The organism is Enterobacter sp. BIDMC 27, assembly GCF_000534415.1.
GTDB classification, from domain to species: domain Bacteria; phylum Pseudomonadota; class Gammaproteobacteria; order Enterobacterales; family Enterobacteriaceae; genus Enterobacter; species Enterobacter hormaechei_C.
The window spans coordinates 3,516,970-3,574,640 of record NZ_KI973178.1 but is presented as its reverse complement, the minus strand read 5'-3'; the positions used below and the strand labels follow the sequence as shown (position 1 = coordinate 3,574,640).

At 56.9% G+C, this 57,671-nt stretch carries 54 protein-coding genes (2 of these 54 only partly in view); 37 read left to right on the top strand and 17 right to left on the bottom strand.

Going from position 1 to position 57,671, the window contains the following annotated elements:
• The 4 genes from L463_RS05960 to pabB form a co-directional block, all read right to left on the bottom strand.
• Window positions 1-538 carry the 5' end (the start) of an EAL domain-containing protein gene (locus tag L463_RS05960; protein WP_032103655.1) on the bottom strand. The gene continues 1,061 nt to the left of window position 1, outside the view, so only the first 538 of its 1,599 coding nucleotides appear in the window; it begins with the start codon at window positions 536-538; its stop codon lies off the left edge, out of view.
• A gap of 129 nt (window positions 539-667) precedes the next feature.
• Complete coding sequence (sdaA, locus tag L463_RS05965) at window positions 668-2,032, bottom strand: L-serine ammonia-lyase (RefSeq protein WP_003859920.1); 1,365 nt, start codon at window positions 2,030-2,032, stop codon at window positions 668-670.
• Window positions 2,033-2,216: 184 nt separating this feature from the next.
• On the bottom strand, window positions 2,217-2,795 hold the full coding sequence (locus L463_RS05970) for a CoA pyrophosphatase (RefSeq protein ID WP_017384324.1): 579 nt from the start codon (window positions 2,793-2,795) through the stop codon (window positions 2,217-2,219).
• Window positions 2,792-4,126 carry an aminodeoxychorismate synthase component 1 gene (gene pabB, locus L463_RS05975; protein WP_032103654.1) on the bottom strand — a complete coding sequence of 445 codons (1,335 nt, stop codon included), beginning with the start codon at window positions 4,124-4,126 and terminating at the stop codon, window positions 2,792-2,794. Before pabB ends, L463_RS05970 begins: the two co-directional genes overlap by 4 nt.
• Window positions 4,127-4,187: 61 nt before the next feature.
• Here pabB and L463_RS05980 point away from each other — a divergent pair, with 61 nt between their 5' ends.
• A complete protein-coding gene (locus L463_RS05980) occupies window positions 4,188-4,370 on the top strand; it encodes a YoaH family protein (RefSeq protein ID WP_003859925.1) in 183 nt (60 codons plus the stop codon).
• Between the two features lie 5 nt (window positions 4,371-4,375).
• Here the strand turns inward: L463_RS05980 and L463_RS05985 are convergent, their stop codons facing one another.
• Complete coding sequence (locus L463_RS05985) at window positions 4,376-4,720, bottom strand: RidA family protein (RefSeq protein ID WP_003859927.1); 345 nt, start codon at window positions 4,718-4,720, stop codon at window positions 4,376-4,378.
• A gap of 133 nt (window positions 4,721-4,853) precedes the next feature.
• Between L463_RS05985 and L463_RS05990 the strand changes: the two genes are divergently transcribed.
• From L463_RS05990 to rnd, 5 genes are all read left to right on the top strand, one after another.
• The gene (locus tag L463_RS05990) at window positions 4,854-6,764 is read left to right on the top strand and encodes an ATP-dependent DNA helicase (RefSeq protein WP_032673243.1); all 1,911 of its coding nucleotides are present in this window, start codon (window positions 4,854-4,856) and stop codon (window positions 6,762-6,764) included.
• A 66-nt stretch (window positions 6,765-6,830) separates the two neighbouring features.
• Window positions 6,831-7,526: a tRNA (adenosine(37)-N6)-threonylcarbamoyltransferase complex dimerization subunit type 1 TsaB gene (gene tsaB, locus L463_RS05995; protein ID WP_032103572.1), complete on the top strand. Its 696-nt coding sequence runs from the start codon at window positions 6,831-6,833 to the stop codon at window positions 7,524-7,526.
• Between the two features lie 37 nt (window positions 7,527-7,563).
• The gene (locus L463_RS06000; RefSeq protein ID WP_023303883.1) at window positions 7,564-8,145 is read left to right on the top strand and encodes a Slp family lipoprotein; all 582 of its coding nucleotides are present in this window, start codon (window positions 7,564-7,566) and stop codon (window positions 8,143-8,145) included.
• A gap of 203 nt (window positions 8,146-8,348) precedes the next feature.
• Entirely contained in the window at window positions 8,349-10,034 is a 1,686-nt protein-coding gene (fadD, locus tag L463_RS06005; protein ID WP_017693264.1) for a long-chain-fatty-acid--CoA ligase FadD, read from the top strand.
• Window positions 10,035-10,117: 83 nt separating this feature from the next.
• The gene (gene rnd / locus L463_RS06010) at window positions 10,118-11,233 is read left to right on the top strand and encodes a ribonuclease D (protein WP_123249628.1); all 1,116 of its coding nucleotides are present in this window, start codon (window positions 10,118-10,120) and stop codon (window positions 11,231-11,233) included.
• Between the two features lie 86 nt (window positions 11,234-11,319).
• On the opposite strand, the gene minE is transcribed toward rnd, so the two are convergent.
• From minE to minC, 3 genes are read right to left on the bottom strand one after another with little or no spacing between them, the layout of a single operon-like run.
• Window positions 11,320-11,586 carry a cell division topological specificity factor MinE gene (minE, locus tag L463_RS06015; RefSeq protein WP_003859937.1) on the bottom strand — a complete coding sequence of 89 codons (267 nt, stop codon included), beginning with the start codon at window positions 11,584-11,586 and terminating at the stop codon, window positions 11,320-11,322.
• A gap of 3 nt (window positions 11,587-11,589) precedes the next feature.
• The gene (gene minD / locus L463_RS06020) at window positions 11,590-12,402 is read right to left on the bottom strand and encodes a septum site-determining protein MinD (protein ID WP_003859938.1); all 813 of its coding nucleotides are present in this window, start codon (window positions 12,400-12,402) and stop codon (window positions 11,590-11,592) included.
• Window positions 12,403-12,424: 22 nt separating this feature from the next.
• On the bottom strand, window positions 12,425-13,132 hold the full coding sequence (gene minC, locus L463_RS06025) for a septum site-determining protein MinC (protein ID WP_017384318.1): 708 nt from the start codon (window positions 13,130-13,132) through the stop codon (window positions 12,425-12,427).
• Window positions 13,133-13,255: 123 nt separating this feature from the next.
• Here minC and L463_RS06030 point away from each other — a divergent pair, with 123 nt between their 5' ends.
• The 3 genes from L463_RS06030 (at window position 13,256) to L463_RS06040 (ending at window position 14,772) form a co-directional block, all read left to right on the top strand.
• On the top strand, window positions 13,256-13,531 hold the full coding sequence (locus L463_RS06030; RefSeq protein ID WP_006810982.1) for a YcgL domain-containing protein: 276 nt from the start codon (window positions 13,256-13,258) through the stop codon (window positions 13,529-13,531).
• Window positions 13,532-13,578: 47 nt separating this feature from the next.
• Window positions 13,579-14,238: a fumarylacetoacetate hydrolase family protein gene (locus tag L463_RS06035; RefSeq protein ID WP_015570313.1), complete on the top strand. Its 660-nt coding sequence runs from the start codon at window positions 13,579-13,581 to the stop codon at window positions 14,236-14,238.
• Between the two features lie 93 nt (window positions 14,239-14,331).
• Window positions 14,332-14,772: a YcgN family cysteine cluster protein gene (locus tag L463_RS06040; RefSeq protein WP_015570314.1), complete on the top strand. Its 441-nt coding sequence runs from the start codon at window positions 14,332-14,334 to the stop codon at window positions 14,770-14,772.
• Window positions 14,773-14,871: 99 nt separating this feature from the next.
• Here L463_RS06040 and dsbB read toward each other — a convergent pair whose 3' ends face one another.
• Window positions 14,872-15,402, bottom strand: a complete 531-nt coding sequence (gene dsbB / locus L463_RS06045) for a disulfide bond formation protein DsbB (protein WP_017693268.1) — start codon at window positions 15,400-15,402, stop codon at window positions 14,872-14,874.
• 46 nt (window positions 15,403-15,448) lie between these two features.
• On the bottom strand, window positions 15,449-16,987 hold the full coding sequence (nhaB, locus tag L463_RS06050; protein ID WP_017693269.1) for a Na(+)/H(+) antiporter NhaB: 1,539 nt from the start codon (window positions 16,985-16,987) through the stop codon (window positions 15,449-15,451).
• Window positions 16,988-17,188: 201 nt separating this feature from the next.
• Here nhaB and fadR point away from each other — a divergent pair, with 201 nt between their 5' ends.
• Window positions 17,189-17,908, top strand: a complete 720-nt coding sequence (fadR, locus tag L463_RS06055; protein WP_015570315.1) for a fatty acid metabolism transcriptional regulator FadR — start codon at window positions 17,189-17,191, stop codon at window positions 17,906-17,908.
• Between the two features lie 114 nt (window positions 17,909-18,022).
• Here fadR and L463_RS06060 read toward each other — a convergent pair whose 3' ends face one another.
• Window positions 18,023-19,555, bottom strand: coding sequence for a SpoVR family protein (locus L463_RS06060; protein ID WP_017384314.1), 1,533 nt, complete (start codon window positions 19,553-19,555; stop codon window positions 18,023-18,025).
• A gap of 321 nt (window positions 19,556-19,876) precedes the next feature.
• On the opposite strand from L463_RS06060, the gene L463_RS06065 reads away from it, so the two are divergent.
• Window positions 19,877-21,175, top strand: coding sequence for a D-amino acid dehydrogenase (locus L463_RS06065; protein WP_015570317.1), 1,299 nt, complete (start codon window positions 19,877-19,879; stop codon window positions 21,173-21,175).
• Between the two features lie 9 nt (window positions 21,176-21,184).
• Complete coding sequence (dadX, locus tag L463_RS06070; RefSeq protein WP_023296789.1) at window positions 21,185-22,255, top strand: catabolic alanine racemase DadX; 1,071 nt, start codon at window positions 21,185-21,187, stop codon at window positions 22,253-22,255.
• Window positions 22,256-22,351: 96 nt separating this feature from the next.
• Here dadX and L463_RS06075 read toward each other — a convergent pair whose 3' ends face one another.
• Together L463_RS06075 and ldcA are read right to left on the bottom strand one after the other, a co-directional pair.
• Entirely contained in the window at window positions 22,352-24,085 is a 1,734-nt protein-coding gene (locus tag L463_RS06075; RefSeq protein ID WP_023296788.1) for a potassium/proton antiporter, read from the bottom strand.
• Between the two features lie 97 nt (window positions 24,086-24,182).
• A complete protein-coding gene (gene ldcA, locus L463_RS06080; protein ID WP_023296787.1) occupies window positions 24,183-25,097 on the bottom strand; it encodes a muramoyltetrapeptide carboxypeptidase in 915 nt (304 codons plus the stop codon).
• A 107-nt stretch (window positions 25,098-25,204) separates the two neighbouring features.
• Between ldcA and emtA the strand changes: the two genes are divergently transcribed.
• A complete protein-coding gene (gene emtA, locus L463_RS06085; protein ID WP_017384310.1) occupies window positions 25,205-25,816 on the top strand; it encodes a membrane-bound lytic murein transglycosylase EmtA in 612 nt (203 codons plus the stop codon).
• A 37-nt stretch (window positions 25,817-25,853) separates the two neighbouring features.
• Here emtA and L463_RS06090 read toward each other — a convergent pair whose 3' ends face one another.
• Window positions 25,854-26,585, bottom strand: a complete 732-nt coding sequence (locus tag L463_RS06090) for a flagellar brake protein YcgR (RefSeq protein WP_017384309.1) — start codon at window positions 26,583-26,585, stop codon at window positions 25,854-25,856.
• 160 nt (window positions 26,586-26,745) lie between these two features.
• Between L463_RS06090 and L463_RS06095 the strand changes: the two genes are divergently transcribed.
• Window positions 26,746-28,848 (top strand): TonB-dependent siderophore receptor, encoded by a 2,103-nt coding sequence (locus L463_RS06095; RefSeq protein WP_023296785.1) that lies wholly within the window; start codon window positions 26,746-26,748, stop codon window positions 28,846-28,848.
• A 90-nt stretch (window positions 28,849-28,938) separates the two neighbouring features.
• Here the strand turns inward: L463_RS06095 and L463_RS06100 are convergent, their stop codons facing one another.
• The gene (locus tag L463_RS06100) at window positions 28,939-30,621 is read right to left on the bottom strand and encodes an alpha,alpha-trehalase (protein ID WP_032103575.1); all 1,683 of its coding nucleotides are present in this window, start codon (window positions 30,619-30,621) and stop codon (window positions 28,939-28,941) included.
• A gap of 437 nt (window positions 30,622-31,058) precedes the next feature.
• Here L463_RS06100 and L463_RS06105 point away from each other — a divergent pair, with 437 nt between their 5' ends.
• A complete protein-coding gene (locus tag L463_RS06105) occupies window positions 31,059-32,396 on the top strand; it encodes a carbohydrate porin (protein WP_023296783.1) in 1,338 nt (445 codons plus the stop codon).
• Between the two features lie 87 nt (window positions 32,397-32,483).
• Here L463_RS06105 and gap read toward each other — a convergent pair whose 3' ends face one another.
• Complete coding sequence (gene gap, locus L463_RS06110; protein WP_015570325.1) at window positions 32,484-33,494, bottom strand: type I glyceraldehyde-3-phosphate dehydrogenase; 1,011 nt, start codon at window positions 33,492-33,494, stop codon at window positions 32,484-32,486.
• A gap of 78 nt (window positions 33,495-33,572) precedes the next feature.
• A complete protein-coding gene (locus L463_RS06115; RefSeq protein WP_015570326.1) occupies window positions 33,573-34,553 on the bottom strand; it encodes a GlxA family transcriptional regulator in 981 nt (326 codons plus the stop codon).
• An 847-nt stretch (window positions 34,554-35,400) separates the two neighbouring features.
• Between L463_RS06115 and L463_RS06120 the strand changes: the two genes are divergently transcribed.
• From L463_RS06120 to tssH, 22 genes are all read left to right on the top strand, one after another.
• Entirely contained in the window at window positions 35,401-35,895 is a 495-nt protein-coding gene (locus L463_RS06120) for a hypothetical protein (RefSeq protein WP_006810964.1), read from the top strand.
• A gap of 23 nt (window positions 35,896-35,918) precedes the next feature.
• Entirely contained in the window at window positions 35,919-36,422 is a 504-nt protein-coding gene (gene tssJ / locus L463_RS06125) for a type VI secretion system lipoprotein TssJ (protein WP_032103578.1), read from the top strand.
• Window positions 36,423-36,450: 28 nt separating this feature from the next.
• The gene (tssK, locus tag L463_RS06130; protein ID WP_023296780.1) at window positions 36,451-37,794 is read left to right on the top strand and encodes a type VI secretion system baseplate subunit TssK; all 1,344 of its coding nucleotides are present in this window, start codon (window positions 36,451-36,453) and stop codon (window positions 37,792-37,794) included.
• Between the two features lie 17 nt (window positions 37,795-37,811).
• A complete protein-coding gene (locus L463_RS06135) occupies window positions 37,812-39,050 on the top strand; it encodes a DotU family type VI secretion system protein (RefSeq protein ID WP_003859963.1) in 1,239 nt (412 codons plus the stop codon).
• Window positions 39,051-39,052: 2 nt separating this feature from the next.
• The gene (tssM, locus tag L463_RS06140; protein ID WP_032103579.1) at window positions 39,053-42,673 is read left to right on the top strand and encodes a type VI secretion system membrane subunit TssM; all 3,621 of its coding nucleotides are present in this window, start codon (window positions 39,053-39,055) and stop codon (window positions 42,671-42,673) included.
• Window positions 42,674-42,689: 16 nt separating this feature from the next.
• Entirely contained in the window at window positions 42,690-43,406 is a 717-nt protein-coding gene (gene tagF, locus L463_RS06145) for a type VI secretion system-associated protein TagF (protein ID WP_015570330.1), read from the top strand.
• Window positions 43,407-43,417: 11 nt separating this feature from the next.
• Window positions 43,418-44,434 carry a type VI secretion system protein TssA gene (gene tssA, locus L463_RS06150; RefSeq protein ID WP_017693278.1) on the top strand — a complete coding sequence of 339 codons (1,017 nt, stop codon included), beginning with the start codon at window positions 43,418-43,420 and terminating at the stop codon, window positions 44,432-44,434.
• A gap of 75 nt (window positions 44,435-44,509) precedes the next feature.
• Entirely contained in the window at window positions 44,510-45,034 is a 525-nt protein-coding gene (gene tssB, locus L463_RS06155; protein ID WP_008502644.1) for a type VI secretion system contractile sheath small subunit, read from the top strand.
• 3 nt (window positions 45,035-45,037) lie between these two features.
• A complete protein-coding gene (gene tssC, locus L463_RS06160; protein ID WP_023296778.1) occupies window positions 45,038-46,537 on the top strand; it encodes a type VI secretion system contractile sheath large subunit in 1,500 nt (499 codons plus the stop codon).
• Between the two features lie 65 nt (window positions 46,538-46,602).
• The gene (locus L463_RS06165) at window positions 46,603-47,109 is read left to right on the top strand and encodes a type VI secretion system amidase effector protein Tae4 (RefSeq protein WP_017384301.1); all 507 of its coding nucleotides are present in this window, start codon (window positions 46,603-46,605) and stop codon (window positions 47,107-47,109) included.
• On the top strand, window positions 47,106-47,531 hold the full coding sequence (locus L463_RS06170; protein ID WP_017693279.1) for a T6SS amidase immunity protein Tai4 family protein: 426 nt from the start codon (window positions 47,106-47,108) through the stop codon (window positions 47,529-47,531). The genes L463_RS06165 and L463_RS06170 overlap by 4 nt, the downstream gene beginning before the upstream one ends.
• 180 nt (window positions 47,532-47,711) lie before the next feature.
• Window positions 47,712-48,194, top strand: a complete 483-nt coding sequence (locus L463_RS06175) for an Hcp family type VI secretion system effector (RefSeq protein WP_014884229.1) — start codon at window positions 47,712-47,714, stop codon at window positions 48,192-48,194.
• Window positions 48,195-48,269: 75 nt separating this feature from the next.
• Window positions 48,270-49,259 (top strand): hypothetical protein, encoded by a 990-nt coding sequence (locus L463_RS06180; RefSeq protein WP_032103580.1) that lies wholly within the window; start codon window positions 48,270-48,272, stop codon window positions 49,257-49,259.
• Window positions 49,253-49,669: a hypothetical protein gene (locus L463_RS06185; protein ID WP_015570334.1), complete on the top strand. Its 417-nt coding sequence runs from the start codon at window positions 49,253-49,255 to the stop codon at window positions 49,667-49,669. The genes L463_RS06180 and L463_RS06185 overlap by 7 nt, the downstream gene beginning before the upstream one ends.
• Before the next feature lie 90 nt (window positions 49,670-49,759).
• Window positions 49,760-51,535: a type VI secretion system-associated FHA domain protein TagH gene (tagH, locus tag L463_RS06190; protein WP_015570335.1), complete on the top strand. Its 1,776-nt coding sequence runs from the start codon at window positions 49,760-49,762 to the stop codon at window positions 51,533-51,535.
• Entirely contained in the window at window positions 51,532-52,329 is a 798-nt protein-coding gene (locus tag L463_RS06195; RefSeq protein ID WP_003859969.1) for a PP2C family protein-serine/threonine phosphatase, read from the top strand. The genes tagH and L463_RS06195 overlap by 4 nt, the downstream gene beginning before the upstream one ends.
• A gap of 16 nt (window positions 52,330-52,345) precedes the next feature.
• The gene (locus tag L463_RS06200; protein WP_032103581.1) at window positions 52,346-53,332 is read left to right on the top strand and encodes a hypothetical protein; all 987 of its coding nucleotides are present in this window, start codon (window positions 52,346-52,348) and stop codon (window positions 53,330-53,332) included.
• 9 nt (window positions 53,333-53,341) lie between these two features.
• Entirely contained in the window at window positions 53,342-54,154 is an 813-nt protein-coding gene (locus tag L463_RS06205) for a type VI secretion system accessory protein TagJ (RefSeq protein ID WP_023296776.1), read from the top strand.
• Entirely contained in the window at window positions 54,147-54,710 is a 564-nt protein-coding gene (tssE, locus tag L463_RS06210; protein WP_015570336.1) for a type VI secretion system baseplate subunit TssE, read from the top strand. The genes L463_RS06205 and tssE overlap by 8 nt, the downstream gene beginning before the upstream one ends.
• Window positions 54,711-54,712: 2 nt before the next feature.
• Window positions 54,713-56,584, top strand: coding sequence for a type VI secretion system baseplate subunit TssF (gene tssF, locus L463_RS06215; RefSeq protein ID WP_023296775.1), 1,872 nt, complete (start codon window positions 54,713-54,715; stop codon window positions 56,582-56,584).
• Window positions 56,581-57,624 (top strand): type VI secretion system baseplate subunit TssG, encoded by a 1,044-nt coding sequence (gene tssG / locus L463_RS06220; RefSeq protein WP_023296774.1) that lies wholly within the window; start codon window positions 56,581-56,583, stop codon window positions 57,622-57,624. The genes tssF and tssG overlap by 4 nt, the downstream gene beginning before the upstream one ends.
• A gap of 38 nt (window positions 57,625-57,662) precedes the next feature.
• Window positions 57,663-57,671, top strand: the 5' end (the start) of a protein-coding gene (gene tssH, locus L463_RS06225; RefSeq protein ID WP_023296773.1) for a type VI secretion system ATPase TssH. It continues 2,607 nt past the right edge of the window; the window shows 9 of its 2,616 coding nt (coding positions 1-9); the start codon lies at window positions 57,663-57,665; the stop codon falls past the right edge of the window.

The window sequence follows — 57,671 nt, the reverse complement described above, 5'->3', positions numbered from 1 at the left end:
GCGGCTCAAGAATCATTTTAGTGATGAGATCGATATTCACCACCTCCATCACCCCGTCGTTGCCGTCGCTCGCGAGGGGAGACCACTGAATCAGTACCGGGCTGCCTTTTACCAGCCACCGATCGGTCAGCAGCAACAGCCTGGATTCACTGACCGACAGCTCCGGCACAAACTCACTGACGGGCACATTACGGCTGCCAAAGACGCTTGAGCAATACAGTATTCCGTCTTGAATGAGGGCGATGGAGCGTACGGTCTGGAGGAGCGCCGCCTGTTTCCGCAGGATCAGATTTGCTTCGGAACAGGGTATGCCAACCAGTGAAAGTAGCGTTTCCCGCTGGGCCTCTAACGAAAGAAGCACCTTATCAAGCGCACGCACGGTGTGGTGGGTAAAGTCGTGGATCCGATCCTGATTTATGTTGCGCTGTGAAATAAAGCGAATACCCAGCGTCAGGACGAGCGTAACGAGCGCAACCGTGACACAGACGATAACGCGTTTTCGGCGATAGTCTTTAATGATCGTTTGTGCAGTTTGCATGAACGGTCGCCTGTTAAGCACCGGCCGGAAAAGCCAGACGCAACAGTGACAGTGTAGTGGGGAATACGTGAAGCGACGAGACGAGAGGGGAAAATTCGCCCATCCGTTGCAGATGGGCGAAAGGAAGGCTTAGTCGCACTGCACCTTAATGGCCAGACCGCCGCGCGAGGTCTCACGGTACTTCGCGTTCATGTCCTTGCCGGTTTCGTACATAGTTTCAATAACCTTATCCAGCGACACGCGTGGCTCGCTGGTACGGCGCATCGCCATACGTGAGGCGTTGATCGCTTTGACGGAGGCGATGGCGTTACGCTCAATGCACGGCACCTGCACCTGGCCGGCAACCGGGTCACAGGTCAGACCGAGGTTGTGCTCCATACCGATTTCCGCCGCCACGCACACCTGCTCAGGGCTGGCGCCCAGCAGTTCCGCCAGACCCGCTGCTGCCATAGAGCAGGCCACGCCCACTTCACCCTGACAGCCTACTTCGGCACCAGAGATGGACGCATTCATTTTGTACAGCGCGCCGATAGCACCTGCCGCGAGGAAATAGCGGATATAGATGTCCGGCGTCACGGGCTCAATAAAGTGATCGTAATAGGCCAGCACCGCCGGAACGATACCGCACGCGCCGTTGGTTGGCGCCGTCACGACGCGACCACCCGCTGCGTTCTCTTCGTTAACCGCGAGGGCAAACATGTTCACCCAGTCGACCACGTTCATTGGGTCATTGGAGAACTTGTCGGTAGTGACCAGCATGCGGCGCAGAGCAGAGGCACGACGCGGCACGCGCAGTGGCCCAGGCAGAACACCCTCGGTGTTCATCCCGCGGTCAATACAGGCGCGCATGGTTTGCCACACGTTAGCAAAATAGTCTTCGATCTCTTTCTTGCTGTGCAGCGCCAGTTCGTTCTGCATCACCATGCCTGACAGGGACAGACCGGTCTCTTTGCAGTAGCCCAGCATCTCGGTGGCCGATTTAAACGGATAGGGCACATTGACGTCGCCCGCGCTCTCTTTACCAAAGTGTTCTTCGTCAACGATAAAGCCGCCGCCGATGGAGTAGTAAGTTTTGCTGTAGATCTCTTTTTCGCCACTCCAGGCGTGGATGGTCATGCCGTTTTCATGCAGCGGCAGGTTGTCGCTACGAAAACGCATCCCGTCATCCTGCGGGAAGTCCACTTCGTGCTGGCCGTTAGCCAGCAGCAAACGACCGCGCGTTTCCACGTCGCGGATAAATGCCGGAATGGCATCAATATCAACTGTGTCCGGCATATTGCCCGCCAGACCCATAATAATGGCGATATCGGTGTGGTGGCCTTTACCCGTTAATGACAGTGAACCGTAAACGTCTACGGCGACACGGGTAACGCTTTCCAGTAATCCTTTTTCGACCAGATCATCGACGAACTGTTTACCGGCCTTCATCGGCCCTACAGTGTGGGAAGAAGATGGACCAATCCCCACTTTGAACATGTCGAATATACTAATCACTTTCACACTCCTGACAGGGTTACTGGGGTTCCAGTAACGATGTTATAACTGCGCATAGTGTAAGAGGGAACACCAACCTCGGCTTAACTATTCACATGAATTAAACTAATGGTTAACGATGGTTTTGCTAATAGCGCGACGCCGATCGCAAACCTGCCAGAAAAGGGTGGAATGTAAAGTATAGTCAAGGCTTCAGGCCGATTTGCAGGGCCAGCTCACGAATGATGCCTGCCGTCATGCCCCAGACAAAATAATGCTGATACCACGACAGCCAGACCCGATGATCGTGTCCGCGGCGGTGAATATCCAGCGGGTGATAGCGACCCAGACGAAGGGCCTCTTCCAGCGGCATTTCGAATACCGCTGAAACTTCATCGACGCTGGCGTGATACTGAAGATCGGGCGGAATAATGCCAACGACCGGCGTGACCTGAAAACCGGTTACGCTGTCCACTGGCGGCAGCACGCCGATCACCTCGACCGCCTCCGGGGGGATCGCCACTTCCTCATGCGCTTCGCGCAGTGCGGCGGCAATCAGGGATGCATCGGTGCTGTCCACCGCGCCGCCCGGGAACGCAACCTGACCGGCGTGTTTTCGCATATGCGGTGAGCGCTGGGTAAGCAACAGACCCGGCTGCTCACGACGCACGACCGGGATCAGCACCGCCGCCTGACGTTGATTCAGCGTGGCGCGGTTAACCTGGGGCCGCAGAAGCTGAAAGCGCGACAGAAAATCATCCAGCGTCAGGTTGTCTTTCTTCACCGTGAGTTCTCCAGTTGTTTCAGGATACGATTCACTTTATCAAAGGTTTCCTGATATTCCGCCTCCGCCTGGCTGTCGGCCACAATGCCACCGCCTGCGGAACAGTACAGGTTACCGTCGCAGGCCGTCAGGGTGCGAATAGTGATGCTGGTATCCATGGTGCCGCACAGACTCACATAGCCGATGCTGCCGCACCAGGCGTTGCGGCGATGCGGTTCCAGTTCGTCGATGATCTCCATCGCCCGGACCTTCGGCGCGCCGGTAATGGAGCCGCCCGGAAACGCGGCGCGGAGCAGATCGCAGGCGGTTCGCGAGGCCGGCAGACGTGCGGTGATGGTGCTGACCAGATGATGCACCGCCGGGAATGGCTCCACGACGAACAGCTCCGGCACGCGCACGCTGCCCGGCTCGGCGACGCGGCCAATATCATTGCGCATCAGATCGACAATCATCAGGTTTTCAGCGCGATCTTTCGGCGAGGCCGCCAGCGTCTCCGCCTGCTGACGGTCGGCGTCGGCATCGGCAAGGCGCGGCAGGGTGCCCTTTATCGGGCGGGTCTGAATCATACCGTCAGCCAGGTGAATAAAACGCTCAGGTGAAAGGCTGAGGATGGCGCCGTGTTCAAGGCGTAAAAATGCGCTGAACGGGGCCTTATTGCTGGCATTGAGGCGGGTAAACGCCTGCCATTCGTCTCCCTCGTATGCCGCCTGGAAACGCTGGGCAAGGTTGACCTGATAACAGTCGCCGCTGTGAAGATACGCCTGCACGCGGGAGAATTTTTCCGCGTATTCCTCCGCGCTCATGTTCGAGCGCCAGCCGGAGGTTAGCATAAAGTGTTCCGGGGCGGCGGGCCGTTGCGCCTCAAGCCAGGCCAGACGCGCCTGCACGTCCCGGTGGCTTAGCAGAGAAACCGTCTGCTTACGGTGATCCACGATCAGCGCCCAGTCATACAGCCCCACCGCCATATCCGGCAGGGAAATATCCGCCTGCGCATGCTCGGGCAGCTTTTCGAAACGGCGACCCAGATCGTAACCAAACAGGCCCAGCGCGCCCCCCTGGAAAGGCAGCTCCGGATCCGGTGTGGCAGAAAAGCCCAGAGCATGGATCTCGTTCTGAAGCCGCATCAGCGGATCGTCAGTTGGCGACAGCGCATCGGTCGTCAGCGTTTTAACCGGGTCGGCCACCAGAATATCAAAGCGGCTGTAGGGATGATCCGCATGCCCGGAGTGCAGGAGCATCGCAAAAGGCAGGTGGCTCAGACGGGCAAACCAGAACTCGGCGGCGTCTGCACGCCAGGGCAAGGTCATAACAGTGGGGAAGCGCATGTTCATGTATGGCATACTACCGGGCAGCGTGAAATAATTAGCGCGAATAATTTAGCAGGAGTTAACGATGTTTGCAGGTTTACCTTCTCTCAGCCATGACCAACAGCAGAAAGCCGTTGAACGTATTCAGGAGCTGATGTCCCAGGGGATGAGCAGCGGACAGGCAATTTCCCAGGTCGCGGAAGAACTTCGCGCCACCCATACCGGCGAGCGGATCGTGGCGCGCTTTGAGGATGAAGATGAAGAATAACCGGCTTACACTGCCGCGATAATCTTGATCTCAACCTTATATTCCGGTTTCATCAGCGTGGCCTGTACGGTGCAGCGTACAGGCGCGTGACCCGCCACCACCCACGCATCCCAGGCTTTATTCATCGCCGCGAAATCGTCTTTATTCGCCAGAAAAATCGTCGCATCCAGAATGCGGGATTTATCGCTGCCCTGTTTTTCCAGTACGGCGTCGATCTGCGCCAGGGTGTTGGCGGTCTGCTCGAAGGCGTCAGCGTCCAGATTGGCAGGGACGCCGGTGTAGTACAGCGTCTGGTTGTGGATCACCACGTCAGACCAGCGGGCTTCGGCATCAATGCGCGTAATTGTCATAAACGTATCCTCGTTATCTTTCGTCGTCAGGCGGCAAGACTGCCATAATGTTCCGCCGTCGTCACTATTTGGGGTGGCACCGGAGAGAAGGGGCTGACATAATCCCTGTGCAAAAATACAGTGAGAGAACACCGTGGCAGACGATTTTTCCCCAGAAGGTCAGTTAGCACAGGCTATTCCCGGCTTTAAACCGCGCGAACCCCAACGTCAGATGGCGCATGCCGTCGCGCACGCCATCGACAAGGCGCAGCCGCTGGTCGTGGAGGCCGGCACCGGTACGGGGAAAACGTATGCTTACCTCGCTCCTGCGCTGCGGGCGAAAAAAAAGGTGATCATCTCTACGGGATCAAAAGCGCTCCAGGATCAGCTCTACAGCCGCGATTTACCCACGGTGGCGAAAGCGCTGAAATACAAAGGGCGTCTGGCCTTGCTGAAAGGGCGTTCTAACTACCTGTGTCTGGAGCGTCTTGAACAGCAGGCGCTGGCGGGCGGCGACCTGCCGGTACAAACCCTGAGCGATGTGATCGTCCTGCGCGCCTGGGCCAACCAGACGGAGGAGGGGGACATCAGCACCTGCGCGAGCGTGCCGGAAGACTCCCCGGCCTGGCCGCTGGTGACCAGCACCAATGACAACTGCCTCGGCAGCGACTGCCCGCTGTATAAGGACTGTTTTGTGGTGAAAGCGCGTAAAACCGCGATGGACGCCGACGTGGTGGTGGTGAACCATCACCTGTTTCTTGCGGATATGGTGGTCAAAGACAGTGGTTTCGGCGAGCTGATCCCGGAGGCGGAGGTGATGATCTTCGATGAAGCCCATCAGCTACCGGACATCGCCAGCCAGTATTTTGGTCAGTCGCTCTCCAGCCGTCAGCTTCAGGATCTGGCGAAAGATATTACCATTGCCTATCGCACCGAACTCAAAGATACCCAGCAGTTGCAGAAGTGCGCGGACCGCCTGGCGCAATGCGCACAGGATTTCCGCTTACAGCTTGGCGAGCCGGGCTATCGCGGCAACCTGCGCGAACTGCTCGCAGACAAAAATATCCAGCGCGCGCTGCTGCTGCTCGATGATGCCCTTGAACTCTGTTACGACGTGGCGAAGCTGTCCCTCGGACGTTCAGCGCTGCTGGACGCCGCTTTCGAGCGCGCCACGCTCTACCGTGGGCGGCTGAAGCGGCTGAAAGAGATCAACCAGCCGGGCTATAGCTACTGGTACGAATGTACCTCGCGCCACTTCACCCTGGCGCTCACGCCGCTGACCGTTGCTGATAAATTCAAAGAGGTGATGGCGCAAAAGCCCGGCACCTGGGTCTTTACCTCGGCCACGCTGTCGGTCAATGACGATCTGCACCACTTTACCGAGCGCCTCGGCATTGAGCAGGCGGAATCCCTGCTTCTGCCGAGCCCGTTCGACTATGAGAAACAGGCGCTGCTGTGCGTGCCGCGCAATCTGCCGCTGCCTAACCAGCCGGGCGCGGCGCGCCATCTGGCGGCCATGCTGAAGCCGATGATTGAGGCCAACAACGGGCGCTGCTTTATGCTCTGCACCTCACACGCCATGATGCGCGAACTGGCCGAGCAGTTCCGCGCCACCATGACGCTACCGGTGATGTTGCAGGGGGAAACCAGCAAAGGCCAGCTGCTCCAGCAGTTTGTCAGCGCCGGTAATGCCCTGCTGGTGGCGACCAGCAGCTTCTGGGAAGGGGTGGACGTGCGCGGCGATACGCTCTCGCTGGTGATTATCGATAAGCTGCCGTTCACATCGCCGGACGATCCGCTCCTGAAAGCGCGCATGGAGGATTGCCGTCTGCGCGGGGGCGATCCGTTCGACGACGTCCAGCTGCCGGACGCGGTCATCACGCTTAAACAGGGGGTAGGGCGACTGATCCGCGACGTCACCGACCGCGGGGTGCTGGTGATCTGCGACAACCGCCTGGTGATGCGTCCCTACGGCGCCACCTTCCTCGCCAGCCTGCCGCCCGCGCCGCGCACGCGGGATATTAAACGCGCGGTCCGCTTCCTGGCGAACCCGACGGCGGAGTAATTCTTCCCGGAGTGTGTTAAGATGCGCGCCATTTTGTGACTGACCATTGCGAGAGCGCGACGACTGATGCGAATTCTGGCTATTGATACCGCGACAGAGGCCTGTTCCGTTGCCCTGTGGAACGACGGTACGACTTTTGCTCATTTCGAAGAGTGCCCACGGGAACACACCCAACGTATTCTGCCCCTGGTAAAAACCGTTTTAACCGAGGGCAACACCGCCCTGACTGACCTCGACGCGCTGGCCTACGGCCGTGGTCCGGGCAGCTTTACGGGCGTACGTATCGGGATTGGCATTGCGCAGGGGCTGGCGCTGGGCGCTGACCTGCCGATGATCGGCGTCTCAACGCTTGCGACCATGGCTCAGGGCGCCTGGCGCATGACCGGGGCCACCCGCGTGCTGGCTGCGATTGATGCCCGCATGGGGGAAGTCTACTGGGCGGAGTACACCCGTGACGAAAACGGCGTCTGGCACGGCGAAGAGACGGAAGCGGTGCTTAAACCTGAAGCCGTCACCGGGCGCCTGAAGCAGCTCTCCGGTGAGTGGGCGACGGTCGGAACCGGCTGGCCGGCATGGCCTGAGATGGCGAAGGACACCGGCCTTACGCTGGTGGACGGTAACATGCTCCTGCCCGCCGCAGAAGATATGCTGCCGATTGCCTGTCAGCTACTTGCCGCAGGAAAAACCGTGGCGGTTGAACATGCTGAACCGGTTTATTTACGAAACACCGTCGCGTGGAAGAAACTTCCTGGCCGCGAGTGAATCTCAGTAACAGGAACTGAGAAAAAGGAGTCGCATCATGGCGGTTCAGACTAAAGTTGTACGCTTTCTTATGGCAGGCGCGGTTGCCATAGCATTGAGCGGGTGCGTCACCGTTCCTGATGCGATCAAGGGCACTAGCCCGACGCCACAGCAGGATCTGGTACGCGTGATGAATGCCCCGGAGCTGTATGTCGGGCAGGAAGCGCGGTTTGGCGGCAAGGTGGTTGAAGTGATAAACCAGCAGGGTAAAACCCGACTGGAGATTGCCACTGTCCCGCTGGACGACGGCGCGCGGCCTGTTCTGGGTGAAGCCTCGCGCGGGCGGATCTACGCTGACGTCAGCGGCTTCCTCGATCCGGTAGATTTCCGCGGGCAGCTGGTAACCGTCGTCGGGCCGATTACCGGTTCGGTGGCGGGGAAAATCGGCAATACGCCATACAAATTTATGACCATGCAAGTGAACGGCTACAAACGCTGGCGTATCGCCCAGCAGGTGGTGATGCCGCCACAGCCAATTGATCCGTGGATGTGGGGACCGCATCCGTATCGTTACGGCTACGGTGGCTGGGGTTGGTACAATCCAGGCCCTGCACAGGTTCAAACAATCGTAACTGAGTAACTTACTGTTATTGTTAGGAAAGAGACAGCGGCTCAGCCGCTGTCTCTGTTTTTTTACGGATAAAACGAAAAAAAAGAGTGACGCGCTTCGCAACCTGCAATCTGAACAATTAATAAACTGGTACGCTGAGTTAATATAATGTTAACAAACTGTTTATTATCGGGGCTGTGATGACGACGAACACTCATTTCAGAGGTGATGCATTGAAAAAGGTTTGGCTTAACCGTTATCCCGCGGATGTCCCTGCGGAGATCAATCCTGACCGTTATCAATCCCTGATTGAATTATTTGAACACTCGGTACGGCGTTACGCTGACCAGCCTGCATTTGTGAATATGGGCGAAGTGATGACCTTCCGTAAGCTGGAAGAGCGCAGCCGGGCGTTTGCAGCCTATTTACAGGAAGGGTTGGGCTTGCAGAAAGGGGATCGCGTCGCGCTGATGATGCCAAACCTGCTGCAATACCCGGTGGCGCTGTTCGGGATCCTCAGGGCAGGGATGATCGTGGTTAACGTTAACCCGCTCTATACCCCGCGCGAGCTGGAACATCAGTTGAATGACAGCGGCGCGGCGGCGATTGTGATTGTCTCCAACTTTGCCCACACGCTGGAAAAAGTCGTTGAAAGAACCCAGGTTAAACACGTCATCCTGACGCGCATGGGCGACCAGCTCTCTACCGCGAAAGGTACGCTGGTCAACTTTGTCGTTAAATACGTTAAGCGGCTGGTGCCGAAATACCACCTGCCGGATGCCATCTCTTTCCGCCGCGCCCTGCATGCAGGCTACCGGATGCAGTACGTGAAGCCGGAGATCGTGTCCGAGGATCTGGCCTTCCTGCAATACACCGGCGGTACCACCGGCGTGGCCAAAGGGGCGATGCTGACCCACCGTAACATGCTGGCGAACCTTGAGCAGGTTAATGCCACCTACGGGCCGCTGCTGCATCCGGGCAAGGAGCTGGTGATCACCGCGCTTCCGCTGTATCACATTTTTGCGCTGACCATGAACTGCCTGCTGTTTATTGAGCTTGGCGGTCAAAACGTATTGATCACCAACCCGCGCGACATTCCGGGGCTGGTCAAAGAGCTGGCGAAATACCCGTTCACCGCCATGACCGGCGTGAACACCCTGTTTAACGCGCTGCTTAACAATAAAGAGTTCCAGCAGCTCGATTTCTCCACGCTGCACCTCTCTGCGGGTGGCGGGATGCCGGTTCAGCAGGCGGTTGCCGAGCGCTGGGTGAAACTCACCGGGCAATATCTGCTGGAAGGCTATGGCCTGACGGAGTGCGCCCCGCTGGTCAGCGTTAACCCGCATGATATCGACTATCACAGCGGCAGTATCGGTCTGCCGGTCCCGTCGACGGAAGCAAAACTGGTGGATGATGAGGATAACGAAGTGCCTCACGGTGAGCCAGGGGAGCTGTGCGTCAGAGGGCCGCAGGTGATGCTGGGCTACTGGCAACGTCCGGATGCCACGGATGAGATCATCAAAGACGGCTGGCTGCACACGGGCGACATCGCGGTGATGGATGACGAAGGCTTCCTGCGCATCGTCGATCGCAAGAAAGATATGATCCTGGTGTCAGGGTTCAACGTCTATCCGAACGAAATCGAAGACGTGGTGATGCAGCACAGCGGCGTGCTGGAAGTAGCGGCGGTGGGCGTTCCCTCCGGCAGCAGCGGTGAAGCGGTGAAGATATTTGTGGTCAAGAAAGATCCTTCTCTGACCGAGGATGCGCTGATAACGTTTTGTCGTCGTCAGCTGACGGGCTATAAAGTGCCGAAGCTGGTGGAATTCCGGGATGAGCTGCCGAAATCCAACGTCGGGAAGATATTACGACGAGAATTACGTGACGAAGCCCGTGCCAAAGTGGACAATAAGGCCTGAGCTTCACGTTAATCGCCCAGACGCCGGTTAATCCGGCGTTTTTTATGGGCGCAAACAAAAGAGAGTCCGATTTGAATTACCAGATGATCACAACCAACGACGAGCTGGCTTCGCTGTGCGAGGTGACGCGTGAATTTCCCGCTATCGCCCTGGATACGGAATTTGTCCGCACCCGAACGTACTATCCGCAGCTGGGTCTGATTCAGATGTATGACGGCAAACACGTGTCGTTGATTGACCCCCTCGGCATTACCGACTGGGCGCCAATGCGCGAGCTGTTGCTGGATACCGCCGTGACCAAATATCTGCACGCGGGCAGTGAAGATCTGGAAGTCTTTCTCAACACCTTTGGCATCATGCCGCAGCCGCTGATTGATACCCAGATCCTCGCGGCGTTCAGCGGTCGTCCGCTCTCCTGGGGTTTTGCGGCGATGGTGGAAGAGTACACCGGTCTGACGCTGGATAAGAGCGAATCGCGTACCGACTGGCTCGCGCGTCCGCTGACGGCGCGTCAGCTTGAATACGCCGCGGCAGACGTCTTTTATCTTCTTCCAATTGCCGGCCAGCTCATGAAAGAGGCTGAGGCGTCCGGTTGGCTGTCTGCCGCACTGGACGAGTGCCGCATGACGCAGCAGCGTCGCCAGGAAGTGGTTGATCCGAAAGAAGCCTGGCGTGACATCACCAACGCCTGGCAGCTGCGCACCCGTCAACTGGCCTGTCTGCAATTGCTGGCTGACTGGCGTCTGCGTAAAGCGCGTGAGCGCGATCTGGCGGTTAACTTCGTGGTGCGTGAAGAACACCTGTGGGCGGTGGCGCGCTATATGCCGGGTAGCCTTGGTGAACTGGACAGCATTGGCCTTTCCGGAAGTGAGATCCGTTTCCACGGTAAAACGCTGCTCGCGCTGGTAGAGAAAGCTCAGCAGCTGCCAGAGGACGCACTGCCAGAACCGCTGCTTAACCTGATGGATATGCCGGGCTACCGCAAGGCGTTCAAAGATATCAAAGCGCTGGTGCAGACGGTGGCGGGGGAAAGCAAACTGAGTGCCGAACTGCTGGCTTCACGTCGTCAGATTAACCAGCTGCTGAACTGGCACTGGAAGTTGAAACCGCAAAATGGTTTACCGGAACTGGTCGCCGGATGGCGGGGGGAACTGATGGCCGAACGCCTGAATATCCTGCTGGAAGGGTATCCGCGCTAAAGAATTGTAGCCCCGGTAAGCGCAGCGCCACCGGGGAAATTGCCGGGCGGCGCGATGCTTACCCGGCCTACAAAACCACAAACGGATTAACGCGACTCTTCCGCTTCCGGAAGCGTCACGTTCAGCTCCAGAATCGAAATATCCCCGTCTTTTTGCTCCAGCTGAACGGTGACCATTTCCGGGTCAATCTGCACGTATTTGCAGATCACTTCCAGAATGTCTTTGCGCAACTGCGGCAGGTAGTGCGGTTCGGCGTCGCTACGACGACGTTCCGCCACAATGATTTGCAGACGTTCTTTTGCGATGTTGGCGGTGCTTTTTTTCCGCGAGAGAAAAAAGTCCAGTAATGCCATAACTTATCCTCCGAACAGGCGTTTGAGGAAACCTTTCTTCTCTTCTTCAATGAAGCGGAAAGGACGTTCTTCTCCCAGCAGACGGTCAACGGTATCCGCATACGCTTTACCTGCGTCTGCCTGTGTATCCAGGATCACGGGCTCGCCCTGGTTAGAGGCGCGCAACACGGACTGATCTTCCGGGATCACGCCAACCAGTTTGATGCGCAGGATCTCCAGCACGTCTTCCATGCTCAGCATGTCACCTTTGTTCACCCGGCCCGGGTTGTAGCGGGTCAGCAGCAGGTGCTCTTTGATTGGCTCCTGGCCATTTTCCGCGCGACGGGATTTCGAGGCCAGAATGCCGAGAATACGGTCGGAGTCACGTACTGACGAGACTTCCGGGTTGGTGGTGATGATGGCTTCATCCGCGAAGTAGAGCGCCATCAAAGCCCCGGTTTCGATACCGGCCGGGGAGTCGCAGACCACGAAGTCGAACTCCATCTTTTTCAGATCGTCGAGCACCTTTTCCACGCCTTCGCGGGTCAGGGCGTCTTTATCACGGGTCTGGGACGCCGGAAGAATGTAGAGGTTCTCGGTACGCTTATCTTTAATCAGCGCCTGGTTAAGGGTGGCATCGCCCTGAATGACGTTCACGAAGTCATACACCACGCGACGCTCGCAACCCATGATCAGGTCCAGGTTACGCAGACCGATATCGAAGTCGATTACGACGGTTTTCTTTCCCTTCTGGGCCAAACCAGTAGCGATGGCCGCGCTGGAGGTGGTCTTGCCAACGCCTCCTTTACCCGAAGTCACAACAATAATGCGTGCCATAGAAATTCCTTGTTAAAAGGGATCAATTTAACGGTTGAACGGTCAAAGCGTTATCTGCCAGTTGCAGACGGGCCGCTTTGCCATAAAATTCGGCTGGGATTTTATCGCTCAGCCAATATTCACCTGCGATAGACACCAGTTCTGCCGTCAGGTGAGTACAAAAAATTTGTGCTTCTCGATCGCCGCTGGCACCCGCAAGCGCACGCCCACGCATCATACCGTAAACGTGAATATTGCCATCTGCAATCAGTTCAGCGCCCGCACTGACGTGGCTTGTAACAATCAGATCACAGTTTGGCGCATAAATGCGCTGACCGGAACGAACCGGCAGATCAATCAATCGCGTTTTTGTGACTGGGGCTACATTTTGCGCCGGAGGCGGGGGAGCGGGAACGGTTGCAGGCGTTGCACGTGGGGCTTTTTCTTTGCCCTCGTTCAACAAGGGCAAACCCGCGCGTTCAATTTCGGCTTTTAACTCTGCGTCTTTGCAGCCGCTAATGCCCACGATGCGCAACCCCGTGGAGGCGACGGCCTGCTGGAGCCGCTTCCAGTTAACCGGCCCCTCAAGGTCGCTTACATTGACGACAACAGGAGCATGCTTAAGGAAAGCGGGAGCCTGCGCGATTTTGTCTTCTAACGCCTGACGAATAACCTCGGGTTTTGCATCATGCAAATGAACCACTGATAAGGTGAAGCTACTGCCTTTAAGCTCGATGGGCGTATTTGACATCCTGGCCTTACTCAATTTGCTATTAACCGCAACACATCGCCGCGATATTCCGAAGAGTATCAGGCATGTTATAGTCAGGAGTATATTGAGGCAAGCAACCACCCGTTAATTCAGAGTAAAAACATGTTTTGTGTGATCTACAGAAGTACCAGCCGCGACCAGACCTACCTTTATGTCGAAAAGAAAGACGATTTTTCCCGCGTGCCTGAAGAATTAATGAAAAGCTTTGGCCGACCGCAGCTGGCGATGCTGCTGCCGCTGGACGGCCGTAAGAAGCTGGTGAACGCCGATCTGGAGAAAGTCAAAAAGGCGTTAACCGAGCAGGGCTATTATTTACAGCTTCCGCCGCCACCGGAGAATTTATTAAAACAGCATCTTGAGGTGAGCGGAAAGAAATAAGCCCGGGTCCTTCCGGGAACAACTCATCAACCGATTAGGGGTCGACCATGTATCAACATCATAACTGGCAAGGTGCATTACTGGATTATCCCGTCAGCAAAGTGGTCTGCGTGGGCAGCAACTATGCAAAACATATTCAGGAGATGGGCAGCGCCGTGCCGGAAGAGCCGGTTCTGTTTATTAAGCCAGAAACCGCACTGTGCGATATTCGCCAGCCGCTGGTTCTGCCGCAGGGACTGGGCTCGGTGCACCATGAAGTGGAGCTGGCGGTGCTGATCGGCGCGACGCTGCGCCAGGCAACCGAAGAGCATGTAGAGAAAGCGATTGCGGGTTACGGTGTCGCGCTCGACCTCACGCTGCGCGACGTCCAGGGCAAAATGAAGAAAGCGGGGCAGCCGTGGGAAAAAGCGAAGGGTTTTGATAATTCATGCCCGATTTCCGGTTTCGTTCCGGTGAGTGAATTTACCGACGATCCGCAGAACACGCCCCTCAGCCTGAAGGTCAATGGCGAGATCCGCCAGCAGGGAACGACCGCTGACATGATCCATAAGATTGTTCCGCTGATTGCCTACATGAGCCGCTTCTTCACCCTGAAACCCGGCGACGTGATCCTCACCGGCACCCCGGAAGGTGTGGGGCCGCTGCACAGTGGCGACGAGCTGGACGTCAGTTTTAACGGCCTGTCGCTGAAAACCCGCGTGCTGTAAAAGCACCTTGCCGCCTGAAAAGGGCGGCAAAACTTGCATCAACGTGCCAGACTCGTTATAAGGTGCGCTCTATTTTGACGTGTGGACATCCCGATGAACGACATTCCTTTCTGGCAAAGCAAAACTCTCGACGACATGACCGACGCGGAGTGGGAATCGTTGTGTGACGGCTGCGGGCAGTGCTGCCTGCATAAGCTGATGGATGAAGATTCAGACGAGATCTATTTCACCAACGTAGCCTGCAAGCAGTTAAACATCAAAACCTGCCAGTGCCGCAACTATGAGCGCCGTTTCGAATATGAGCCGGACTGCATCAAGTTAACCCGTGAAAATCTGCCGACCTTTGAGTGGCTGCCGCATACCTGCGCGTATCGCCTGCTGGCGGAAGGAAAGGATCTGCCCACATGGCATCCGCTGTTGACGGGGTCGAAAGCGGCGATGCACGGTGAACGTATTTCCGTGCGCCACATTGCGGTGAAAGAGTCCGAGGTGCGCGACTGGGAAGACCACATTATGAATCACCCTAATCGGTGATAACAAAAAACCCGCCGAGGCGGGTTTTTTATTGTGCGCAATTTTGTCGGGTGGCGCTGCGCTTACCCGACCAACAAAACTGACGTTGCCGTTTTGCTTTTACCTTCCAAAAAGATCGCGTTTCTTTGGTTTGAACGGCTGGGCAATCAGCACCAGCAGTGCCACCACAAAGTAGGCGACAAAAATGCCCACCAGCCACTGCGGCATCTCCAGCGTCAGGAACTCCCACTGGCGTACAGAGCAGTCACCGGAGGCCACAAACACCTGCGGCAGCCATTTATCCAGCGGCAGCCAGCTCGGGAAGCGGGCGGCAAAATCACAGGTCATAAACGGCGACGGGTGAAGCTGCATCTGGGTGTGCTCCCAGGCAAGCGCAATCCCTTTCCCGGCGCTGTATAGCCAGATGGCAATTGCCGCATAGCGTAACGGTGATTTAGGTGCAATCGCACCTACCAGACCCGCGCCCATAATGCCGAATAGCGCACAACGCTCATAAATACACAGTACGCAAGGTTTCAGCCCCATCACATGCTGAAACCACAGCGCGACCATTTCCAGCGCAAAGGCGGTCAGGGCCATCAACAACCACGCTCCGCGACCGCGTGAGCACTGGTTCAAAAATCGCAACATAATCATTTCCCTGGAACATGCTTAGACAGCGCAGTGTAAACGAATTTTAATGCGCCGCAAGTATACCTGCTTGCAATAACCATTGCGTACAGGGAACGAGAGTAATTTTGATGCACAGCAAACCAACCAGGGTAAGCACCAGCGTATACGGCAGCGCCATCCAGACCATTCTTCCATAAGAAAGTCGTATGAGTGGTGCCAGCGCCGAGGTCAGCAGGAAGAGGAATGCCGCCTGACCGTTCGGGGTTGCCACGGAGGGGAGGTTGGTTCCGGTGTTGATCGCCACCGCCAGCAGCTCGAACTGTTCACTGCTGACAATCCCTTGCTCCATCGCGGCTTTGGCCTCATTGATGTATACCGTCCCGACAAAGACGTTATCGGATATAGAGGACAACAGACCGTTAAACAAATAGAACAGCGTTAGCTGCGAATCTGGCGTAGCCTGAAGCACAAACGCGATGATCGGCGCGAACAGATGTTGGTCAATAATCACCGCCACGACCGCGAAAAACACCGCCAGCAGGGCGGTAAACGGCAGCGCTTCGGTAAAGGCTTTTCCGATAGCATGTTCGTCCGTAACGCCGCCCAGGCTGGTTGCAAGGATAATTACCGACAGGCCAATCAGCCCCACCTCGGCAAGGTGGAAGGCCAGCGCAGCGATAAGCCACACGCCGATGAAACCCTGTGCAATCAGGCGCAGCGTCTCCTGGCGCGTGCGTTGTTTGCGGCTCTGCTCGTCAAACTTATGCAGCTCCTGGCGGACCTGATCGGGCAACTTCGCGCCATACCCAAAGAGGTTGAATTTTTCGACCAGCACACAGGTGGCTAACCCGCAGACCAGCACGGGCACGCTGACGGGCGCCATGCGCAGGAAAAATTCGCCAAAATGCCACTCAGCCGCTTTGGCGATAATCAGGTTTTGCGGCTCCCCGACCATGGTCATCACGCCGCCCAGCGCCGTCCCCACGCCCGCATGCATCATCAGGCTGCGCAGAAACGCGCGGAACTGTTCCAGCACATCGCGGTTGTGCGCCTCAACGTGACTGTCGTCCTGCAAGTTATCGCCAGGACGAGACGAGGCCACCCGGTGGTAAATCCCGTAAAAGCCGACGGCGACGCTGATCACCACCGCAACGACCGTCAGCGCATCCAGGAAGGCAGAGAGGAAGGCCGCGGCGAGGCAAAACGCCAGCGAAAGCAGCGTTTTCGACGGAATGCTCAGCAGCAAACGGGTGAAGATAAACAGCAGAAGCTGCTTCATAAAGTAGATCCCCGCCACCATGAAGATCAGCAGCAGCAGGACTTCAAGATTCGACGCTATCTCGTTTTTAACATGCTCCGCGCTGGTCATTCCAATGACCACGGCTTCCAGCGCCAGCAGCCCGCCGGGCAACAGCGGATAGCACTTCAGCGCCATCGCCAGGGTAAAGATAAACTCGGCGACCAACATCCACCCGGCAACGAAGGGATCCAGCAAAAAGATAACGGGATTAACGACCAGGAATACCAGTAAAGTAAGTTTGTACCAGTCAGGTGACTGACCTAAAAAGTTGCGCCACAGCGCGCGCCCAAATGAAATTTCCACGACAGACGTCCTTTACCCGTCAAATAAGACAAGACATCAGTATACGCAAAAATGGCGGCAGAGCGGGGGATTAAGCCATTTGTAAATTTCATAAAAATGAAACGGCGATCCCTCTTTTCTGTCTCTGCTGCGCTATCTGCCTCTGCGCGCCTCTGGTATGATGAGTGCAATTTGCTAAAGCTGTGTAATGGAAATCTCACTATGGTCATTAAGGCGCAGAGCCCGGCGGGTTTCGCGGAAGAGTACATCATTGAAAGCATCTGGAATAATCGTTTCCCTGCGGGATCAATTCTACCTGCTGAACGCGAACTCTCTGAACTGATTGGCGTCACCCGTACCACGCTGCGAGAAGTGCTCCAGCGTCTGGCGCGCGATGGCTGGTTGACGATACAGCATGGCAAACCCACTAAGGTGAACAACTTCTGGGAAACGTCCGGGCTGAACATTCTGGAAACGCTGGCGCGTCTCGACCACGAAAGCGTACCGCAGCTGATTGATAATCTGCTTTCCGTGCGCACCAACATCGCCACCATTTTCATCCGCACCGCGTTTCGTCAGCATCCTGAAGATGCGCTGAAAGTGCTTGCCACCGCTAATGAGGTGGAAGACCACGCGGATGCCTTTGCGACCCTTGATTACAACGTGTTCCGCGGTCTGGCGTTTGCTTCCGGCAATCCGGTTTACGGTCTGATCCTGAATGGAATGAAAGGGTTATATACGCGCATTGGTCGTCACTACTTTGCTAACCCTGAAGCCCGCAGCCTGGCGCTCGGCTTCTACCATAAACTGAGCAAACTCTGCACCGAAGGGCTGCACGATCAGGTCTATGAAACGGTGCGTCGTTACGGCCACGACTCCGGTGAAATCTGGCACCGGATGCAGAAAACGCTGCCGGGTGATTTAGCGATTCAGAGCCGCTGAAATAAAAAACCTCTCGATTGAGAGGTTTTTTTTCGCCGGGTGGCGGCTTCGCCTGACCCGGCCTACAGGTCCCGTAGGCCCGGTAAGCGTAGCGCCACCGGGCAAAAAATCCCACTACAGCGTATTCAACCGCGCCGGACACCGGTCCAGCAGCTCCACGCTGCCATCTTCGTTCTGCTGCTCCAGCAACACGTCAAATCCCCACAGGCGATGCACATGCTTCAGCACTTCCTTACGCCCCTTATCCAGCGGCGCGCGGTTGTGCGGAATATAGCGCAACGTCAGGGAGCGGTCGCCGCGCAGATCCACGTTCCAGACCTGAATGTTCGGTTCAAGATTACTCAGGTTGTACTGGGATGACAGGCGCGAGCGGATCTCGCGATAACCCTCTTCGTTGTGGATCGCGGAGATCTCCAGGTAGTTGTTGCGGTCATCATCCAGTACGGTGAAGAAGCGGAAATCACGCATGATCTTCGGCGACATGAACTGGCTGATAAAGCTCTCATCCTTAAAATCACGCATCGCGAAGTGCAGCGTTTCCAGCCAGTCGGAACCGGCAATATCCGGGAACCAGTATTTGTCCTCTTCGGTGGGCGACTGACAAATACGCTTGATATCCTGGAACATGGCAAAGCCGAGCGCGTACGGGTTAATGCCGCTGTACCACGGGCTGTTATATGCCGGCTGGAATACCACGTTGGTGTGGCTGTGCAGAAACTCCATCATAAACCGCTCGGTGACTTTTCCTTCGTCGTACAGGTGGTTAAGAATGGTGTAGTGCCAGAAGGTCGCCCAGCCTTCGTTCATCACCTGGGTCTGCTTCTGCGGATAGAAATACTGGCTCACCTTGCGCACGATGCGCAGGATCTCACGCTGCCACGGCTCCAGCAGTGGGGCGTTTTTCTCCATAAAGTAGAGCAGGTTTTCCTGCGGCTCGGAAGGGTAGCGACGCGCCTCGGCGACGGTTTTCTCCTCTTCACGTTTCGGCAGGGTGCGCCACAGCATATTCACCTGGCTTTGCAGATACTCCTCGCGGCTCTTCTGCCGGGCTTTCTCTTCCTGCAATGAGATCTTCTGCGGACGCTTATAACGATCAACGCCGTAGTTCATCAGCGCGTGGCAGGAGTCCAGCAGCTTCTCCACCTCGTCCACGCCGTAGCGCTCTTCGCAGTCGGTAATGTATTTGCGGGCGAAGATCAGGTAATCGACGATGGAGCTGGCGTCCGTCCAGCTGCGGAACAGATAGTTATTTTTGAAGAACGAGTTATGTCCATAGCAGGCGTGCGCCATCACCAGCGCCTGCATGGTAATGGTGTTCTCCTCCATCAGATAGGCAATACACGGGTTAGAGTTAATGACGATTTCATACGCCAGTCCCTGCTGCCCGTGCTTATACAGCCGCTCTGTTTCAATGAATTTTTTGCCAAACGACCAGTGCGGATAGTTAATTGGCATCCCGACGCTGGAGTAAGCGTCCATCATCTGTTCCGAGGTGATGACTTCAATCTGATGGGGGTAGGTATCCAGACGATAGAGTTTGGCCACCCGGTCGATCTCCGCCAGGTAGACATCCAGCAACTCGAAGGTCCAGTCGGGTCCATCGCTCAGACGGGTGCTGTCCCTGGACATGGAATCTAGTGTAGCCATTAGCGCGCCCTCGTTGTTGGTCGCTCTCTCTGACTGGAGAGCCTCCTTTCAAGCATAGATCACCCCATTCAAATACGCGGGGCGCAGAAATTTTTTCTTTGCGATTTCGCGTTTTCGATACGGCAAATAAAGCGGTGCTCACAGAATTTTCTACTGGTTAAAAAAAACGCGCAGCAGGAGATCCCAAATAAGCGCCATCCCCTGATACAGCGGGATATGTGAGTTGAGTCACCATAAAAAAGTCATATGTTGAATAATATTTTCAACTAGGTTATCAATCTGTAATTAGATGATTGTTCTTTTGCTCATAATGGAGTGGCTATGCGTGTTGTCATACTGGGAAGTGGTGTCGTTGGCGTAACCAGCGCCTGGTATTTGAGTCAGGCGGGACATGAGGTTACCGTTATCGATCGCGAATCCGGTCCGGCGCTGGAAACCAGTGCGGCGAATGCGGGGCAAATCTCTCCGGGCTACGCTGCGCCGTGGGCGGCCCCGGGCGTTCCGCTGAAGGCGATCAAATGGATGTTTCAGCGACATGCGCCCCTGGCGATCAGCCTTGACGGCACGCAGTTCCAGCTTAAGTGGATGTGGCAGATGCTGCGCAACTGCGACACCCGCCACTATATGGAAAACAAGGGGCGTATGGTGCGGCTGGCGGAATACAGCCGCGACTGCCTGAAGGCGCTGCGTGCCTCAACGGGCATCGAATATGAAGGGCGTCAGGGCGGCACGCTTCAGCTGTTCCGTACCGCGCAACAGTACGAAAACGCGACCCGCGATATCGCCGTGCTTGAAGATGCTGGCGTACCGTATCAGCTGCTGGAAGCCAGCCAGCTGGCGCAGGTGGAGCCAGCGCTTGCCGAGGTCGCGCACAAGCTGACGGGCGGTCTGCGTTTACCGAACGATGAAACCGGCGACTGCCAGCTTTTCACCCAGCGTCTGGCGCGCATGTGTGAGCAGGCCGGGGTGAAATTCCGCTTCAATACTTCTGTCGACAAACTGCTGTCGGAAGGGGAGAAGATTTACGGCGTGAAGTGTGGGGAAGAGGTAATTAAAGCCGATGCCTACGTGATGGCGTTTGGCTCCTACTCAACCGCGATGCTGAAAGGGATCCTGGATATCCCGGTCTATCCGCTGAAAGGCTACTCCCTGACCATCCCGGTGAAAGAGGACAGCGGCGCGCCGGTCTCGACCATTCTTGATGAAACCTACAAAATCGCCATCACCCGCTTCGATAACCGGATCCGCGTCGGCGGCATGGCGGAAATCGTGGGCTTCAATACCGAGCTGCTCAAACCGCGTCGTGAAACGCTGGAGATGGTCGTGGGCGATCTCTTCCCGCGCGGCGGCTTCATTGAGCAGGCGACGTTCTGGACCGGCCTGCGCCCAATGACCCCGGACGGCACGCCGATTGTGGGCCGTACGCCATATAAAAATCTGTGGACCAACACCGGCCACGGCACGCTTGGCTGGACCATGGCCTGCGGTTCGGGCCAGCTGCTGAGCGACCTGATCTCCGGAAGGACGCCGGCAATTCCGTTTGACGATTTGAGCGCCGCACGCTATCAATCAGGGTTTACCCCATCGCGTCCACAACACCTGCACGGCGCGCATAATTAAGGAGTCGTCATGTCCCGTCCTATTCTGGCCCAGCTGGATTTGCAGGCGCTGAAGGATAACCTGCAAATTGTTCGCCGTGCTGCGCCGGGTTCTCGTGTCTGGTCGGTGGTGAAAGCCAACGCCTACGGTCATGGTATCGACCGTATCTGGAGTGCGCTCGGCGGCACCGATGGTTTTGCCTTGCTGAATCTGGAAGAGGCCATCCTGCTGCGCGAGCGCGGCTGGAAAGGACCGATCCTGCTGCTGGAAGGATTCTTTCATGCGCAGGATCTGCCTCTGCTGGATAAGTACCGCCTGACGACCAGCGTTCACAGTAACTGGCAGATCAAGGCCATCCAGGACGCGAAGCTGCATGCCCCGCTGGATATCTATCTCAAAGTGAACAGCGGGATGAACCGTCTGGGCTTCCAGCCTGAACGGGTGCATACGGTCTGGCAGCAGCTTCGTGCGCTGAAAAACGTCGGTGAGATGACGCTGATGGCGCACTTCGCCGATGCGGAAAAGCCGGACGGCATTGCCGATGCCATGGTCCGCATTGAGCAGGCGGCAGAAGGTCTGGACTGTCCGCGCTCGCTGTCGAACTCAGCGGCAACGCTCTGGCATCCCGAGGCGCACTACAACTGGGTGCGTCCAGGGATCGTTCTGTACGGCGCGTCACCCTCAGGTCAGTGGCAGGATATTGCCAACAGCGGCCTGAAGCCGGTGATGACGTTACGAAGCGAGATTATCGGCGTGCAAACCCTGAAAGCGGGCGATACGGTGGGCTATGGCAGCCGCTATCGGGCAGCAGGTGAACAGCGCATCGGTATCGTGGCGGGGGGCTATGCAGATGGTTATCCGCGCATCGCCCCAAGTGGCACGCCGGTGTGGGTCGATGGCGTGCGCACCGGCACGGTAGGTACCGTCTCCATGGACATGCTGGCCATCGATTTGACGCCGTGTCCCCAGGCGGGGATCGGGTCACCGGTTGAGCTGTGGGGCAACGAGGTTAAAATTGATGATGTGGCCGCTGCGGCGGGCACAGTCGGGTATGAGCTGATGTGCGCGCTGGCGTCAAGAGTGCCTGTTGTGACGGTGTAACTTGTGTGTGTGCCGGGTGGCGCTAACGCTTACCCGGCCTACATTCGGGGTTTTGTAGGCCGGGTAAGGCGAAACCGCCACCCGGCAAAAAAGCAGCTACTCCGCCTCCTCCTCCATCGGCCTTACGCCGACTTTGCGCACCGCGTTATCTTCTTTCTCCGCTACCGTCCAGATCATCCCGGCAAACTCCACCTGGTCACCGACGACCGGCGCAGCTCCTAATAATTGCTGAATAATCTCACCCAGGGTTTGCTGGTTATCTCGATTCTCCAGTCCACCTTCCAGGCCATAAATCAGCGCCACATCCGCAAAGCGGGCGCTGGCTTCGAGGATAAAATCGCCGAAGAAACGCTGATCCAGCGCCACCGGAGGCGACTGGCTGAACAGCTTGCCGAGGGCCGGCAGGTCGCGCTCGCGGCCAATCACGCAGAGGATATCGTTCTCACGCAGCCGCGTGCTGCCGGTCGGGTGAAGCAGGGCGTTATCCCGGAACAGGGCGGCAATGCGCGTTTCAGCGGGCATATGCAGATCGCGCAGGGACGCGCCCACGCACCACTTATCGGCGCTTAGCTGGTAGACAAACTGTTCCCAGGGATTCTCAGGGTGAATATCCAGCCCCACGCGGGAGACCGGCCAGCCAATGGGCGGTACCACCACTTTGGCTTTTTTCGCCGCCCAGCCCAGCGACGTCCCCTGGAATAGCAGCGACACCAGCACTACGAAGAAGGCGACGTTGAAGAACAGACGGGCGTTGTCCAGCCCGGCCATCATAGGGAACACTGCCAGAATAATCGGCACCGCGCCGCGCAGCCCCACCCAACTGATAAATATCCGCTCACGCAGGTTAAACCCGCGGAACGGCAGCAGCCCGGCAAACACCGACAGCGGACGGGCGAAGAAGATCATCCAGGCCGACAAAAGCAGCGCCGGTACGGCGATAGGCAGCAGGTCCGACGGCGTCACCAGCAGGCCCAGCACCAGGAACATGGCGATCTGCGCCAGCCAGGCCAGACCGTCGAAGTTCTGCAAGATGGCGTGACGGTTGCGAATCGGTCGGTTGCCCAACAGGAAACCGCAAAGGTAAACCGCCAGAATACCGCTGCCGTCCAGCGCGGTGGTGACGGCAAAGATCAGGATCCCACCGCTCAGGGCCAGCAGCGGGTAAAGGCCGGAAGGCAGCGTAATACGGTTAATCGTATGCTGTAACAGGTAACCGCCGCCGAGACCAATGATAATCCCGAGCCCAAACTGCTGGAGGATGTGCCAGGCGAACATCCAGCTCAGGCCGGTTTCGTGCTGCTGGATCATCTCAATCAGGGTAATGGTCAGGAACACCGCCATCGGATCGTTACTGCCGGATTCAATCTCAAGCGTGGAGCCAACGCGTTCGTTCAGCCCCTTGCCGCCGAGCAGCGAGAAAACCGCCGCCGCATCGGTAGAGCCGACAATCGCGCCAATCAGCAGGCCTTCCATTATATCGAGGTTAAACAGCCAGGCCGCCATCATGCCGGTCAGGCCGGAGGTGATCAGCACGCCGAGGGTCGCCAGAGACAGCGCCGGGCCTAAGGCAACGCGAAACGAACTTGCCTGGGTGCGCATTCCGCCGTCCAGCAGAATCACCGCCAGCGCGAGGTTACTCACCATATAGGCGAAAGGGTAATTATCGAAGGGGATACCGCCGATACCGTCGATCCCGGCAAGCATGCCGATAGCCAGGAAAATGACAAGAATAGGTATGCCAAGACGCGATGAAAATGAACTTAATAAAATGCTAAAGGTTACCAGGATGGAACCCAGAATGAAAAGACTGATTATCGCTGTGGCACCCAATGTCGTCTTACTCCCACCTCAATGTGAACGCTGTTATTAAAACCCTAACATAATAACAACGTTAACTGCGTTTTATTGAGGGGGAATAACGGCTTTTTTATGCCTTTAAGACCGGATGACCGCTGATTGTTAACCGACTGCCTGAATTATCGTGTACAAGGTGCGCCTGGGCACCCAGCGGCAGGGTAACGGTTTGCTGCTCATGGCCGAAATCCAGACCGGCGATCACCGGGATATCCAGCCGGGAACGAATGAAATCAATCATCGTCTCCAGGGAATAGCCCGCATCGTAATCGTTGGGGGCTGAACCACTAAAACTGCCCAGCACAATGGCCGACTGCCGATCCAGGATCCCGGCGTGATACAGCTGCAACAGCATACGTTCGACGCGGAACGGGTGTTCGTTGATATCTTCCAGCACCAGTATGCCGTCCGCGATCTGCGGCAGCCACGGCGTTCCAATCAGCGACACCAGCATCGCGAGGTTGCCGCCCCACAGCTGTCCTTCACATTCCCAGTGCGGTCCATTGCCTTGCCACTCGACGGTGAACGTCGGGTTTTGCAGGGCGCGCCAGAAATGGTCCTGCGTAAACGCATCCAGCTCCGGCGCACCAAAGTTGCCGGCCAGCATCGGGCCGCTAAAGGTAATGACGTTATGCAACGCAAGCAGGCCGAGCTGGATCGCCGTGAAATCGCTGTGTCCGCAGATTAACAGCGGATCCTGCTGCTGGCGCGCGGCCAGCCCGGCCCAGTCGATGCTCTCCAGCAGCCGGCTTGCGCCATAGCCGCCGCGCACGGCCAGCACAATAGTGTTTTCACCTTCCAGCGTCGCCAGGCTGTTGATATCGCTCAGTCTCTGCGCCTCCGTACCGGCAAAACGCTGCATACGGCGGGGGATAATATTCTGATTTTCTACCTGATGGCCCATTTCCAGCAGGCGCTGAACGCCCCGCTGTGCCGCCTCCTGGTTGATGCAGTAGCCTGACGGTGCGATGAGATGAAACTGAGGCATGGCAATTCCTTGCTGAATGAGAATCTAATTGTCTATATCATGCCGCTTATACGCCGCCTGCTTCAAGGGGCGACGTACCGCGATGACCGGCTATAAGGATAGATGACGTGAAATTGAGATGGTTTGCTTTTTTGATTGTGCTGCTCGCTGGCTGTAGTTCAAAACATGATTATCAAAATCCCCCCTGGAACCCTGAAGTGCCGGTAAAGCGGGCCATGCAGTGGATGCCGATCAGCGAACAAGCCGGGAAGGCCTGGGGCGTGAGCCCGCGTCTGATCACGGCGATCATTGCCGTGGAGTCCGGCGGCAACCCGACGCTGGTGAGTAAATCGAATGCGGTGGGGCTGATGCAGTTAAAAGCCTCGACGGCGGGAAGAGAGGTCTATCGCTACATGGGCTGGAAGGGACAGCCATCCACCAGCGAGCTGAAAAACCCGGAACGTAATATCTCTATGGGAACCGCTTACCTGAGCATTCTCGAGCATGGCATTCTGAAGGGGATTGACGATCCGGAAGTGATGCAATATGCGCTGGTGGTGTCGTACGTTAACGGAGCCGGCGCGCTGCTCCGAACCTTCTCATCCGATCGCAAAGAGGCGATAGAAGAGATTAACGATATGGATAAAGATGAATTCTTCGAGCACGTTGTGAAGAATCATCCGTCAGCACAGGCTCCACGTTATATCTGGAAAGTACAGAAAGCGATGGACGCCATGTAACGCCTTTGTCGGGCGGCAGCATGCTGCCCGACGCCTTTCAGCGCACTTTGTTCGCGCGTTCCCGCGCTTCACGCTCCAGTGAGAAGATGATGCGCTGTAGTTCGCGTTCGGCGCCTGGCCCGACATTCAGAAAGCGAAAGCTCAGTCGCGGCGTGGTAATGGTTTCGTTTTTGCTGTCCACCACCTTACGCTCGCTGATGGCAATCAGCTGGGCGTCAAACCAGAAGCGTCCCCATCCGCCCATATCCAGCTCAATCTGACTAAAACGCATGCCTTCCACCAGTCCTTCCGGCTTCGGCGTATCCATTAACGCGCCCATCCCGCCCAGTGACAGGTCGAAGAGACGAAAGCGGATCTCTTTTTTGTCCGGCATTTTTGCCTTACAGAAATAGGCCGGGTGAAGCGGGGCGCTGATGCGAAAAAACTCGCGGCGTTGCACGAACCAGAGGTTAGCGGGCAGGGGAGCGATAAACGCAGGCAAACCCTGGTACGCGATCGTGGTCAGGCGGGGCAGTATAAACTCGACTTTAGCCCCCTGCGTTTCGGCCATCACCGAGAGGTTTTCTGCCTGGAGCGCGGCACGGTTTTCTTCGCTCTGGCTACCCAGATCCACGATCAGGTGTTCTGCCGTCACGTCCAGGATCTTGCTGATAAACTGGCTGGTTGACCAGTTGATGCGCAGCGGCACCTCGCCCTTTTTCAGGTCGCGTAACACCCCTAATACAGCCAGCGGATTTTGTTTCAGGAACTGCTCACTGTAGCTACTCACGCCAGATGGCTCCTCGATAGATGACAGACTGTCTCTGGGTTATCGGCACGCTGGCATGAAACTTAATACAAACGATCTGTTTTTCTCCGCCGATATTGATTTGCTAATGGAAATGATAATAATTGGCGTTCCCAATACCATCTAATAACAAGACGACACTATGAGCACCTCACGTTTTGCGTTATGCGCGTTGGCAGGCGCCGTCACGCTGGCGTTGCAAACACAGGCTTTTGCAGAAGAACCCACCATCGTGGTGACCGGTACAGAGCAGGGCAGCGCGCTCCCTGCCTGGACCAACAGCGCCACGAAATCAGCCGTCGCGGAAAGTAAAACGCCGCAGGTGATCAACACCATTGCCGCTAAAGAGATTGAGCAGCGGCACGCCAGTTCGGTAAACGAGATCCTGCGCTATGCGCCGGGCGTTTCCACGGAGGTGCGCGGGAGCACCTCTTACATGAGCGAGTACAAAATCCGCGGGTTCAACGTCGAGCAGGAGTTCTACAACGGCCTGCAACTTCCCTATAACGTCACCGGGAACACTAAAGCGCGAATCGATCCGCTGCTGATTGAGAGCGTCGATATTCTGAAGGGGCCGTCATCCGTGCTGTATGGCGGCGGCTCCCCGGGCGGGCTGGTCAATATTCAGAGTAAAAAGCCGCAGAAAGAGGCGAAAACAGAACTGGGCTTTAACACCGGAAACCGCAATCTGAAAGAGGGGTACCTGGATTCCACGGGGCAGATTGCGACCAGCGACTGGAACTATCGCCTGCTGGGTAAAGCGACAGAGAGTGACGAACAGGCGCACACCACGCGCTATGAAAACTATCTGGTGGCCCCCTCCGTGACCTGGCAGCCGGATGACAAAACGCGCCTGACCATTGACGCGCTGGCGCAAAATACGCCGAGCCTGACGCCGTCTGATCCGATGCCGCTAAGCTATCTACGGTCTAAATACGCCGATCGTCGTGACTATGCCGGGGATGAGTGGAGCGGCTTTAAGCAGCGTCAGTGGATGCTGGGCTACAGCTTTGAACATGAGTTTGACAGTGGCTGGGGCTTTAGCCAGAAAGCGCGCTACTTTGACGTGGACACCCACCAGCGCAGCGCCTATTCAACCGGGACGGGCAGCGAGGTCTACCAGCTTAACCGCTTCGCCTATACCACGGATGAAGATTTACAGAGCTTCAACATTGATAACCAGGTCACCCGAACCGTCGCGCTGGGGGACTGGAAACATCATCTGCTGGTGGGCTTTGACTACCAGAAGCTGAACTCTCACTTCCATTATCGTTACGCCTCGTCCACACCGGGTATCGATATGCGTAATCCGGATCACTCGCAGATCGATAACGATGCGCTGGGGCTTGAAACCGCGCAGAAAAACCGTCTCAGCTATCAGCAGAATGGCTATTACCTCCAGGATCAGATTGCGTTTGGCGGGCTGAACGTGCTGGCCAGCCTGCGCTATGACGACTACCGTTCTGTCACCACCAACTATCTGCAAAACGGTGACAAAGCATGGGTATCGCAGGATCGCCTCACTAAGCGACTGGGCGCGCTTTATGCCTTCGACAATGGTCTCTCGCCGTTTATCAGCTATTCGGAAGGGTTCGCCCCGGTATCGCCGCAGGGCACGCTGACCGCGAAAGACGTTAAGCCCACCACCAGCAAGCAGGTGGAGGGTGGGGTGAAATACCTGCTGGCGGAATACGCAACCACCTTCACCGCCTCGGTGTTTAACATTCGTCAGAAAAATGTGGTGACCAGCGATCCGGGCTTCCTCAACTATCGCCAGACCGGGGAAGTGGAATCGAAAGGTGCGGAGCTTTCCGCTATGAGTCGTCCAACGGATAACCTGACGCTGATTGCCAACTATGCCTACACCCACGCCATCAATACCGAAGATGACAAGTACCAGGGCAAACGACCGACGCAGGTCCCTGAGAACGCCTTTAATCTGTGGGGAGATTACACCTTTGACAGCACGCCGCTGAGAGGGTTAACGCTGGGGGCAGGGGCACGCTACACCGGGCCGATGGAGATCTCGCCAGCCAACGACGCAGGCAAGCTGGGCGGTACGACGCAATACGATCTGGCGGCGTCTTACCGCATGGGCGAGCTGGCGCCATCGCTGGAGGGGCTGACGTTGAAAGCGAGCGCGCAGAACGTCACCAACAAAGAGACGCTCACCTGCTATGACGCGACCAACTGCTGGATAGGCCGCGACCGCACGTTCCAGGTCGGGGCGAGTTACAGCTTCTGAAAAAAGCCCGGTGGCGCTTCGCTACCGGGCCAATCTATTGCACGGAACCATCCCCTCGCCCCACCGGGGAGAGGGTCAGGGTGAGGGGCGCTACTGCGCCGCCTGTTTCGCAGGTGCAACATCATCGTTTGCCGCAGGCTGATTCTCCGGTACGCTGTCGCACGGCTTCTCTTTCGGACAGACCATGTCCAGCATCCTGAGCGTCACGCCGTTACTCCAGCCGAAACCGTCCTGCAACGGATACTCACCGCCGCCACCGCCGGTACCGGTCGAAGAGACATCGTACTTCTCAACCAGTTTCTTCTCGCGATCGTAGGTATGCTGAACGTTTTTCAGGAAACGCCAGGTTACGTCCATCGCCACTTTCTGCTGACCATAGTTCTGCAACCCTTCCACCGCTACCCACTGCAACGGCGCCCAGCCGTTCGGCGCATCCCACTGCTGCCCGCTGTTGATGGTGGTGGTAGAAATACCGCCCGGTTTCAGCAGGCGTGACGACGCGGCTGCGGCCACTTTATCGGCGCGATCCTGTGATGTGGCCTTCACATACAGCGGGAAGAGGGCTGCGGCCGTCAGCTGATTACGCACCTTCCCGGTTTTCAGATCGTAATCCGCATACCAGCCCTCTTTATCGTTCCACAGGTGGCTTTCCATGGCTTTCTGACGTGCGGAGGCCAGCGCGTCATATTTACTTGCACTGGCGTTATCGCCGTCTTCCTGACTGGCGCGGGCCAGCAGTTTTTCCATCTTAAACATCAGCGCATTCAGATCCACCGGCACGATGCTGGTGGTGCGGATGGTACCCAGCTTCTGTGGATCGTCCATCCAGCGGGAGCTGAAATCCCAGCCCGAGGCCGCGGCAGAGCGCAGATCGCGGTAAATCTCGGTGGCCGGACGGTTAGGGTTATTTTTGGCGGTGGTCACGTCATCCAGCCACGACTCAGGGCGCGGCGTGTCCCGATCGTCCCAGTAGCGGTTGAGGATCGAGCCGTCATCCAGCTTCACCACGCGTTTGTTCGCCTGACCAGGCTGGAGCCCATCAGCCCCCTCCATCCAGTACGCGTACTCTTTCTCCATCTGCGGACGGTATTTCTTCAACGCGTCGCTGTCATGCGTGGCCAGCAATTCCACCATCAGCGAGAAGAACGGCGGCTGAGAGCGGCTCAGGTAGTAGCTGCGGTTACCGTTAGGGATATGGCCCCAGGTATCAAGCTCGTAAGCGAAGTTGTCCACCATGTCGCCGATCTTATCCCAGTGGCCGCTCTCGGCCAGCCCCAGCATGGTGAAATAGCTGTCCCAGTAATAGACTTCGCGGAAGCGTCCTCCAGGCACGACATAGGGCTTTGGCAGGGGCAGGAGGGAGTCCCATTTGTTCGCTTTGTCAGTGGTGCGGGTCAGTACAGGCCACAGATCGTCTATGTGTTCGCGCAGGCTCTGGCCTTCAGGGGGAACGTATTTCTCACCTTCCTTCGGCAGGATAAAGTTCATCTCTACGAAGTGGCGCAGGTCAAAACCGGACTGGGTATGCTGCATCCGGTAATCCGCCAGGATGGTTAGCGGGTCGCTTTTGGGAACGGCATCCGCGAAGGTTTTCTGATCCGGGAACAGTTTGGCGCTCTGTACTTCATTAAAGAGGGGGCCAAGGAGAATATCAGGTGAGCTTTGCTGGCTCGTTGGCTGGTCTTCAGCATAACCAAATGCGGTAACACCGAGTAGGGCGCCTGCCAACGTAAGGTGTAACAAGCCAGGGCGTAGCATTCGAGTTTTTATCATCGGTTCATCTCCATTCGTCGCTGGGCAGCGTCACCGCTGTCGTCAATCACCTGAAAACCTTAGACGAATATTGCCCGCTTCGCGTGTTAGATATCCCATTTTGCGCATTACCAGACAATTTACCGCCGCGCCCGGACGTGAGAAGCGCGCCGAAAACTATTTACTCGGGGAATGTTTTTTGGGGAATGATTTTAATTAAATATCCTGTCAGGGCACACTATAAATATTGACCAGGCTTATGGGTTGCAACCTTTTTTAATTCTGTGAACGGGGTTGTGTTTCTTTATTACATTCCGCGAATAACTTTCCGTGAAGGTCACACAAAGTAAAAAACATAACCGACATAACAAAAAACATAATAGCCTGCCGAAAAACATTTAGACGAAATAGAGTGGCCCATCACTTCGGGTATTCACTTTTATTTCAGGATGGATTCTATGCAATTAAAAAAAATGGTTGTCCTCGTGGGGGCACTCTGTTCTGGCTCTCTTTTTGCGGCACAAAGCGCGACGAGCGTAGATGAAAAACTGGCGCAACTGGAGGCGCAAATCGAGGCGTTGAAACAACAGCAGGCGGCCAGTCAGCAGGCTGCTCCCGTGGTCGTCCAGTCAGAAGAGCCCGTCAATAAAGACGCACCACCGAAGCTGACGCTTTCGGGCTTTGGAGATATAAAATTTTATGGCGATGTGGAATTTAATATGGATGCTGCCAGCAAAACCGGCAGTCTGACTTCTGTTAAGCAAAGTGCTAATAGCGACTGGGCACCGGGAGATAAAGAACGGTGGGATATTAATGGTCGTATTTTGCTGGGGTTTGATGGTTATCGAAAAATGGATAACGGCCATTTTTCCGGATTTTCTGTACAACCACTGGGCGATTTGGCAGGGCAAATGTACCTTGATGATGCGGTATTTTTCTTTGGCGCAGAAAACGACTGGGAAATTAAAGTTGGACGTTTTGAAGCCTACGATATGTTCCCGCTCAACCAGGATACCTTTGTTGAATACTCAGGCAATACAGCGGACGATCTTTATAGCGACGGCTATGGTTACATTTATATGCTGAAAGAGGGGCGTGGCCGTACCGACAGCGGCGGTAACTTCCTGGTGAGTAAAACGCTGGATAACTGGTATTTCGAGCTGAATACGCTGTTCAAAGACGGCAGCGATCTGTACGTCGACCAGCGCTACCATGGCGCGGAACTGGAAAATGATAAGAACGTCGCCTATGTCCGGCCAGTTATTTCGTGGCAGGACGGCCCGTTCTCAACGGCCGTCGCCATGGAAACCAATCTGGTCAACAATGCTTATGGCTATCGGGATGACGCGGGTCGTTGGGTCGATCAGTCTGACCGCACCGGTTACGGATTCACCATGACCTGGGATGGTCTGAAAGCCGATCCTGAGGATGGCATAGTCGTGAATCTCAACACAGCGTATCTTGACGCCGCAGACGAAACGGACTTCACCTCCGGCGTCAATGCCCTGTGGCGTAACGCTGAGCTGGGCTATATTTATGCGCATAACGAAATCGACGAATTTAACACTTCAACCTTTGACGCAGAGTGTGAGAATGATTGCTGGATCACCGATCCGGGTGAGTATGATATTCACACTGTCCATGCGTCGTACCTTATTCCCAACGTAATGAAGATGAAGAACTTTAACATTTACCTGGGCGCCTACGCTTCGTGGGTGAACGCGTCGCCGAAAAAGGGAAGCGATAAGAACGACGATCGTTATGGCGGTCGTGTGCGGTTTAAATATTATTTCTGAAGAGTGTCATGATGCCCCCCTGTTAGCAGGCAGAGGGGCCATTTTGCAGGCCGGGTATGCGCAAGCGTCACCCGGCAATACGATCGGCTACAACCCTTTCTTATCCATCAGCACCGCCAGATCCACCAGACGGTTCGAGAAGCCCCATTCGTTGTCATACCACGACAGGATCTTCACCATATTCCCGCCAATCACCAGCGTTGAAAGCCCGTCGATGATGGATGAGCGCGGGTCGCCCTGATAATCACGGGAGACCAGCGGTTCATCGCTGTAGCCCAGGATGCCTTTCAGCGGCCCGCTGGCGGCAGCCTGACGGAACGCGTCATTCACCTCTTCGGCGGTCACGTTGCGGCTCAGCGTCACCGTCAGATCGACAATCGACACCACCGGAACCGGCACGCGCAGAGAATACCCGGTGAGTTTACCGTCAAGCTCGGGGATCACTTTCCCGAGCGCTTTTGCCGCGCCGCTGGAGTAAGGCACAATGGATAATGCTGCCGCGCGCGCGCCGCGCAGATCTTTTTCCGGCTGGTCATGCAGCGCCTGGCTGTTGGTGTAGGCATGCGTGGTGTTCATCAGCCCGTGCTCAATGCCAAACTGCTGGTGCAGCACCTGCGCCGCTGGCGCCAGACCATTAGTGGTGCAACTCCCGTTGCTGACCACAAAATGCTGGGCCGGATCGTACAGCGTGTGGTTCACACCCATCACCACCGTCAGATCATCATTTTTAGCCGGGGCGGAAATAATGACGCGTTTTGCGCCGCCGCTCGTGATATGCACCGCCGCTTTTTCACGTTCGGTGAAGAAGCCGGTGGCTTCAATTACCACCTCAACGCCTGCGTCTTTCCACGCAATGTTTGCCGGGTCGCGTTCACTGAATACGGTGATGCGTTGCCCGTCAACCTGTAGCGCGCCGTCCGCCGCTTCCACAGGCACCGGCAGCGTGCCGAGCAGAGAGTCATATTTCAGCAGATGGGCGAGGGTTTTACTGTCCGTCAGATCGTTAATGGCCACAATCTGGAGATCCGGGTTGCCCAGCGCCGCGCGCAGGACATTACGTCCGATACGGCCGAAACCGTTAATACCGACCTTAACCATGATGCACTCCTTATCTGTGTTGTCTGGAGTTACTGTAGGCGTCAGGTCGTATGGCGTAAATGACAAAAAAGGATCATATTACGCCATTCTACGGCAGTGGAAGCGCTGGCGGTATTCGCCCGGCGTAAGATGAAGCTGCTTTTCAAAAACGCGGCGCAGGTTGATGCTGGTACCAAACCCGCTTTTTTCGGCAATGACCTCAAGCGGATCCTGGGTCTGCTCCAGAAGCTGTCGGGCGGCGGCCAGACGCGCTTCGGTGACATAACGGGCCGGAGGCACGCCCACGTCACGCGTAAACACGCGGGTGAAATTGCGCGGGCTCATGGCGACCCGTTCGGCCAGCCTTTCGACGCACAAATCTGCGGTGAGGTTTTGCAGGATCCAGCTTTGCAGTTCGCTGACTGGTCCGGTCGCGCCGGACTGCTCCAGATTATAGCGGCTGAACTGTAGCTGGCCGCCAGGCCGACGCAGGTACATCACCATATCCTGCGCCACATTGCGGGCGAGGGTGAAGCCGTAATCATCCTCCACCAGCGCCAGCGTCAGGTCAAACCCGGAGCTGACGCCGCCCGACGTCCAGACGGGGCCATCCTGAACATAGAGCGGGCCGCCCTCAACGTTGACCGCAGGATAGCGGGTTTTCAGGGTTTCCAGCAGCCGCCAGTGGGTCGTTGCCCGGCGCCCGTCGAGCAGTCCGGCCTGTGCCAGCAGCAGGGCCCCGCCGCAGACAGAGGCGACGCGGCGCGCATGCGGCGCGGCCAGGTGCAGCCAGTCCACCACGGCGGTGCTCTCCAGCTCATTCATGCCGCGGCCGGTAATGATGATCGTGTCCAGCGGCTCGCGCGGATCAAGCTCCGGCAGGCGATAGTCCGCCAGCAGGTTCAAGCCGGACTGGCCGTGGATCACCAGATGAGGCTGGGTGGTGGCGATAATGATGCGGTAGCGGGGCTGCGCAAGGCCGTCCGGGTGCAGCCGGTTGGCCTGCATCAGAATGTCGGCGATACCGGCGGCCTCAAACAACATGCCACCATCAGGAACGATAATCAGGATCTTCTTCATGTCCTGAAAAGTACCTTTATCACAAAATAAGTCAAGCGGAAGGCGAACATTGTAGAAGAGACAAATGAGGCGTGCCGGGTGAAAGAGTAGAACGGCAGATGTTGGGAAGAAGTAAAAGAAATATGTAGTAACGGTAAAACTTCTTGCGTGAGGTTCACTGTCAGCGCCGCTGAACCCCCCAGTTTATGGGCTGCAAGGGAGCGCGCTGAACGATGAGAGAGCAAAAAGATGTAGCCGGGCTTAATTGTTTAGGTGCAAAAAATAACCCCAAAGGGGAATTTTGCTCAGGTTATTTCGGATCGCGAAATTAAATTTCTGCCATTTTCTTAGCCGCCATTTGTTTATGCGGGACGCTCGTGCACAATAAAAGTTATCTTCTGAATGCAACAATGAAAATATCCCAGATATATCCCGCAGCGCACAGAAAAAATTAAATTCTACTAATTATGGTAGTGGAGATAATAAGGGGTTACGTTAATGATAGTGGTTCTCTTTTTCCTGTTTAGCCATTAATTTTCATAGAGTTATGCTCGAAATCTGTCTAAGAAAAAGACGATTTTACCTAAGTGCGCATTTTTTATGAGATTAATCCTATAATGCATTGGGCGTATCATTAAACGCCATTAAGCAGGTGGGAAATATTGAATTGATGACAAGCTCATGTAAACTTGTCTACCGTTTGTCAAAATATGTCAGGAGCATGCTGGGCCCATTTCTGTCGGGTTCGTGCGGTAGCTATGCCTTAAAATAGTTACCTGCTGAAAATATTCCGACTATTTTAACAATAGCACCTAAGTCAAATTTTATCCCCTCTCTTCATCCTCTAAATATCGCTACGGAAAAGCATATGAAACTGCGCGTATTGTTATCACTTCTGTTTGTTATGGCGGTGGCGGGCTGTAAGGCGCCGCAGAAACCAGCGATCACCGATGATACGATTGTGACCAGCCAGGTGAATGGCATCACGCTGACGCACCGTCACGCTGTTACCCCTCCGGCGGAGTTCACTCAGGTGAATGAACCGTACCGTGCCATGTACCCGGCATCCCTGATGAGCCGTCCTGACTACGGCGGAAAAGTGATCCGTACGCTTGAGACCGGCAAAACTTACGTTGTGCTGGGGCAGGTTGAACATTTCTGGATGGCGCTGGCCGATGAAGGGAGTGAACAGCTGATTGGTTACGTGCCGATGCGTGCCGTGATCAAGGCTGACCAGTACGAAGCCACCGTGCGTAAACAGGCACTGCGCCCGAAAGCGCGTAAGAAAACCACCTGTGTTGATGTCGATGGCAACAGCAAAGCCTGCAAAGACAGCGCGAACGGTACCTGGATCCTGAACTAAACGGGTTTCACGAGCATATTTTTATGAATAATAAAAATTTTCATCGGATGTGGTTCCCTTTTTTTGCGTTGATTCTTGCGCTGATCGGTGGTTGTTCGTCGTCTTCACACAGCGACCCCTCCCGCTACAATCTTCAGTTTCAGGCTCATCCTCAAATCAATGATTCTGCGCCGCTTAAGGTCAGAGTGTTGCTGCTGAAATCCGATGCGGATTTCATGTCCAGTGACTTCTACTCCTTACAGAACAACGCGTCAGCCACGCTTGGCGCGAATCTGCTGAACAGCGATGTGTTCTTCCTGATGCCGGGCCAGCTTTCGAAAACCCTGAGCGGACAAAGCTCACCGGAAGCGCGCTATATCGGCGTGATGGCGGAATACCAGGCGCTGGACGGCAAAAAATGGCGCGTCTCACTTCCTTTGCCTGTTCCCGGCGAAAACGCGATTTACCAGTTCTGGAAATGGTCCGCAGATGAACTCCAGGCCAGCGTCTTTCTTGACGTAAATGGTATCCGGGTCATCAGCCAGTAACGCCCTTCATAACAGGAAAGAGATCATCATGACGAAAGCAGAAAAGGTCGTCTGGACCGAGGGCATGTTCCTGCGTCCCCACCATTTTCAGCGGACAGAAAGCTACCTCCTCAACCACGTTCGTGAGTGGGGGGCCTTGCAGCGATCGTATCTCTGGGGCTTTCTCGACCTTGAGCTGGATGAAGCGATGCTACGCCAGGGCTGTATTGCCCTGAGCTACTGTAGCGGTTTGCTGCCTGACGGCACCTTTTTCCAGGTTCGCAGCGACCGCAATGGTCCGGCCCCGCTAAAAATCCCCGATAATCTCACCAACGAAAAGGTGGTGCTTGCGCTGCCGGTTCGTCGCGGTGGCCGTGAAGAGGTGATTTTCAGCGAGGAGCAGTCTTCTCTGGCGCGTTTTATTACCTTTGAACAAGAGGTGGAAGACGACAACGCCATGTCGGTCGGGGAGGCGACGGTCCAGTTTGGCCGCCTGCGTCTGACCCTGATGCTGGAGAAAGATCTGACGGCAGAATGGACCGCCATCGGCGTGGCGTACGTCACCGAAAAGCGCAACGACAACCACGTGCGGCTGGATAACAGCTACATTCCGCCAATGCTGAACGCCAATAACAGCCCGCAGCTGTACGGCATGATCAATGACCTGCACGGCTTGCTGGTGCAGCGTAGCCAGCAGATCGGCGGTCGACTGCGCCAGCCGGGGCGTTTCAATACGTCCGAGATGGTTGAGTTCACGCTTCTCTCGCTGATCAACCGCCACCATGGCGACGTCTCACATTTAAAAACGCTGCCGCTGCTTCACCCGGAAGCGCTCTGGCGCAGCTGGCTGCCGTTTGCCACGGAGCTCGCCACCTGGACGCCGCAGCGTACCGCAGAGAGCATACTGCCGGTATACGACCATGACGATCTCGCCGTTTGCTTCAGCAAACTGATGCTGATGCTGCGTCAGGGGCTGTCGCTGGTCATGGAAGATCATGCCATCCAGCTGCCGCTGCACGAACGCTCCCACGGGCTGAACATCGCCACCGTGCCGGAGACCAGCATGGTCCGCGAATTTGGCTTCGTGCTGGCGGTAAAAGCCAATGTCCCCGGCGAACACCTGCAAACCCATTTCCCTGCCCAAATGAAGGTTGCGCCAGTGTCGAAAATTCGCGATCTGGTCCAGCTCCAGCTGCCGGGCATCATGCTTCGGGCAATGCCCGTCGCGCCGCCGCAGATCCCGTGGCATGCAGGCTACAGCTATTTCGAGCTCGAGAGGGGCAGCGAACTGTGGCACGAGATGGACAAGTCCGGGGCATTCGCGCTGCATCTCGCAGGGGAATTCCCGGGTCTCGATATGGAGTTCTGGGCCATCCGTAGCCCGACAGAATAATAAAGCGAGCGCTTAATATGCAGGAACGACAGGATACCGGCAGTGATGCCGTGTTTACCGGAGCCAGTGGGAACAATCAGCTGGTGGCGGCCGCCAATCCGCTGCTCAATGCGATTCCGCAAATCCGTCATTCGGTTTCCCACGACGATCAGGTCGGGCTGCGCCAGCGCCTGATTGACGAAATTCGCCGTTTCGAAGTGCGATGCCAGCAGGCGGGCTTACCGTATGAAGTGATTGTCGGCGCGCGCTACTGCCTCTGCACGGCGCTGGACGAAGCCGCCGCGCTGACCCCGTGGGGAAGCAGCGGCGTCTGGTCAAGCAATGGTCTGCTGGTGACGTTTCATAACGAAACCTGGGGCGGTGAGAAGTTTTTCCAGCTGCTGGCGCGTCTGTCGCAGAATCCGCGCGAACACATTCTGCTGCTGGAGATGATCAACTACTGTCTGCTGCTCGGCTTTGAAGGCCGCTACCGCGTCCTGGACAATGGCCGGACCCAGCTTGAAACCATCAAACAGCGCCTGTGGCAGATGATCCGTGGCGTGCGCGGCAGCTACCCGCCGCCGCTCTCGCCGCACCCGGAAGATCGCCCCGTACTGCGCAAGCTCTGGCGGCCGATGATCCCACTCTGGGCGTGCGTGGCGCTGGTCGGCTTTATCGCCTGCCTGTTCTATATCGTGCTGAACTGGCGTCTGGGTGATAACACCAGCCCGGTGCTGGCGAAAATTTACCAGTCCCAACTGCCGGAAACCACCATCCAGCAGCCTGCGCGTCAGCTGCCGGCGGTGCTGAACCTGCGCGGCTTCCTGAAACCAGAAATTGATGCCGGTCTGGTGGCCGTTAAGGATGAGGCGGATCGCAGCGTGGTGATCCTGAAAGGGGACGGACTCTTTGCCTCGGCCTCAACGGTGGTGCGCGATCGCTATGAGCCGGTCATCGATCGCATCGCCCAGGCGATGAATAACGTCAGCGGCAAAATTCTGGTGGTGGGGTACAGCGACAACGTGCCGATCCGCAGCGCACGCTTCGCCTCCAACTATGAACTCTCGCTTGAGCGCGCCCGTTCGGTGCAAAAACAGCTCCAGGGTAGCCTCTCACAGCCTGAGCGCGTCAAAGCCGAAGGGCGGGGTGAGATCAACCCGGTAGCGCCTAACACCACGCCTGAAAATCGCGCCCGTAACCGCCGCGTAGAGATTACGCTGCTGGTATCGCCTGACAATACCCAGGCCGAGCTGAACGGATTGCCGCAAGGAAACTAAGGATGCTGACAACTCTACTTTCTATACTGACCAATCGCATTCTGTGGAGCTTCCTGGGCGTAACGGCGCTCGCGGCGGTCATCTGGATGATTGGCCCGCTGTTGTCCATCGTGGATACCCGGCCCCTTGAATCAGAGCAGAACCGCGTCATCAGCATTGCGGTGGTCTACCTGATTTGGGCCCAGAGCCACATTCTGCCGCGGCTGTATAACGCCTGGCTGAACCGTAAGCTGATGGACAAGCTCAACGAAAATACCACCAGCCCGGAGGCGGCCGATCCGCAGAAACGTCTGAACAGCGAGGAGCAGATCCTTGCCGGGCGTTTCGATGAAGCCGCCCAGATGCTGAAAAAAGCCCACTTCAGCAAAGCGGGACATGGCGCGCAGTGGACGCAGCGCTTCAGCACACAGTACCTCTATCAGCTGCCGTGGTACGTCATTATTGGCGCGCCGGGTTCAGGTAAAACCACCGCGCTGGCCAACTCCGGGCTGCAATTCCCGCTGGCGGATCGCTTCGGTAAAACCGCGCTGCGCGGCATTGGCGGCACGCGCAACTGTGACTGGTGGTTTACCAACGAGGCGGTTCTGCTGGATACCGCGGGGCGCTACACCACTCAGGAGAGCGAGCAGGTTCAGGACGCCGGAGAGTGGCTGGAATTTATCAACCTGCTGCGTAAATACCGCCGTCGCCAGCCCATCAACGGCGTGATTATCACCATCAGCATTTCCGACCTGCTTTCGCAGTCCGCTGAGGCCTCGCGCCAGCAGGCGGTCAACCTGCGCCAGCGTCTCTCCGAGCTGCATGAACAGCTGGGTATTCGCTTCCCGGTGTATGTGATGGTGACCAAAGCGGACCTGCTTAAAGGCTTCCGCGCCTGGTTTGCGGATTACGACAAAGCCCAGCGCGACCAGATCTGGGGCTTTACGCTGCCGTGGGAGCACACCAAACACGCAGATTACGACCTGATGGGCAACTTCCAGCAGGAATTTTCCCTGCTGCAACAGCGTCTGGATGCTGGCCTTCCGGAAACCATGCTCAAAGAGCATGACGCCAAAACCCGTGCGGAAGCCTATCTCTTCCCGCAGGAGTTCGCCGCGCTGCGTCCGCTGCTGGCTGACTACCTGAGCACGGTCTTTGCTCGCTCAAACTTCGAAACCGAATTTTCGCCGCGTGGCATCTACTTTGCCAGCGGCACTCAGGAAGGGATGCCGTTTGACCGCGTGATGGGCGAGCTGAACCGCGCGCTCTCCTTACCTGAAGGGGGGGAAAGCACGCGCTGGGATTCGGTGAGCAAAGAGGCGCCGATCCCAGGCGCGAAGGGCCAAAGCTTCTTCATTAAAAACCTGCTGCAAAACGTGATTTTCCAGGAAGCGGGCATCGCCGGGGAAAACCGCTGGTGGGAACTGCGCAACCGCGCCGTGATGTGGTCCGGCTACGCGGCGCTGCTGGCCCTGCTGGTGATCCTGGGTGGCCTGTGGCTGACCAGCTACGCCAAAAATAAAGCCTATCTGGAAGAAGTGGACGCAAAAGTGCCGATGCTGGAGCAGCAGAGCAAGGCGCTGCAAAACCAGCCCCAGCGCGATCTGTTTGCGCTTCTGCCGCTGCTTAACAGCCTGGTGGATCTGCCGAAAAGCAATGCCTTCGACGTTAACGACCCGCCGGTTTCCCGCCGCATGGGGCTTTATCGCGGGGATGACGTCAGCGATGCCTCGCAGTCTCTGTACCAGAAGGCGCTGGATCAGATGCTGCTGCCCGCCGTGGCGATGCACATTACCACCTGGCTGCGCAACGACAACGGCAGCGACGTGGAGTACAGCTATGAGGCGCTGAAAGCCTATCAGATGCTCTACCAGCCGAAGCACTATGACGGCAAATTCCTGCACTCGTGGGTGATGCTCAACCTGCAACGCAACCTGCCGCAGAACGTGACGCAGGCGCAGCTTCAGGAGCTGGAATGGCACCTGACCCAGCTGCTGGAGCCAAAAATTCAGGCTTCACCGTATGCGCAGGATGAGGATCTGGTGGCACGTGAAAGGGCGCTTATCAACCAGCAGCCGCTCTCAACACGCGTATATGGCCGCCTGAAACGTCTGCTGGAGCATGATGAAAACCTGAAGCCGGTTTCGCTTTCAGATCTCGGCGGCCCGCAGAGCGAGCTGGTGTTTTCCCGTAAAAGCGGCAAGCCGGTGAGTGAGGGCGTACCGGGTCTGTATACGCCGGACGGCTACTGGAAGAGCTTCAACGACCAGATCGACAGTGTGACCACCGCCCTGCACGAGGACGATGCCTGGGTACTAGGAGCGACCACCGCTCAGGAAGATAAACAGCAGATCGACAACGCCGTGCGCCAGCTCTACATGCGCGACTTTATCGTCAACTGGGATCGCTTTCTCGCTGACATTCAGCTCAACAACAGCGCCGATCTTTCCCAGCGCATCAACACCGCGCGCCTGCTTTCAGGCACCAACTCGCCGCTGCGCCGTCTGGTGCTTAACCTGAGCAAGGTGCTGACCCTGTCGCGCACTGCGCCTGCGCCGGAAGATGCGCAGAAAGCGGAAGATCAAAGCAACCGCGCCACCCGCACGCTGGAAGCGCTGTTCAGCAACGGTGACAATGCCCCGACGCAGGGCGCGGTCGTGACGCAGGCGCCTGAGCAACTGGTGACCGACCACTATGCGCCGATGATTGAGCTGGCGCAGCCGCTGGAGAAGGGTGGCAAGACCATCGTCTTTGACGATTTTCTTAAGCAGGTTGACGAGCTTTATCGCTACCTGACCGCCGTTCAGGATGCGGCAAACAGCGGTATGCCCGCGCCGGGCGGCGATGCAATCAGCCGCCTGCAAGCCAGCGCGGGACGTCTGCCGGGCGGGCTGCAAACCATGTTCAGCAATATGGCCGTCGGCGCCAGCAGCGATACCCAGCGTCGCGATCTGGAGAACGTGCGTAAGCGCATTAACGTGGAAGTGGGTGGGTTCTGCCGTCAGGCGATTGCCGGGCGTTATCCACTGGTGCGCAGCGCCAGCACCGAGGTGACGCCGGACGATCTCGCCCGCATGTTCGCGCCGGGCACCGGACTGATGGACACCTTTTTCCGCGACAACCTGACCAACAAGGTGGACACCACCCAGGCGAACTGGCGCTTTATGCCGGGCATCGACGGTAAAACGCTGCCGGGCAGCGAAGGGCTGTTGCGTCCGTTCCAGCAGGCGCAGTCTGTCCGCGATGCCTTCTTCGCCAACGGCGCGACCACGCCATCCTTCAGGGTGACGGTGCGCACCGTGCGGATGGACAACACCATTCTGAACCTGACGCTGGACGTGGACGGCCAGCTGCTGCGCTACAGCCACGGTCCGCAGGCGGTGCAGATCATGAACTGGCCGGGGCCGGGCGGGACGAACCAGGTGCGTATGCAGCTCGGTCTGACCAATGGCAGCACCGCAACGCTGGTAACTAACGGTTCCTGGGCGCTCAACCGCTTTTTCGACAAGGCGCGCACCAGCCCTGGCGCGGGTAGCCTGAGCCGTCAGGCGACCTTCAACGTCGACGGACATCAGGTCACGCTGGAGTTTGCCCCGAACAGCATCCGCAACCCGTTCCAGCTTCCCCGTTTCTCATGCCCATAACCGCAAGGACAGCCGTATGACGAATACCCCTGCGATGAACCGTTATAGCTGGTATGGCAAATTACCCAGCGCCGGAGATTTTTTGCAGCGTCGCTTTCCGGATACCCTGCAACGCCAGTGGTCGCACTGGTTCCAGGTCGGCCTGCTGGCCTGGCAACAGGAAGAGCAGCGCAGCGGCGAGCGCCCGTTTTCAAAAGCCCCGGTGTGGAACTTTGTCGTCCCGCCGATGCTCGGTAGCCAGATGATTCAGATGGGCTGCCTGCTGCCGGGCCGTGACAGCGTAGGCCGCCACTATCCGGTATGCCTGCAACTGAGCTTCACCCCCGCCGAATGGTCATCCCGCCTGCTCGGGCAGGCTGAAAGCTGGTACCAGCAGCTTGGCCGTCTGGGGCTGCACGCGGTGCGTAACAGCTATTCTGCCTCCCAGCTGGATGAAATGCTGATGACCATCCCGGCGCCCCAGCCGGTTGAGCCGCAAAAGCGTTCCGACATTCTCGACGTGATTGGCTATGACGACGATGGTCAGAGCACGCTGGGCTGGCCGCAGGCGGCAGAGTGTTTTGATCCGCTGCGCCAGACCAGCTACTGGTGGACAAACCGCTGCGACGGCTATCCGCTGTACACCCACGTCCACAGCGGAAACTTCACCGGGCAGCTCTTTACGCTGCTGTTCGATCCGGCAGGCGGCGCCCGTCCGGGCCGCCACGGTCTTTACCCGCCTATGTTTGAATAAGCAGGGATCTTATGAATATCGATGAATTTCTCGCGCCGATAAGCCCCGATAACCCCTGCGGTGAAAACCTGGAGTACGACGCTGATTTCCAGGCCATGGGTCAGGCCAGTCAGGGCAAAGCCGAGCAGCAGTTTGGCGACACCATCATTCCGGCAGAGCCTGCCGACTGGAACACGGTGGAAAAACTCGCCACCAGCCTGCTGGGTCGCACCAAAGATCTTCGCGTCATGCTGGCGTTAACCCATGCCTGGACGCGTCGTCGCGGGCTGGCAGGTTACGCCGACGGACTAGTGCTGGTGCAGGAAGCCCTGTCCCGTTACTGGGAGCAACTTTACCCTCTGCTGGAAGAGTATGGCGAAACCGATCCGTTCTACCGCATCAACGCCCTCGCCGGGCTGAGTGATAAATCTGACCTGACGGTCGCGGTGCGTAACGCCTCACTGCTCCGCTCAAACGGCGATGAGATTTCGCTCCGTGACGCCCAGGCGCTGCTTGACGGCAGTAAAACCGAGTGTCCGGATTATCCGGGCGGTCGTCCACGACTGATCGATGAGCTGGCCCGGGGCGATCAGCCCGGCACCGAAGCGGTAATCGTGATCAACGAACGCCTGCTGGCCATCCGCGAACTGCTTACCGGCTATCTCGGGGAAAGTGGCGTACCGGAGATGGAACAGCTGTTGAAAACCGTCGGACTGGTTTCCAGCGCCTGTCAGGTGACCGATATCAGCAAGCTGCTGCCGAACCGTGACGCGCAGGCTGAACAGCACGCCGAGCCGCAGCCGGTGGCCGCGTCGCCCGTTCAGCAGGTGACGGACTGGCGCAGCGTGCAGGTGACCAGCCGCGCCGACGCCCAGCTGATGCTGGAAAAAGCGAAACAGTATTTTGCGCAGTACGAACCCAGCCATCCCGCACCGCTGATGATTGAACGGGTGCAGCGGCTGTCTGAACTCAACTTTATGGACATTATTCGCGACCTGGCGCCAGACGGCGTTAACCAACTGGAAAACATCTTTGGACGCCGCGAATGACGCGTCCTGGCATTATGACGACAGGCATGGAGTCTGCCGTTTCACCTTCACCGCGCATCTTTGATGGAGAACATCATGGCAATGAGTAACAGTGGACAGAAATTCATCGCACGCAACCGTGCTCCCCGCGTGCAGATCGAGTACGACGTAGAGATCTACGGCGCAGAACGCAAAATTCAGCTGCCGTTTGTGATGGGCGTTATGGCCGATCTGGTTGGCAAGCCGGTGGAAAATCTGCCAGCCGTCGACGAGCGTAAGTTCCTGGAAATCGACATCGACAACTTCGACGAACGCATGAAGGCGCTGAAGCCGCGCGTGGCGTTCCAGGTGGATAACACCCTGACCGGCGAAGGTAAGCTCAACGTCGATCTGACCTTCGACAGCATGGACGACTTCCTGCCGGACGCGGTGGCCCGCAAAGTAGAGCCGCTGAACAAGCTGCTGGAAGCCCGTACCCAGCTCTCCAACCTGCTGACCTACATGGACGGTAAAAACGGTGCGGAAGAGCTGATCGCGAAAATTCTCCAGGATCCGACGCTGCTCAAATCCCTGAGCCAGTTGCCAAAAAATGACGAAAGTGCGAAAGGTAGCGAGGAATAATCGATGAGCAACCAGACTCAACAACACGATCAGCAGGCGGGCCAGGCGTTCAGCCAGGACGAGTTCAGCGCGCTGCTGAATAAAGAGTTCCGCCCGAAAACCGATCAGGCGCGCTCTGCCGTAGAAAGCGCGGTTAAAACCCTGGCGCAGCAGGCGCTGGAAAACACCGTAACCTTCTCAAACGATACCTACCGCACCATTCAGAACCTGATTGCCGGTATTGACGAGCAGCTTTCACAGCAGGTGAACCAGATTATTCACCACGAGGAGTTCCAGAAGCTGGAGAGCGCCTGGCGCGGGCTGAGCTACCTGGTGAACAATACCGAAACCGACGAGATGCTGAAGATCCGTTTTATGAGCATCTCCAAGCAGGAGCTGGGCCGCACCCTGAAGCGCTACAAGGGCGTGGGCTGGGACCAGAGCCCGATCTTCAAGAAAATCTACGAGCAGGAGTACGGCCAGTTCGGTGGCGAGCCGTTTGGCTGCATCGTGGGCGACTACTACTTCGACCACAGCCCGCAGGACGTTGAGCTGCTGGGCGAGATGGCGCGCATCGGCTCTGCGGCCCACTGTCCGTTCATCACCGGCACCGCGCCGGGCGTGATGCAGATGGAGTCCTGGCAGGAGCTGGCTAACCCGCGCGACCTGACCAAAATCTTCCAGAACACCGAATACGCTGCCTGGCGTTCACTGCGTGAATCCGAAGATGCCCGCTATCTGGGCCTGGTGATGCCGCGCTTCCTGTCGCGTCTGCCGTACGGCATTCGCACCAACCCGGTCGACAGCTTTGATTTTGAAGAGCAGACCGACAGCGCGAACCACAACAGCTACTCGTGGGCAAACGCTGCCTATGCGATGGCGGCCAACATCAACCGCTCCTTTAAAGAGTACGGCTGGTGCACCTCGATTCGCGGCGTGGAATCCGGCGGGGCGGTGGAAAACCTGCCGTGCCACACCTTCCCAAGCGATGACGGCGGCGTGGACATGAAGTGCCCGACCGAGATCGCCATCAGCGACCGTCGTGAAGCGGAACTGGCGAAAAACGGCTTTATGCCGCTGGTGCACCGCAAAAACTCCGACTTCGCCGCCTTCATCGGCGCGCAGTCCCTGCAAAAACCGGCCGAGTACCACGACCCGGATGCCACCGCTAACGCGCGCCTGGCCTCCCGTCTGCCGTACCTGTTCGCCTGCTGCCGTTTTGCTCACTACCTGAAGTGCATCGTGCGCGACAAAATCGGCTCCTTCCGCGAGCGCGAAGAGATGGAACGCTGGCTGAACGACTGGGTGATGAACTACGTGGACGGCGACCCGGCGAACTCCTCTCAGGAAACCAAGTCCCGCAAACCGCTGGCGGCTGCGGAAGTGCAGGTGCAGGAAATCGAAGACAACCCGGGCTACTACGCCGCGAAGTTCTTCCTGCGTCCACACTACCAGCTGGAAGGTCTGACCGTTTCCCTGCGTCTGGTATCTAAACTGCCGTCGCTGAAGACGAAGGACGCGTAATGATAATTGCCGCCGGGGGGCCATGCCCGGCGTTAGCTTTATAGTATGGAAATTTGAGAGGAAATATGACCGCGAGACCTTCGTTTGTTGCTGCCTGGGCGGCGGCAACACGTATTTACGATGCAAATGATTCTATCGGCAAAGTTAAGCAAGTTATCGGCGGCAAAGTTAAGCACAACTTCGAAATAGCGCCAGATGAGGGCGGGTGGTCAAATAGTTGTGCCGTACGGATGAGTTATGTTCTTAACTATACCGGGCATCCCGTTCCGCGTATTGCAAATCTCACGGTATCCGGTGCTGATAATAAATGGTACTTCTACCGCGTAAAGGATGTCATTGCCTGGTTGACGCGTCAGTGGGGTAAACCTGACATGATCGTGAGTTATCCTTCCTTACCCGTTGAGCAATTAGCCAACAAAAAGGGCGTCATTCTGTTTGAGGTACAGGGCTGGAGTGACGCCGCAGGTCATGCAACATTCTGGAATGGTTTAACCTGTTCGGATCACTGTTATTTCAATGCGCCGGAGACGAATTACACGACGACCAAAGCTAATTTTTGGGAGTTGCCATGAAAAAAATGATTGCTAGTCTACTGTTGCTCACCAGTTCCGCCTCTGTGTATGCAACTGACGATCCGGTGTCGTTTGTCAAAAAAATGCCTTATAAACAAGTTGTTAAAGACGTTGTTTTTTCTCGCTGCCTGGCACAAGTTGCAGATGATAAAAGCCAGTTTTCTCTGGATGCAGCCCGTAGCAGTAGCGCATTACTGGAATGGGTGCCTTTCGATATTGAAAATGGCAATGACAAAATTAATGCTCTTATTAATAAATATAAAGGTGCAACCAATGCCTTTCATTCTGAGAGAAAACCCGATGTAAAAGGCGTAACCTTAAACTGCCTGCGTCTTTATCATAGTGACGAACTTAATCAACTTGCTCCTCAATTAATCATCGGAAATCCTGACCGCACCTGGATTCAGGATAATCCACAATAGTATAAGACTTCACATTCTTTCCTTTCGTTCAGGGGGAATGTAAGACTGTCAAATGACACGGGTCGTTTGATATGAGGCAGAGGTAAAATATGGACGGTTTTATTCAGCCCCATGCTTTCCTGTTTGCCATATAAGGGCTTTTTCGAAAGCAATATTGTTCATCCACGAAGAGTAGATATTATGGCTATTGATATGTTTCTGAAGGTCGAGGGTGTTACGGGCGAATCTAAAGATTCTAACCACACCGGCTGGACTGATATTACCTCCTTCTCCTGGGGCGCGTCCCAGCCAGGTAATATGAGCGTTGGCGGTGGCGGCGGTGCCGGTAAAGTGAACTTTAACGATCTGCACGTTAACGCTCTGATCGACAAATCCACTACAGCAATCCTGAAACACTGCGCAAGCGGTAAACACCTGACCAAAGTTGAACTGTCCGTCTGCAAAGCGGGTGGTCAGCAGGTTGAATACACCCGCATCACCCTGGAAGACGTTCTCGTGACTTCCGTTCAGTACACGGGTGCAGACAACGGCGATACCGTTGGCGTGACCTATGCATTCCAGGCTGCGAAAGTGAAACAGCAGTACTGGGAGCAGACCACTGCCGGTGGTAAAGGTGCTGAAAGCAGCGCTGGCTGGAACATCAAAGAAAACAAAGAAGCGTAATTGCGCGCGTGACCGGGGAGTTTTCCCCGGTCATTATTTATAGAGACTTAATTTCGTTTGCAAAGGGATGTCAATATGAGCGTAAAATCAACGGTTGCTCCTGGTTATTGTGTTGTTCAGCAGGCTGGTACGTTAGATTTCCAGGCAAGACTACTGTTCAATAAACCAGACAGTGAAGCGGCACGTTATTTTATGCAAATGAACAGGGACACACGGTGGTTAAAACCCGGGCAAATATTGATCCTTAATGCTCCGGGTGCTGAAAATGCGGTTCAGCTAAAACAATTACAAAATGCAAAGCAAAAGGTTAATGGAGCATTGGCAGAACTGAATACAGATGAAGCTAATTTCTTTAACAAGCATTTTAGTACCATCGCAGCATTAACTAATTTTATGGATAAATCTCTCGGGGTGGTTGCTGATGCAGGTGAAAGGTACTTTAGCGAAATAGAAAAGAAATTAAAAGCTATCGAACTGGCTTATCAAAATCAATACAGAACGCAAGGCACATTGATCGGGCAGCAGTTTTTTGTTGAAAGGCAAAAACTTTTTTCTGAGCTGGACGTTTTATTAAATAAGCTGTCCAGACTAACGCTGAAACTGAAACCTTATGAAGAAATCAAGCACGCTTTAGGTTTATCAAGCAGGTCAATTGTCCACGAATGGAGTACTGCGGGTGTTGCCTCGATACGAGGGTATTCAACATATGTAGACAATGCTTCAAAAGCTGCCCGTTTTCTGAAAATGGGAGGATGGCTTGCTATCGGCTTCGCTGGTGCAAACACAACCAATGAAGTTTACGATGCCTGTACAGTAGGTAGAGAGCAGAGTTGTTCCAAAGTCGCCGTTAAGAAGTACAGTCAATTTGGCGCCAGTCTTGCGGGCGGGATTTATGGCGGAAAATATGGCGCCATGGCTGGGGCTGGCGTATGTGTTGCATTGGGCGTGGCAACAGGTGGTGTAGGGTTGCTCGCGTGTTCTGTGGTAGGCGCCGCTGCGGGTGGATACATTGGTGGCGAAGTTGCCGGTGGAGCAACTGAATATGTCATGGATAAGCTATGGTGAATTTAGAAAATATTCTTTTATTTCTGATTGTTGTTTTATTTTTACTTGTCGTAATTATGGACTTCATCAGTTCCCGTTATTTTAAAAAACACGAGGCCGAATATAATCAGCTTCTTTCAGAATATAGGCAAAAAGGCTACGATCTCGATCTGGTGACAAATTACGCATCATTTTTTGGTTCGCTGGCGAACTATCAAAAAATAATCTGGTTTGTTCGTCTTCGCAAAGGCGTGAAGATGAAATTTACCAAAGACAGAAATGTTCAGGACGATGCCTATAAATTCGTTCAGGCTTTACCGGAAGAGAGAATCGGCTGGATATTAAAACTGCATCGACGCTATAAAGCTCAGGCCTTACTTTTTACGCTATGGCTGCTTATCGGCATTATTTTCCTGAATGTAGTCAAATAGCTTTAATCAGCCCTTAACCCCCAAACCCCGCCGTTCTCACCCCCGAGAGCGGCAGCGTTTGAGCGCTAATCATACCAGCAGGAATACGCCATGCGATTCACGATTATTTCTACGAAACCCGGTCATCAGCCGCCGCAAAGCAGCTGTGATTTTTATGCCCCGGGCGGCACCATTGGGCGCGGTACGGATAACAATCTGGTGCTGCCGGACAATGACCGCACCATCTCGCGTTTGCAGGCCATCGTTCACGTCGACGCCAGTGGCGAATGCCGCGTCACGAACCGCGGCAGCGTTACCCGCGTGGTACTGAATGATATCCCGCTGGAGCGTGGGCGTCAGGTTGAGCTTCAGGATGGGGATATTCTCGGTATTGATGATTATCGCATTGAAGTCAGCGAACTCATTCATGACACCCAGCCCGTAAGCCGCATGGCGGCCAGCATGCAGCAGGCGCGCCCAGTGGCGACACCTGCACCAGCGCCGCAACCGAAACCGGCCAGCGCCGCGCCTCGTGGAAAAGCTGAACCTACGGCCGTGCCGTCGGAAATCTGGGACAGCCTGATGCAGGAGTTTTCCATCTCCGACAGCATCTCCAGCAACCGGGCAAAACCACAGCCCGCCGCATCCCACGATCCGTTCTCTCAGCCTGCGGCCCCGGAGCGGAATGCCGAAGATCCGCTGGCAATGTTTAACGACGCCGAACCGTCGCTTGAACGTAAAAACGTTGACCCGGACACGCTGTTTAGCGATGAAGCGTTGTTTAAAAAAGAGAGCATCTTTGACGATGTCACCCCTTCAACGCTGGTACAGCCGGACGAAAGCAAACCTGCCCAGCCAAAGGAAGAGGCGTCGGACGAACTCGATCCGTTAGCCCTGTTTGGCGGGTCGGCGAGCGCACCTGCCGCGCGTCATGATGACCCTCTCGGCCTGATGGGCGGCGCGCCGTTAACCCATCCGGATGAAATCGTGGCCGATAAGCCGGAGCCAAAGCCTGAACCGCAAGCCGCACAGGAAGAGGATGCGCTGGCCAGCTCACCGCTGTTCGATCCGGAACCGACTGAACCACAGGACGCGCCGCGCGCGGAAGAGGAGCCCGCGCGCCCCGATTACGCTGGCTTCACCATGCCAACGCCGCAGGCCGTGGCGCGCAGCAACGCGCAGGCGCCTAAAGGCCGCCTGCGTATCGACCCGGTTAAAAACGCTGCATCGCCTGCTGCCTCCGCGCAGACCGGCGAGCGGGGCGAGGTGCTTCAGGGCGAACTGCTGGAGGCGCTGCTGGAGGGCATGGGCCTGAGCGAAATGCAGCCGGTACCGCAATTCGACCGGGAAAATATGCGTCAGCTGGGGCAGATCCTGGGCATGTTCTCGCAGGGGACCGTGGCGCTGCTCTCCTCGCGCTCCATACTCAAGCGTGGGGTGAAAGCCGATATGACCATGGTGCTCGACGATGCGAACAACCCGTTCAAACTGTTGCCGACCGGGAAAACGGTGCTGATCCAGATGTTCGGCACGCCGATGCCGGGCTTTATGCCGCCGACCAAATCGGTGCGTGATGCGCTGATCGATCTCCAGGCGCACCAGCTGGGGATGATCTCCGGTATCCGCGCCATTATCGCCGCCATGCTGCAATCCTTTAACCCGGAACAACTGGAAGAGCAGGCGAAGCAGAACGGGATGACGTCACGCCTGGCGCTGCCGGGCAGCCGTAAAGCCGCGCTGTGGGATTATTTCGTTCGCAGCTATGGCGAGACGGCGGGCGAGATCGAGGACGACTTCCATACCCTGTTTGGCGAAGCCTTCCTCCATGCCTATGACATGGAGGTCAATCAGTACAAAGACTCACAAAGCGGATCGGAAGAAAAATGAATATCGCAACGGCTTCTCTCTCCCGCCAGGGGACGCGCGCCAGCAACCAGGATCAGACGGGAGAAACCATCGGGGAACGTTCAGCCTGCTTTGTCGTCTGTGACGGCATCGCGGGCCTGCCGGGCGGCGAGGTGGCCGCTGAGCTGGCCCGCAACAGCATTATTTCCCGCTTTGACGGCGACAAGCACCTGAATGCGCAGCATATTCGTGACTACGTCCAAACGGCGAACCGCACCATCCTCAGCGAACAACAGGCCGTGCAGGACTATCGCCGGATGGGCACCACGCTGGTCAGCCTGTTTATCGACAGGGATTACCGTCTGGCTTACTGGGCGCACGCCGGAGACAGCCGCCTGTACCTGTTTCGCCGCGGCTGGCTGTGGCATGTCACCACCGATCACAGCCTCGTCCAGCAGATGAAAGATGCCGGGCATCAGACCGACGATCTCAACAGCAACCTGCTGTATCTGGCGCTGGGTATTGAGAATGGCGGACCGGAAGCGAGCTACAGCGATGTCGTGCAGGTTGAGGACGGTGATGCCTTCCTGCTCTGCACCGACGGTTTTTGGCACGGCGTCAGCGAAGAGCAGATGAAGCAGTCGCTGCATATGGTCAATACGCCACAGGAGTGGCTGACCTTAATGAACCAAATCATTCAAAAGAATGCCGAACAGGAGGGCAATGCTCAGGATAACTATACCGCCGTGGCGGTGTGGATGGGCAACCCTCAGGACACCACTTTGCTGCATACGCTCTCTGACGCAGCACAATTTCTTCCCTGCGGAACTGATTAGACACACAAGGATTGATATGAAACTTTGGCTATCGGGTTTGGCTCTTCTGACGGTGGCGACCACCGCACAGGCTGAAAACTTCCGCATCGTGCAGTCTCCTGCGCAGAAGCTGGATATCTGGATCGACAACATTAAAGACAATACGCCGCAAAGCTGGTGTAAGGCGGACGTGGCGCTGCGTATCGTGGCGAACGGCAAGAAAGAGGTTTCGGTGCTGGAAAACTTCGTGCCGCGCCTTGGCTCGCTGCTGGAGCACCAGTGCAGCAAGCTGAATATCCTGAACTGGACGCTTAACGATCCGGAAGGCACGACGCTTGCCCGGGGCACAGCGGCTAAAGCGCAGGACTGGGCGCTGGTGGTGAAGCAGCAGGAAACGGCGGCGGCAACGACCACCACCTCAGGCGCGCTGCTGCCGCCTGACCAGAATCCGGAGACGCACACCGTGGCGGCAGATCGTACGCCATGGCAGGAGTTCACCCTTCAGGACGGTTGCCATCTGCGCACCTTCTGGGAGGGCGGTTCCTCCGCGCCAGCGCTGTTTATTCCGGATTCCGACACCACCCGCTGCGGCAACGGCAGCTGGCTCAGCGGCCACACCGTGGTGACGCAGAACCGTAACGGGACGCAGAAAGCGATTCCGGTCACCTACATTCACGGCTTCCCGGTGATGGGGCTGAACAACGCGGTCGATCCTGAAAAGGCGCTGATCACCTCCGTCAACAAAGAGCGCATGGTTTTCAGCACCCAGAACAGCGACCAGAGCTGGATGATCCTGCCGTACGACAGCACCCTGAACGGCTGGAAGAGCAACGGCACGGTGGCGGTGGAAATCACCCGTGAGATCGCCAGCGACGACGCCAGACTCCAGGCGCGTATCGCAGAGGTGAAGAAGATCTGGAGCGCATGGGTTGCACCGGGCGCGGAGCTGAACGTTGTTCTGATTGACACGCTGCGCCCGCAGCTGCGCGATCCGGCAGTGGGCGCCTGGCGCGCGGCGAATTAAGGAGGGGCTATGAATACGCTTTATCAACGTCTGGCGGGTGAGTCGATTAGCGACGCGCTGCTTCGCCTGGAAGCCGATATCAAAGCCCGTCCGGCGGATGCCGATCTCCGCGCCGCGTTTGTGCAGTTTCTGATCCTCAGCGGCAACTGGGCGCGCGCCCTGACGCAACTAAAGAGCTGGCTGGCGCTGAAGCCGCAGGCAAAACCGACCGTAACGCTGCTGGAGCAGGCCATTCAGGGTGAACAGCAGCGGGCGCGCGTGTTCGCGGGAGAGGTACGACCGGCAATGCCCGAGGCGCAGTGGCCGTGGCTGACGACGTTAGCCCAGGCGCTGACCGAAAGCGCAGGGCAAGCGCAAGCGCTGCGCCTGGCGGCACTCGAACAGGCCCCGGGAAGCCGCGGGCAGGTCACGCTGGAGAATGAAGAGAGCCACACCTTTGAATGGCTGATGGACGGCGATGCCCGTCTGGGGCCGGTGTGTGAAACCCTGGTCAATGGCCGTTATTTCTGGGTGCCGTTCTGCGCCATCGACGCGATCCGTTTTCAGGCTCCGGCCAGCGTGACCGATCTGGTGTGGCGTCATGCGCTGGTCCGCCTCACGGACGGCACCGAGCAGGTGTGTCAGATCCCGGCGCGTTATCCGTTTGCTGACGGGGCGCCAGACAGCGTTAAGCTGGGGCGCACCACCGAATGGCTCCCGCTGGACGATAACGGCGCCCTGTATGAAGGCATGGGACAGAAAGCCTGGCTGAGCGAGCAAAGCGAAAGCCCGCTGCTTACCCTGAGCCTGGTGACATTTACCTCGGATGGTGCGGATGAGTAATCCCGCTGGCGAAGGCGATCTGCTGCGCAGCGGCTGGCAGGCCCGCAGCAGGCAGGAGAAAGTGGGGGCGCGCGACAAAATGCAGCCCTCACTGCTGGATCGCCTGACGGATAACGATCCGGAAAAAAAACGCGAGTCCGCCAACAGCAATCTGATTACCCACGCCGCGCTGCGTCGTAACGTCCTGCGGGATTTACAGTGGTTGTTTAACACCATTAACCACGATGCCTCCAGCGATCTGAGCGGGCTGACGCAGGTGAGCCGTTCCGTCGTGAATTTTGGCGTGGCGCCGCTGGCGGGGAAAAGAATGTCCGATATTGAATGGCACGACATTCAGCGCAAGCTCACCGAAGCGATTATTAACTTTGAACCGCGGATCCTGCCGCAGGGGCTTCAGGTTCGCTGCGTGTCCGATACCTCCTCGTTAGATCTGCACAACGTTCTGTCTATCGAAATCAAAGGTCGCCTGTGGTGCGTGCCGTATCCGCTGGAATTTCTCTTTCGCACCGACGTCGATCTTGAGAACGGCCATTTTGAACTGAAGGATGCGGGGTAATTATGGAAAGCAAACTGCTCGAATATTACAACCGTGAACTGGCCTATCTGCGCGAGATGGGCGCAGAGTTCGCCGAGCGCTACCCGAAAGTGGCGGGGCGGCTCGGCATGCGCGGCATCGAAGTGGCGGACCCGTACATTGAGCGCCTGATGGAAGGTTTCGCCTTCCTGACCTCCCGCGTGCAGATGAAAATGGACGCCGAATTTCCGCGCTTTTCACAGCGTATGCTGGAGATGATTGCGCCAAATTATCTGGCGCCTACGCCGTCGATGGCGATCGCTGAAATTCAGCCCGACAGCAGCCGCGGCGACCTGAGCAAAGGCTTTATTGTGCCGCGCGGCACCATGATGGACAGCCTGGCGCTGAAAAAGACCGGCGTTACGTGCAGCTATACCACGGCGCACGAGGTGAACCTGCTGCCGTTAAAAATTGAGCGGATCGAGCTGGGCGGCGTTCCCGCCGATCTGCCGCTGGCTCAGCTCGGCCTGAGCCAGCGGGGGATCAGCAGCGCCTTACGGATCCGCATTGCCTGCGATGGCCCGCAGCATCTCGGGCACCTGGACTTTGACCGCCTGGAGTTCTTCTTAAGCGGCCCGGACATCGAGGCGCTGAAGCTGCTGGAGCTGGTGATGGAGCACCACGCGGGTATTGTCTGCCAGACGGTCAGCAAGCAGCCCCAGCGCCAGCTGCTGTCGTCTGACGCCCTGCGTCAGGAAGGCTTTAATGCGGACCAGGCGCTGCTCCCGGACGATCTGCGCAACTTCGACGGCTATCGCCTGTTGCAGGAGTACTTTGCGTTCCCGGCGCGTTTTCGTTTCATCAGCCTGAGCGGGCTGGGCAAGCTGATCCAGCGCTGCGAAGACGAAAAAGCGTTTGATATCTTCATTCTGCTCGACAAGAGCGACGATCAGCTGGAGCGCGTGGTGGATGCCAGCCACCTGGCGCTGCACTGCACGCCGGTGATCAACCTGTTCCCGAAAGTGGCGGCCCGGCAGAAGCTGAGCGAAAGCCAGCATGAATACCACCTGGTGGTGGATAACATCCGCCCGCTGGATTATGAAATTTATGCCGTGAAAAAAATTTATGCCAGCGCGGATGGTCAGCGGGACGACCAGACGTTTCGTCCTTTCTGGAGTACCTGGAGTGGCGACGCGGGCAACTACGGCGCCTATTTTTCCCTGCGCCGTGAGCAGCGCGTTCTCTCCGAACACGCGCTGCGCTATGGCACCCGCACGGGCTATATCGGCTCGGAGGTCTTCGTCTCGCTGGTGGATGCGCAGCACGCGCCGTGGCAGGAGAATTTGCGCTACATTTCCGCCGAGGTGCTGTGCACCAGCCGTGACCTGCCGCTGATGCTCCAGCAGGAGCTTGGGCAGTTTATTATGGCCGACTCCATGCCGGTGAAGGCGTTAACCCTGCGTAAAGGCCCGACGCCGCCGCGTCCGGCGCTGGCGGAAGGGTTCAGCACCTGGCGGCTCATCAGCCAGCTGCAAATGAACTACCTCAGCCTGATGGACAGCGAAAACGAAGAGGGCGCTGCCGCGCTGCGTCAGCTGTTAGGGCTGTACGCCAACCTGGCCGAGACGCCGGTTGCCCGTCAGGTGGATGGCGTTCGTCACTGCGTGCTGGAGCCGGTGCACCGTCGCGTGCCTGAACCCGGCCCGGTGGTGTTCGCCCGCGGGATCGGCATCACCCTGACGGTGGACGAACGCGCCTTTTCCGGCGCCAGCCCATGGCTTTTCGGCAGCGTGCTGGAACGCCTTTTTGCCCGCCTGGTCTCCATCAACAGTTTTACGGAGTTCACGCTCAAGAGCCAGCAGCGTGGTGAAATCGGCTACTGGGCGCCGCGCATGGGTAAAAGGGCGCTGGTATGAGTGAAGTTGCCCCTGCAACGCTGCGCGTGCATCGCCTGACGCCGCTGCCCGATGCGTTCTGGCGCGGGGTGCGCGAGACGCCGTGGCGCTATGATCTGTTCCAGCTGTTAAGACGCATTGATGCCCAGGGCGGTGAACGTTACCCGCTGGGGCGCGCGCCGCTGCCTAAATTTGAGCCGCTGCGTATTGGTCAGCAGCCTTCAATGGGCTTTGCGCCGTCAACGGTTGCTGAGGTCCGGCAGCGGGAAGAGAACGGACTGCATGACGTTTCCATACTGAGCTTCGGCCTGTTTGGTCCTAACGGCCCGCTGCCGGTGCACATAACTGAGTATGCCCGCGAGCGTATTCATCATCATCAGGATCACAGCCTCAGCGCGTTTGCCGACCTCTTTCACCACCGCCTGACGCTGCTGTTCTACCGCGCCTGGGCGGACGCGCAGCCTGCCGTTTCACTGGATCGCGACGACAACAGGCGCTTCGAAGGGTATCTGGCATCGCTGATTGGCATGGGGCAGCCTGCCCAGATGTCGAAAGGCAGTCTGAGCGCGCACGCCCGCTTTACTCACGCCGGGCACCTGACCCGCCACGGGCGGGATCCGGAAGGGCTGGAGAAGATCCTGCGCAACTATTTCAACGTGCCGGTCAGGCTGGTGGCCAACGTCCCGCAGTGGATGCCGCTCTCAACGCGGGAGCAGGCACAGCTGGGTGAGGGGCGTCGCCTGCCGCGCATGGGAGAGTCCGCTTTTCTCGGCATTGCGGTACGCGACGTGCAGCATAAATTTCGGCTTGAGATTGGCCCGTTGAGCGCAGACGACTACAACCGTTTTCTGCCGGGCGAAGGGTGGGTGACCGAGCTGCGCGACTGGGTGCGACAGTACGCCGGGGTGGAATTTGAATGGGAAACACGGGTGATCCTGCGCGCCGATGCGGTGCAGGGCGCCACGCTCGGTAGCGCCGGGCGATTAGGGTACAACACCTGGCTCGGCCTTCAGCCTCAGCCTGTTCCGCGTGGCGATCTGGTGTATCGCGCAGAGCGATAATCCTTCCGTATACCGAATCATTGTTAATGGAAACTAACATGTCAGAA

Excerpts from the sequence above, each read along its gene's own strand:
- pabB (WP_032103654.1), bottom strand. The coding sequence starts at position 4,126 with ATGAACATGCGCTTCCCCACTGTTATGACCTTGCCCTGGCGTGCAGAC.
- L463_RS05980 (WP_003859925.1), top strand. The coding sequence starts at position 4,188 with ATGTTTGCAGGTTTACCTTCTCTCAGCCATGACCAACAGCAGAAAGCC.
- L463_RS05985 (WP_003859927.1), bottom strand. The coding sequence starts at position 4,720 with ATGACAATTACGCGCATTGATGCCGAAGCCCGCTGGTCTGACGTGGTG.
- tsaB (WP_032103572.1), top strand. The coding sequence starts at position 6,831 with ATGCGAATTCTGGCTATTGATACCGCGACAGAGGCCTGTTCCGTTGCC.
- L463_RS06000 (WP_023303883.1), top strand. The coding sequence starts at position 7,564 with ATGGCGGTTCAGACTAAAGTTGTACGCTTTCTTATGGCAGGCGCGGTT.
- rnd (WP_123249628.1), top strand. The coding sequence starts at position 10,118 with ATGATCACAACCAACGACGAGCTGGCTTCGCTGTGCGAGGTGACGCGT.
- minE (WP_003859937.1), bottom strand. The coding sequence starts at position 11,586 with ATGGCATTACTGGACTTTTTTCTCTCGCGGAAAAAAAGCACCGCCAAC.
- minD (WP_003859938.1), bottom strand. The coding sequence starts at position 12,402 with ATGGCACGCATTATTGTTGTGACTTCGGGTAAAGGAGGCGTTGGCAAG.
- minC (WP_017384318.1), bottom strand. The coding sequence starts at position 13,132 with ATGTCAAATACGCCCATCGAGCTTAAAGGCAGTAGCTTCACCTTATCA.
- L463_RS06030 (WP_006810982.1), top strand. The coding sequence starts at position 13,256 with ATGTTTTGTGTGATCTACAGAAGTACCAGCCGCGACCAGACCTACCTT.
- L463_RS06035 (WP_015570313.1), top strand. The coding sequence starts at position 13,579 with ATGTATCAACATCATAACTGGCAAGGTGCATTACTGGATTATCCCGTC.
- L463_RS06040 (WP_015570314.1), top strand. The coding sequence starts at position 14,332 with ATGAACGACATTCCTTTCTGGCAAAGCAAAACTCTCGACGACATGACC.
- dsbB (WP_017693268.1), bottom strand. The coding sequence starts at position 15,402 with ATGTTGCGATTTTTGAACCAGTGCTCACGCGGTCGCGGAGCGTGGTTG.
- fadR (WP_015570315.1), top strand. The coding sequence starts at position 17,189 with ATGGTCATTAAGGCGCAGAGCCCGGCGGGTTTCGCGGAAGAGTACATC.
- L463_RS06060 (WP_017384314.1), bottom strand. The coding sequence starts at position 19,555 with ATGGCTACACTAGATTCCATGTCCAGGGACAGCACCCGTCTGAGCGAT.
- L463_RS06065 (WP_015570317.1), top strand. The coding sequence starts at position 19,877 with ATGCGTGTTGTCATACTGGGAAGTGGTGTCGTTGGCGTAACCAGCGCC.
- dadX (WP_023296789.1), top strand. The coding sequence starts at position 21,185 with ATGTCCCGTCCTATTCTGGCCCAGCTGGATTTGCAGGCGCTGAAGGAT.
- ldcA (WP_023296787.1), bottom strand. The coding sequence starts at position 25,097 with ATGCCTCAGTTTCATCTCATCGCACCGTCAGGCTACTGCATCAACCAG.
- L463_RS06095 (WP_023296785.1), top strand. The coding sequence starts at position 26,746 with ATGAGCACCTCACGTTTTGCGTTATGCGCGTTGGCAGGCGCCGTCACG.
- L463_RS06100 (WP_032103575.1), bottom strand. The coding sequence starts at position 30,621 with ATGATAAAAACTCGAATGCTACGCCCTGGCTTGTTACACCTTACGTTG.
- L463_RS06105 (WP_023296783.1), top strand. The coding sequence starts at position 31,059 with ATGCAATTAAAAAAAATGGTTGTCCTCGTGGGGGCACTCTGTTCTGGC.
- gap (WP_015570325.1), bottom strand. The coding sequence starts at position 33,494 with ATGGTTAAGGTCGGTATTAACGGTTTCGGCCGTATCGGACGTAATGTC.
- L463_RS06115 (WP_015570326.1), bottom strand. The coding sequence starts at position 34,553 with ATGAAGAAGATCCTGATTATCGTTCCTGATGGTGGCATGTTGTTTGAG.
- L463_RS06120 (WP_006810964.1), top strand. The coding sequence starts at position 35,401 with ATGAAACTGCGCGTATTGTTATCACTTCTGTTTGTTATGGCGGTGGCG.
- tssJ (WP_032103578.1), top strand. The coding sequence starts at position 35,919 with ATGAATAATAAAAATTTTCATCGGATGTGGTTCCCTTTTTTTGCGTTG.
- tssK (WP_023296780.1), top strand. The coding sequence starts at position 36,451 with ATGACGAAAGCAGAAAAGGTCGTCTGGACCGAGGGCATGTTCCTGCGT.
- L463_RS06135 (WP_003859963.1), top strand. The coding sequence starts at position 37,812 with ATGCAGGAACGACAGGATACCGGCAGTGATGCCGTGTTTACCGGAGCC.
- tssM (WP_032103579.1), top strand. The coding sequence starts at position 39,053 with ATGCTGACAACTCTACTTTCTATACTGACCAATCGCATTCTGTGGAGC.
- tagF (WP_015570330.1), top strand. The coding sequence starts at position 42,690 with ATGACGAATACCCCTGCGATGAACCGTTATAGCTGGTATGGCAAATTA.
- tssA (WP_017693278.1), top strand. The coding sequence starts at position 43,418 with ATGAATATCGATGAATTTCTCGCGCCGATAAGCCCCGATAACCCCTGC.
- tssB (WP_008502644.1), top strand. The coding sequence starts at position 44,510 with ATGGCAATGAGTAACAGTGGACAGAAATTCATCGCACGCAACCGTGCT.
- tssC (WP_023296778.1), top strand. The coding sequence starts at position 45,038 with ATGAGCAACCAGACTCAACAACACGATCAGCAGGCGGGCCAGGCGTTC.
- L463_RS06165 (WP_017384301.1), top strand. The coding sequence starts at position 46,603 with ATGACCGCGAGACCTTCGTTTGTTGCTGCCTGGGCGGCGGCAACACGT.
- L463_RS06170 (WP_017693279.1), top strand. The coding sequence starts at position 47,106 with ATGAAAAAAATGATTGCTAGTCTACTGTTGCTCACCAGTTCCGCCTCT.
- L463_RS06175 (WP_014884229.1), top strand. The coding sequence starts at position 47,712 with ATGGCTATTGATATGTTTCTGAAGGTCGAGGGTGTTACGGGCGAATCT.
- L463_RS06180 (WP_032103580.1), top strand. The coding sequence starts at position 48,270 with ATGAGCGTAAAATCAACGGTTGCTCCTGGTTATTGTGTTGTTCAGCAG.
- L463_RS06185 (WP_015570334.1), top strand. The coding sequence starts at position 49,253 with ATGGTGAATTTAGAAAATATTCTTTTATTTCTGATTGTTGTTTTATTT.
- tagH (WP_015570335.1), top strand. The coding sequence starts at position 49,760 with ATGCGATTCACGATTATTTCTACGAAACCCGGTCATCAGCCGCCGCAA.
- L463_RS06195 (WP_003859969.1), top strand. The coding sequence starts at position 51,532 with ATGAATATCGCAACGGCTTCTCTCTCCCGCCAGGGGACGCGCGCCAGC.
- L463_RS06200 (WP_032103581.1), top strand. The coding sequence starts at position 52,346 with ATGAAACTTTGGCTATCGGGTTTGGCTCTTCTGACGGTGGCGACCACC.
- L463_RS06205 (WP_023296776.1), top strand. The coding sequence starts at position 53,342 with ATGAATACGCTTTATCAACGTCTGGCGGGTGAGTCGATTAGCGACGCG.
- tssE (WP_015570336.1), top strand. The coding sequence starts at position 54,147 with ATGAGTAATCCCGCTGGCGAAGGCGATCTGCTGCGCAGCGGCTGGCAG.
- tssF (WP_023296775.1), top strand. The coding sequence starts at position 54,713 with ATGGAAAGCAAACTGCTCGAATATTACAACCGTGAACTGGCCTATCTG.
- tssG (WP_023296774.1), top strand. The coding sequence starts at position 56,581 with ATGAGTGAAGTTGCCCCTGCAACGCTGCGCGTGCATCGCCTGACGCCG.